Genomic DNA, 56148 nt, shown 5'->3' with positions numbered 1-56148 from the left:
GTACTTTACGGACCCGACGCCGGCTTGGCAAGCATTGATTCACAAAAAAGTGACACCACGATGTCACGCCTTCTCTATACGTGCTTTCTCGCCCCCTGCGCGTCCTCTTACCGGTCTGCTGGCTGCCTTCCTGACCCGCCCCTCGCGACGCCCCCAGACGCGACGACGCCCGCACAGAGGCGGGCGTCGATCAGTGAGCAGGCGATCCGTTCACGCCTTCAGCCAAGCGTGACGCGCGCGTAGCGCTTCTTTCCGGCCTGGATGACGTAGCTCTTACCGGTCTCCAGCATTTTATCCTTGGCAACAACGTCGCCGTCGACCCTGACACGGCCGTTGGCGAGCATGTCCTTCGCCTGGGCGCTGTTGTTCGCCAGGTCGGCACGGTTGATCACTGCCGCGATTGGCGCCTGGCTCATGCCTTCGAAGTCGAGGGTTACCTCGGGCAGATCTTCCGGCAACTCACCCTCGGCCAGCTGGTTGCCGCTCGCCCGGTGGGCGTTGGCCGCGGCATCTTCTCCGTGGTAGCGCGTGATCAGCTCGCGGGCGAGCGCCATCTTGATGTCGCGCGGATTGGCGCCCTGCTCGATCTCCTGGCGGATCGTTTCGATCTCCTGATTGCTCTTCAGCGACAGCAGCTCGAAATAGCGCCACATGAGACTGTCCGGCATGGAGACGATCTTCTGGAACATTACGCCCGGGGTATCGTCGACCCCAATGTAGTTGTTCAGCGACTTCGACATCTTCTGTACGCCGTCGAGCCCTTCCAGCAGCGGCATGGTAATGACGACCTGCGGCTCCTGCCCGAAGTGCTTCTGGATTTCCCGGCCCATCAGTAGATTGAACTTCTGATCGGTGCCCCCGAGTTCGACGTCCGCCTTGAGCGCGACCGAGTCGTAGCCCTGAACCAGGGGATAGAGAAATTCATGCGTGGAGATCGACTGGCCGGCTTTGTAGCGCTTTTCGAAATCATCGCGCTCGAGCATACGCGCCACGGTGCTCTGTGCCGCCAGCTCGATCATGTCCGCCGCCGACATCTCGCCGAACCACTCGGCGTTGAAGCGCACTTCAGTCTTTTCCGGGTCGAGAATCTTGAAGACCTGGTCACGATAGGTCTGGGCGTTGACCTTGACCTCTTCCTCGGTGAGCGGCTTGCGAGTGACGTTCTTGCCGGTGGGGTCGCCAATACGGCCGGTGAAATCGCCGATCAGGAAGATCACCTCGTGACCCAGCTCCTGAAACTGGCGCATCTTGGTCAGCAATACGCTGTGCCCCAGGTGCAGATCCGGCGCTGTCGGGTCGAACCCGGCCTTGATGCGCAATTTACGACCGGACTCGAGCTTTTTTACCAGCTCGTCTTCGATCAGAATCTCGTGCGTACCGCGCTTGATCAGCGCCAGCGCATCGGCGACCTCGGTCATCGTATCGCTCTTCACTACGATCTCCACTACGAACGCTATCGGGCTTGAAAGCCGGCAATAGTAGCACGACTCCCATACCGCCGCGGAATTCGCCGCCTCAGCTCAGGAGCTGTCATGCCTCTCTATGTTGGACTGATGTCCGGTACCAGTCTCGACGGCATCGATGCCGCCCTGGTCGATATCGCCGAGGATCCGTCGATTCCGGCTCGCCTCGTCGATGCGCTCTGCCTGCCGCTCTCGGACACGCTGCGTGACGGGCTGCTGACACTGACACAGGCGAGTCGCATCGACTTCACCACGCTGGCGGCAGCCGAGACCGCCCTCTGTGAGCATCAGGCCGACGCCGTGAGCCAGCTCCTGACACGCCACGCGCTCTCGCCAAAAGCGATCACCGCGATTGGCAGTCACGGTCAGACCATCGAGCACGCCCCCGACGGCACGCCGCCCTATACCTGCCAGATGGATAATCCCAGCCTGCTTGCCGAATTGACCGGCTGCTGCGTGGTCGCCGACTTCCGCCGCCGGGACATGGCCGCCGGCGGTCAGGCGGCACCGCTCGCGCCGATCTTCCACCAGGCGGTTTTCGGCCACGCCAACCGCACACGGCTGGTGCTCAATCTCGGCGGCATCGCTAACCTGACCCGACTGGCCCCTGACGCGACACTGCCGGTGATCGGCTTCGATACGGGGCCGGCGAATCTGCTCATCGACGCCTGGCACGCGCGTCATCGTCAGGGCCCCATCGACATCGACGGCGAATGGGCAGCGAGCGGGGCGCTCGACGACGCGTTGCTGTCGCGCCTGCTGGAGGACCCTTACTTCCAGCAGCCACCGCCCAAGAGCACCGGTCGCGAGCGCTTTCATCTCGAGTGGTTGGACCAGCGACTGGACGGAAAGGAGCGCAGTGCGGACGTGCAGGCGACGCTTGCCGAGCTGACCGCGGTGAGCGTTGCCCGCGCCGCCCGACCTTTCGTCGATGCAGCAGGCACCGACCTCATCGTCTGCGGCGGCGGGGCCAGAAACCGTCATTTGATGCAGCGGCTCGCCGCCCATTTACCGGAAGTGGCGTTTCTCGCTTGCGACGATTTCGGCTGGTCGGCGGACTGGCTGGAGGCGGGGGCCTTCGCCTGGCTGGCCTGGCGGCGGCTCAGTGCGATGCCCGGCAATCTACCGGAGGTGACGGGCGCCAGCGGACCGCGGGTACTCGGCGGCGTCTATGCGCCCTGACAGTCATGCGCCCGGGCGGAGCTTTGGAGGGAGCTGGTGGGGCGTTTGAGGGAGAGAGACAGGCTCAGTCGTCGTCATCCGCCAGCGTGAACTGCGTTCCGTCCGCCGAGGTATCGCTCTGCTCGCCGTACTTGATCAACATCCGCAGATCGTTGGTGGAGTCGGCGTGCGAGATCGCCACCTGCTGATTGATGTGGCCCTGACGGTAGAGCGCATACAGGGCCTGGTCGAAGGTCTGCATCCCCAGCTCCTCCGAGCGGCGCATCACATCCTTGATCTCGCTGATCTCGCCGCGCCGGATGAGCTCGCTGATCAGCGGCGACTGCAACATCACCTCCGCCGCCGCACAGCGGCCGTTGCCATTCTCGCGAGGCAGCAGACGCTGAGCGACTACCGCGCGCAGATTGAGCGAAAGATCCATCCACACCTGCTCTTTGCGTGACGCCGGAAACAGGTTGAGGACCCGCTCGATCGCCTGGTCGGCGCTATTGGCGTGGAGCGTCGCCAGACACAGATGCCCCGTTTCGGCAAAGCTCAGCGCCAGCTCCATGGTGTCCTGACTGCGGATCTCGCCGATCATGATGACGTCCGGCGCCTGGCGCAGGGCATTCTTGAGCGCCACCTCGTAGGACTCGGTATCGATGCCGACCTCGCGCTGATTGATGATCGCGCGCTGGTGGGGATGCATATACTCGATCGGATCCTCGACACAAATGATGTGCCCGCCGATGGTGCGGTTGCGCTCCTGGATCATCGACGCCAGCGTGGTCGACTTGCCGCTGCCGGTCCCGCCGACCACCAGCACCAACCCGCGCTTGACCGAGGCGAGGGTAGCCACCGTATCCGGCAGCCCGAGGGTTTCGAGGTCGGGGATTTCGAAGGCGATGCGCCGCACCACCATTGCCGGCTGGCTGCGCTGGTGGAAGGCACTCACGCGAAACCGCCCCTTGCCGCTGAGACTCAGCGCGAAGTTGGCCTCGAGCGCCGTATCGAACTCCTCGCGCCGCCCGGCAGGTAGCGTGGCAATGACCAATTCGCGCACCTGCTCGGGCTGCAGTGCAGTCTCACCCAGCGCGACGAGCTTGCCGTCGAGCTTCAGACACGGCGGCGCCCCAGTCGAGATCAGGAGATCTGAGGCCTGCTGCGACAGCATGATGTCGAGCAGCTGTTCGAACCATTGGGAGGGGGTCATGACAATATCCTGAGCGGGCCTAGCCGCCGGCTCGCGCGCGAGCGTTGTTGATTCAGCCGTCGATACCGGCACGGGATTTGGCGTTCGCCTCCTGGCGCGAGACGACACCTTCGGCGACCAGGCGCGTGAGCGCTGCATCCAACGTCTGCATCCCCAGATTGCCACCAGTCTGGATCGCGGAGTACATCTGAGCCACCTTGCCTTCACGGATCAGGTTGCGGATCGCCGAGTTCGCCACCAGGATCTCGTGAGCCGCGACCCGGCCACCGCTCTCGCGCTTGAGCAGCGTCTGCGAGATCACACCCTGCAACGACTCCGAGAGCATCGAGCGCACCATGCTTTTTTCGTCGCCCGGAAAGACGTCGATGATCCGATCGATGGTCTTGGCAGCCGAGGTGGTATGCAGAGTACCGAAGACCAGATGCCCCGTCTCGGCTGCGGTCAATGCCAGCCGAATCGTTTCCAGGTCACGAAGCTCGCCCACGAGGATCACGTCCGGGTCCTCCCGCAGCGCTGAGCGCAATGCCGGGGCGAAGCCCTTGGTATCCCGATGCACCTCGCGCTGATTGATCAGACAGCGCTTACTCTGATGCACGAACTCGATGGGATCCTCGATGGTGAGGATATGATCCTGGCGGTTGTCGTTGATGTAGTCGATCATGGCCGCCAGCGTCGTGCTCTTGCCCGAGCCGGTCGGCCCGGTCACCAGCACCAGCCCTCGGGCGAGCATCGACAGCCGTCGAAAGACATCACCGAGACCGAGCTCGTCGACAGAGATCACGCTGCTGGGAATGGTCCGAAAGACGGCACCCGCACCGCGGCCCTGGGTGAACACATTGACGCGAAAGCGCGAAACGCCGGCCACTTCGAAGGAGAAGTCGGTTTCCAGCGCGGCTTCGAAGTCACGGCGCTGGCGGTCGTTCATGACATCGTAGATCAGGCGGCGAACCTGGCTGTCGTCGAGCGCGCCCACGTCGAGCCGGCGCATATCACCGTCGACGCGGATCAGGGGCGGTAGCCCCGCCGACAGATGCAGATCAGACGCCCCCTGTTTTGCCGAGAACGCCAGCAGTTCGGTAATATCCATGGGTTTTTATTCGTTCCCCTGCCAAAGGTCGCTGCCCAGTATGCCAGAAGCGTCGGTGTTCGAGTCTCTCACTACTGCCCGGCGGCGCCTGCAGGACGCGCTGAAAGCAGCCGGCCGCTCCCAGGATGCGGCGATGCTGCTGGCCGTCAGCAAGACAAAACCGGCAGCCATCCTGAGGCAGGCCTATCTGGCCGGTCAACGCGCCTTCGGGGAAAACTATCTGCAGGAGGCCCTCGACAAACGTCGGGAGCTCGCCGACCTCGAGGCGATCGAGTGGCATTTCATCGGCGCCCTGCAATCCAACAAGACGCGCGACGTCGCCGAGCATTTCGACTGGGTCCATGCCGTCGATCGCGACAAGATCCTGCGGCGTCTCTCCGAGCAGCGCCCCGAGGAGAAGGGCCCGCTCGACCTCTGCCTGCAGCTCAACGTCAGTGGCGAGGCGAGCAAGGCCGGCGTCACCGTCGACGCGCTTCCCGCGCTGGTGGAGACCGCGCTGACACTGCCGCGCATTCGTCTACGCGGCTTGATGGCGCTGCCGGCGCCCAGCGACGATGCCGACACCCAGCGCCGTGCCTTTCGCCAGGTCCGCGAGACGCTGGAGAGGCTCCAGCGGCAGTACCCGGAGGCCGCGCTAGACACCCTCTCGATGGGCATGAGCGGGGATCTCGAAGCCGCGATCGCCGAAGGCGCCACCGTCGTGCGGCTGGGTACCGCCATCTTCGGTAGCCGTCCGTCGCCGCAGGCCTGAGCGATCGGCGGGACGCCAGCACTCGACACACTCAACAGGATTATGTGATGACCGATACCTTACAAGCCAGCCGAGTCGCTTTCCTCGGCGCCGGCAACATGGCCGGCGCCATCTTCGGCGGCATGCTCGAGAGCGGCTATCCCGCGTCCGCGATCGTCGCCACCGCCCGCAGCGAGTCACGCCGCCGCGAGATCGCCGAGCAGTACGGGATCCGCACCGAAGCGGACAACAGTGTGGCCGTCGCCGACGCCGACGTGGTCGTGCTGGCGGTCAAGCCGCAGATGATGCGGGATCTCTGCCTCTCCCTTCGCGATTCGGTGCAGCAACGCCGGCCGTTGATCGTCTCCGTCGCCGCGGGGCTCGAGATCGAGACCCTCGAAGGCTGGCTTGGCGGTGAGCTGGCGGTGATCCGCTGCATGCCCAACACCCCTTCGCTGGTGGGGGCAGGTGCCAGCGGCCTCTTCGCCAATGCACGGGTCGACGACGCCCAGCGCGAGGTCACCACCCAGCTCTTCGAGAGCGTGGGACTGGTCGAGTGGGTCGACACCGAGGCACAGATCGACGCCGTCGCCGCCATCTCGGGCAGCGGGCCGGCCTATTTCTTCCTGTTCATGGAGTCGCTCGAAGCCGCGGGTGTCGAGCTCGGACTGCCGCGGGAGAGCGCGCGCCGGCTCGCCCTGCAGACAGCGTTCGGTGCCGCGACCCTCGCCCGCCAGAGCGAGTTCGATCCGGCCGAGCTGCGTCGGCGTGTCACCTCTCCCAATGGCACGACGGAACGCGCCATCGCGACCTTCCAGGAGGCCGACTTCGCCGGGCTGGTAGAGAAGGCCACCCAAGCCGCCGCCGAACGTGCACGCGCCCTTTCCCAAGAGCTGAGCCAGGCGTGAATCGCCATGCTCGAGGCGCGATCGCCCGCGTCTGCGCCGCGAGTCAGCGATTCGCCTGCTCGACTCTTGTTCGATATCCGCCCTCGCCATCACTAGGAGAACGTCATGGGCAGTAACCTCGGAAGCGCCGGCCTGATGCTGGTCAACACGCTGGCCAGCGTCTATCTGTTCGTCCTCATGCTGCGCTTTCTACTGCAGTTCTCGCAGGCCGACTACTACAACCCCATGAGCCAGGGGGTGGTCAAAGCCACCCAGCCGGTGGTGGCGCCGCTGCAGAAATTGCTTCGCCCGGTGGGACGTTTCGACGTCGCCACCCTGTTCGCCGGCTTTCTGCTCAAGGCGCTGGTGATCATTCTCGTCTTCCAGCTCGCCGGTTTCGGCATGCCACCGCTGCAGGGACTGCTGCTCGCCGCGGTCGCCGGCGTACTCAATGCCATCCTCAAGATCTACTTCTTCGCGCTGATCATCATGATCATCCTGAGCTGGGTCGCGCCGCAGGCGAGCCACCCCGGGGCACTGCTGGTGATGCAGATCGTCGAGCCGATCATGGCGCCCGTGCGCCGGGTGATCCCGTCGCTCGGGATGATCGATCTGTCGCCGATCGTCGTGTTCATCGCCATCAACCTGCTCGACGGCCTCGTCGTCGGCTCGCTGGCACGGGCCGCCGGCCTGCCCGGTGCGCTCGTCGGCTTCTGACGCGTTCACTCTGCCGCCGGCGGTCGCTGCAGGCGTCGCCGGCCCCCGCTGAATCTGGAGAATCGCGAGTTTCATGTCAGCCTCGTTCCCGTCCGACTCGGTCGGCCTAGTCACCCCCCAGACAGCGACCTTCGAGTCGCCGCTGGCGCTGGCCTGCGGCAAGACACTCGAGCGTTTCGAGCTGGTCTTCGAGACCTACGGCACGCTTAACGCCGAGCGCAGCAACGCCGTGCTCATTTGCCATGCGCTGTCGGGCCACCACCACGCCGCCGGCTATCACAGCGCCACGGATCGCAAGCCCGGCTGGTGGGACGCCTACATCGGCCCGGGCAAGGCGATCGATACCAACCGCTTCTTCGTGATCTCGCTCAACAATCTCGGCGGCTGCCACGGCAGCACGGGACCCGCGAGCGTGAATCCGGCGACCGGCCACCCGTGGGGTCCCACCTTTCCGGTGATGACGGTGGCGGACTGGGTCCACAGCCAGGCACGGCTCGCCGATCGTCTGGGCATCGAACGCTTCGCCGCCGTGGTCGGCGGCAGTCTCGGCGGCATGCAGGCGATGCAGTGGTCGATCGCCTATCCCGAACGGGTCGCCAACGTGGCGACCATTGCGGCCACCCCCCGACTGTCGGCGCAGAACATCGCCTTCAACGAAGTCGCCCGGCAAGCGATCCGTTCCGACCCGGACTTCTTCGTCGGCTGGTACGCCGAGCGCGAGGCGATCCCCAAGCTCGGGCTCAAGCTCGCACGCATGATCGGGCACATCACCTACCTCTCGGAGCACTCGATGGGGTCACGCTTCGGTCGCGATCTTCGCAGTGATCAGCTCAATTTCGGCTACGACGTCGAGTTTCAGGTCGAGTCCTACCTGCGTCACCAGGGCGACACCTTCTCGACGAGCTTCGACGCCAATACCTACCTGCTGATGACCAAGGCGCTGGACTATTTCGATCCCGCCGGCGAGCACGGCGGCGATCTGGCCGCGGCGCTGGCGCCGGTCGAGTGCCCCTATCTGGTGATCAGCTTCACCACCGACTGGCGCTTCGCCCCGGCCCGCTCACAGGAACTGGTCACGGCACTGGTGCGTGCCGGCAAGCGGGTGAGTTACGTCAACGTCGACTCGTCTCACGGCCATGACGCCTTCCTGCTGCCCAACGAGCAGTACGAGTCGGTCTTCTCGAGCTTCATGCAGCGTATCGACGGCGACCTCGAGCGTGGCCACCGCCAGAAGGGAGCAACACGCTGATGCGCGCCGACCTCGAACTGATCTACGACTGGATTGCCCCGGACACCCACGTGCTCGACCTCGGCTGCGGTGACGGCACCCTGCTGGCAGCACTGGCCCGCGACAAGCAGGTGACCGGCTACGGGCTGGAGATCGATCCTGACGGTATCGCCAGCTGCCTGCGCCAAGGCGTGAGCGTGCTGGAGCAGAACCTCGACGACGGCCTCGGCAACTTCGACGACGACGCCTGCGATCTGGTGATCATGACCCAGGCACTGCAGGCACTACGCCGCCCCGACATCATGCTCGACGAGATGCTGCGGGTCGCCCCCGAGTGCATCATCGCCTTCCCCAACTTCGCCTACTGGAAGCACCGGCTGCACCTGTCGCTGCGCGGGCGGATGCCGGTCTCGCGTTCGCTGCCACACGCCTGGTACGACACGCCCAACATCCACCTCTCGACGTTCAAGGATTTCGCCGGCCTCTGCCGACAGAAGGGCGTGACCATCGTCGACGAGGCCGTCGGCAGCGCCAATCACGAGGGGCACTGGAGCTCCAGGCGCTGGCCCAACCTCTTCGGTGAGACCGCGATCTTTCGCGTTCGCCGCGGCATCTGAATCGCGCCACGGCGTTGCCATCGGGGTCACTCGCCCACCCAGCGCCGGGCAAGATCGACCGGCAGCCGGCGATCGATCACCAGCCCCGTCGGCGCCGCCGTAGAGCCGAGCCGACGGCAGCCGTAGGCGAGAATCTCCACGCCGCGTTCGGCGACCGCCGTCAGCGTGCGCGCATAGGCGGGGTCGCGATGCGCCGCCGGGGCGACGTCTGCAATCCCGGTATGCGCCGCGCAGAACAGCAGCACCCCCCGATGCCCCTGCGCCACCAGCGCCGCGAGCGCCTCCAGATGGCGACGCCCGCGCTCGCTCACCGCGTCGGGGAAATAGCCGTGGCCGTCGCTCTCCTTGAGTGTGACCTGCTTCACCTCGACGTAGGTGGCCGGCGCACCGCCAGCCTCGAGGCGAAAGTCCAGCCGCGACCCGGCGACGCTCGCCTCCCGCTTGAGCGCGGTGAACCCGGCAAGCTCAGGGATCGCGCCCGCGTGCAGCGCGTCCTCGACCAGCGCATTCGTACGCCCGGTGTGCACTGACACCCAGTCGATACCGCCGCGCCCGTCCGGGAGCTCGATCAGCTCCCAGGTCCAGGCGAGTTTGCGTGCCGGGTTGGTACTCGGTGATAGCCAGACACGGCAACCGGGGACATTGACGGCACGCATGGAGCCGGTATTGGGGCAGTGCGCCACGACCTCCCGTCCATCATCGAGCACGACATCGGCCAGGAATCGCTTGTAACGTCGCCGCAGCGTACCGGCCACGAGGTGATCGCTCATGTCATACCTGCTGGGCCGGGCAAGCGCCGGGCGGATGCGGGGACAGATTGCACGCCATGAAGCGCCTTCCTGGGGATCGTCGATCGCCCAGGCGTCGACGCGGAAGGCCGCTCAGCACAGAAAACGATGGACACTCACGCAATCGAGTTATGGGAAAAATAAAGCCACCGTTCGGTTGCAATGGAGACACTTTTTCGCTAAATAAGCAGGGCTTCGGGCAGCGGCTCACGCTGTCCACGGTCGATCCTCGGCCCAAGTCACTTGCGTAACGAGGCAGCCCCATGCCAGTAGCAGAAAAGAAAACGGAAGCGCCCAAAGTCTTCACCCCCTATGAGCCGGCGGCGGGTGAAGAGTATATGAATGACAGGCAGCTTGCGCACTTCCGGGAGATCCTGCTGGGCTGGAAACAGGATCTAATGGAAGAGGTCGATCGCACGGTTCGCCATCTGCAGGAAGAGGCCAATAACTACGCCGACCCCGCCGACCGCGCAACGCAGGAAGAGGGATTCAGCCTGGAACTGCGCACGCGTGACCGCGAACGCAAGCTGCTCAAGAAGATCAACGAAACCATCGAGAAGATCGACGAAGACGACTACGGGTTCTGCGAGGCCTGCGGCGTCGAGATCGGCATCCGCCGGCTGGAAGCCCGCCCCACGGCCACGCTCTGCGTCGACTGCAAGACGCTGGCAGAGCTCAAAGAGAAGCAGCTCGGGGGCTGATCCCGCCACCCCGTTCGGCGACAGATCGGGCGAGGCGGCCGGCCGAGCCGCGCTGCTGCACCAACCGAACGGCCTTCAGACGGACACGAACACGCCAGCGGGCACCCCAGGGTGCCCGCTTTGCGTTTGATGGCGCGCCCACTTTTACCGGGAGCCGACATGACCTACATCGGCCGTTTTGCCCCCACCCCCTCGGGGCCGCTGCACCTCGGCTCACTGGTGGCAGCGCTGGGTAGCTGGCTGGATGCCCGCGCGGCCGGTGGGCAGTGGCTGCTACGCATCGAGGATATCGACCCGCCGCGCTGCCCGGCCGGCGCCGCCGACACCATCCGTCGACAACTGGAAGCCTTTGGCCTCACCTGGGACGGCGAGGTCCGCCATCAGCGCGACCGAGACACCGCTTACCAGACCGCGCTGGATCACCTCGCCGCTCGCGGCATGGCCTATCCCTGCGGCTGTTCCCGACGCGAGTGGCAGGGGCACGCGCACTACCCCGGCTGGTGCCGAGAAGCACCACGTCATCCCGAGCGTTCACCGGCGTGGCGGCTTCGCACCGACCGCGGCAGCCGGCCGATCATTTGGCACGACCGTCTCTTCGGCGAACAGCGCCTCGATCCCACCGCGCAGGGCGATGTCGTGCTCAAGCGCAAGGAAGGACTGTGGGCGTACCAGCTCGCGGTGGTCGTCGACGATGCCGACCAGGGCATCACGGACGTCGTCCGCGGCGCCGACCTCCTCGACAACACCCCCTGGCAGCGACAGCTACAGGATGCCCTCGGCTACCCCGAGCCGCGCTATCTGCACTTGCCGCTCGTCATGGGTGACGACGGCCAGAAACTCTCCAAGCAAAATCTGGCCGCCCCCATTCCGGACGACGCCGAAACGGCACGCGAGTGGTTGCCGCGGGCACTGGCCCTGCTCGAGCCGGGGGTCGACCGACCTCACGGCGGACCCACTGCCGATATCGACACGCAGCTATGCGAGGCCGTGGCACGCTGGACCCCGACGACACTGGCGACGGCCCCGATACGCGCCGCGGACCACTGACCGGCCTGGCGGCTGACGCCCCTGCGCGCCCCCCCATTTCGCGTCCCCACGGAAATACCAGCGCTACGCCCCGTCACGCCGCGCTCCCAAGGCGACCCCGCCGGGTGTGCGGAGCACCGCCCGAGTGCTGAAGACTATGGTCTAAGCGAAAACGCGGCGGTTTTCCGGCAACCTGTCGCCACTGTCACTGTCGGCGCACCACTATCAGGCATCGGGGTTCAAAAATGCCCCGTAATGGTTCACCAAGCCATCGCCGGCAGGGCCTCACACACGGCCGCGCGTTGGATGAATCCATAAGACGCTGTATTCCAATGCTTTCTCTGAAAATGGCACGGTCAGTGCACCCTAATTGACAAGAAAAACAACAGGCTGGCGACCGCCTTCCCAATAACAACAAAGGCTGCGGTCGGTTTTGCCAAGGTGCGACCAACAATAACAACGGCACCTTGTAATGACTCCGGGGGGCGCGAGGCAACAACAATGCCAAAGCCATCGACGCCTCCACGAGCGAACAACAATGACAACGCTCGAGAGTCGGTTACCAATCAGGACGCGACGTTCTTCCCTGTCGAGGTATAACAACAACAATCTTCGAGGAAGGAAGACTACCCGCAACAACAATAAAACGCGGGAGAAGGCACTGCCTGTCGTGGTTGGAAGATTGTTTTGAATACGAGGTGGTCGTCTTTGCGCGTGACGACTGTGATGCGTATTCAAGGCGATGCGCCATCACGAACAAAAAACTGCAGCACAACGTTGCAACGCATCTCTTATCAAGGGGCCTTCGGGCCCCTTTTTCCTGTCGACGTCTTGCTGTCGACGTCGATCGCCGGTGCGGATACCTCACGCCGGTCGTTGTGACCTCCTCACATGGCACCGCCCTCACACGCCCACAGATAGGGAGTCGCTTTGCAAGGTATCGGGGCTCCGCTACACTGGGGTTTTGCTATTCTGCGAGTCGAATTCGCCGCATGTTCAAAGGATTTTCCCGCTTTCTCCAACGTCCCGGTGAACGTTTGAAGACTCTCTTCGGCCAATCGCCCACGTCCGACGTACCCGCGCGTCAGCAAATCGTTCTCTCCCGCGACGAGCACAACGTATCCCGCCGCAACCTCAGCGAAAACGCGGTCAAGGTTCTCTATCGCCTCAACGGCGCCGGATTTGAAGCCTACCTGGTCGGCGGTTGCATTCGAGACTCCCTGCTCGACCGTCACCCCAAGGACTTCGACGTCGCCACCAACGCCACGCCCGACGAAGTACGTCAGCTATTTCGCAACTCGCGGATCATCGGCCGTCGCTTTCGCATCGTGCATGTTCGCTTCGGCCGCGAAGTGGTCGAGGTCACGACCTTTCGGGGCGGACATGGTGAAGAGCAGGACGTCAGCCAAAGTCAGCAATCCGACGAAGGGCTGCTACTTCGCGACAACGTCTGGGGCAGCGTAGAAGAGGACGCCATTCGCCGAGACTTCACCGTCAACGCGCTTTACTACAGCGTGGCCGACTTCTCGATTTACGACTGGACCGGCGGTCTCGAGGACATCGAAGCCCGCGTTCTGCGTCTGATCGGCGACCCCGAGACCCGCTATCGCGAAGACCCGGTGCGTATGCTGCGCGCCGCCCGCTTCGCTGCGAAACTCGATTTCGAGATGGCCGAGGCGACCGAAGCGCCGATTCGCGAGCTCGCCCCGCTGCTGCTCCAGATCCCGCCGGCTCGCCTCTTCGAGGAGGTGCTCAAGCTCTTCCTGTCGGGCCACGCGGTCCAGAGCTTCCGCGTGCTTCGCGAACACGGCCTCTACGCCATGCTCTTCCCGGAAAGCGATGAAGCGCTGGCGGAGCTCCCCTGGGCAGAAGCCCTGATCGAACAGGCGCTCGCCAACACCGACGACCGCCTCGCCCGCGATCGTCCCGTGACGCCCGCGTTCCTCTTTGCTGCACTGCTTTGGCCGTGCGTCCATCAGAGAAGGACGCAGATCGCCCAGGAGCAGGATCTGCCGGGCGTCCCGGCACAGCAGGCCGCCGCACAGCAGGTCATTGCGCGCCAGCTTCAGCACACGTCGATCCCCAAGCGCTTCAGCATGCCGATGCGCGAGATCTGGGACATGCAGCAGCAGCTGCCCCGGCGTCGCGGCCGGCGTGCCTTTCAGACGCGAGAGAATCCGCGCTTTCGGGCGGCGTACGACTTCCTGCTGCTGCGCGAAGCCGCAGGCGAGATCGAAAGCGGATTGGGCGCCTGGTGGACGGAGTTTCAGGATGCCGACGAGCCTCGCCAGCAGGCGCTCATCAACGAAGCCGATGGGGGTGGGCACCCCGCGGGCAGCAGCGGCAAACCGCGGCGCAAGCGCCCGCGAAAGCGCCGGCGTCCAGCCAACCGCCCGGCACCGCCGACCCTCGACGAGTGACACTCGATGCGTGACGTTCGATGAGTAGCAGGCGATGAGGGCAGCCCATGAGGCCGTCGCCTACGTCGGCCTCGGCAGCAATCTGGACGGACCGGTCGATCAGGTACGCCGGGCGCTCGAGGCGCTGGCGCGGCTGCCGCTCACCAGCGTCACCGCACGCTCGTCGCTATACGGCAGTGCGCCCATCGGGCCGCAGGATCAGCCCGACTTCGTCAATGCGGTAGCCGCGGTGACGACCCGCCTCTCGCCGCTGGCACTTCTCGATCAGCTTCAGGCACTGGAGCAGCGCCATCGCCGCGTTCGCCAACGTCATTGGGGGCCAAGAACCCTCGATCTCGACCTGCTCTGCTACGCCGACCTTCACCTGTCGACGTCGCGTCTCACCCTTCCCCATCCGGAAATGCCCCATCGCCGCTTCGTGATCGAACCGCTCGCCGAGATCGCCCCCTCGCTCACCTTGGCGGGCGCGTCTCTTACCGCCTGGCGGAAGCATCTATGCGACCAGACGCTACATCGGCTCGCCCCGTGAGCCGTTGGGCTGCCGCCACGCACTACCGCGAATGTCGTGTTGCGCGAGGGTGGCAACCCACTACACTCCGCTCTGACCCGACATCCGGTCCGTTTCGCGCCCCTGCCCGCGAGCGCACCGGAGACGCCAACCGAGAGAGAGCCCATGAAGCGTGTGACGCTCACGACACTGCGCGATGCCAAAGGCCGCGGTGAACCCTTTAGCTGCCTGACCGCCTACGACGCGACGCTGGCGCGTGCCGCCGACGAGGCAGGTATCGACGTGCTGCTGGTCGGCGACTCTCTCGGCATGGTGCTTCAGGGCCATACGAGCACCCTGCCGGTCACCCTCGAAGACATTGCCTATCACACCCGTTGCGTATCGCGTGGCCGCAGCCGCAGTCTGCTGATGGTCGATCTTCCCTTCATGAGCAACGCCGATACCGGTCAGCTGCTTCGTGACGCCGCCGTGCTGATGCGTGCCGGCGCCGAGCTGATCAAGATCGAAGGCGATGCCTGGATGGCGGACGGCATTCGCGAGCTCGACCGTCGTGGCGTACCGGTTTGCGCCCATCTTGGCCTCGCACCGCAAAGCGTGAACCGTCTGGGCGGCTTCAAGGTCCAGGGCAAGGACGACGCCGACGCAAGACGGATCGTCGAAGACGCCCAGCTTCTGGTCGAGGCGGGCGCCGCGGCGATCCTGCTCGAGTGCGTGCCCCGCGGCCTCGGCCAGGCCGTTAGCGAGGCGGTCGACGTACCCGTGATCGGTATCGGCGCGGGTCCCGACGTCGACGGGCAGATTCTGGTGATGCATGACGTGCTCGGGCTCAACAGCGGCTACTCGCCGCGCTTCGTGAAAAACTTCCTGCTAGGGCACGACAGCATCAAGGCGGCTTTCGACCGTTACGACCAGGCGGTGAAGGCACGCCACTTCCCCGCTGACGAGCACTGCTTCTAACCCTTGCGCCCCGAGGAGATCGCTCGATGCAGACCGTGCACGACATCGCCACACTCCGCGATGCGCTGTCCCCCCACCGGCGTGCCGGCGCGCGTATCGCCCTGGTACCCACCATGGGCAACCTCCACGAAGGCCATCTTCGCCTGGTGGACGAGGCTCGCGCCCAGGCCGACGTCGTCGTCGCCACGCTGTTCGTCAACCCGCTACAGTTCGCCCCCGGCGAAGACCTGGACAGCTATCCGCGCACCCTCAAGGACGATCAGGGCGCACTGTCGGCACGCCACTGCGATCTGCTGTTCGTGCCGAGTGTGGAGACGCTCTATCCCGGCGGGCTCGAGAACCTGAGCCAGGTTCACGTACCGATAGTGTCCGAAGGGCTCTGTGGCGGCGCCCGACGCGGCCACTTCGACGGTGTCGCCACCGTCGTATCGCTGCTGTTTCATCTTGTCCAGCCGGACATCGCCTGCTTCGGCGAGAAGGACTACCAGCAGCTCGCGGTGATTCGCAAACTGGTGGCCGACCTCCACTTTCCGATCCAGATCGTCGGCGTGCCAACCGTCCGCGCGACGGACGGCCTGGCGCTCTCCTCCCGCAACGGCTATCTGACCCCGGCCGAACGAGCGCGAGCGGTCGCGTTTCCTCGCGCGCTCGCGCGGGCAGCCACGGCCATTACTGCCGGCCAGCCCACGCGCGACGCGCTGGATGCAGCCCGCGCCGATCTGGTTCAGGCGGGGCTCACGCTCGACTATCTCGAGCTTCGCGCGCCGGATCTCAGCGCTCTCGAACCGGCAACGTCGTCACACGCCCGTCTACTGGCTGCCGTTTACCTGGGAGCGACTCGCCTGATCGACAATGTCGACGTCGCGCTACCCGGCGCCGACCATGGCTGAGCTCGAGTGGCGGGCGGCGCTGCCGCCGGATCTTGCGACGGTCTCGGGATGGGTGGAATCAGCGACGGCACTGGAACGCTGGGCCGGTCCCGGTGTCGACTGGCCACTCGAGGCCGATCGACTATGGCAAGCGATCGGTGCTGGCACGCTGCTCTCCTACTGTCTCAAACGGGAGGGAGCCCCTCTCGCCTTCGGTCAGCTCTCGCCGCGAGCGCCACACCACTATCACCTGGCCCGACTGATCGTTGCGCCTACCGAGCGGGGCCAAGGTCTCGGTCGACGTCTCTGCGAAGGGCTCATCAATGAGGGGCGACAGCGTGGCGCCATGCGGTTCACGCTCAACGTCTTCACCGATAACGCACCGGCCGTCGCGCTCTACCGACAGCTCGGCTTTCGTCGTGCCGGGGAATGCGACGCCCGCGGCGTAGTGCCCATGCGGCTCACGCTATTTGCCGAGCCGTCCGACAATCCGGACAATGATGCCCGGGCCGACTCCCTGCCCGATTCCCACGGCTAGAGACACGTCATGAATCAATTGCGGCCGGACCCCTTCTCGCCCTACCAGTTCTACACCGTCGAGCAGTGGTCACGTTTTCGCGCCGACACGCCGCTGACACTCGCGTCAGAAGAGGTTCAGCGGCTGCGATCGCTCAACGACCCTATCGATCTCGACGAGGTCACGCGGATCTACCTGTCGCTGTCACGCCTGCTCTCCTCCTACGTCGAGGCGAGCCAGCAGCTCTACGCGCAGCGCAAACGCTTTCTCGACATCGATGATACGCAGAAGACGCCGTTCATCATCGGGATTGCCGGCTCAGTAGCCGTGGGAAAATCGACCACCTCGCGCATCCTGCAGGAGCTGCTTGCCCGCTGGCCCTCGAGCCCGAAGGTCGATCTCGTCACCACCGATGGCTTTCTCTATGCCAACGCCGTGCTCAAGGAAAAAGGCCTGATGACGCGCAAGGGCTTTCCCGAGAGCTACGACATCGGGGCCCTGCTGCGCTTTCTTTCCTGGATCAAGGCGGGCGTTCGCAACGTCCAGGCACCGCTCTACTCGCATTTGACCTACGATGTTCGCGACAACGAATTTCAGACGGTCGACCGTCCCGACATCCTGATCGTCGAGGGCATCAATGTCCTTCAGGTTCGCGACCTGCCGGAAGACGGCAAGATGGTGCCCTTCGTCTCCGATTTCTTCGACTTCTCGCTCTACATCGACGCCGATGAGGACCACATTCACCACTGGTATCTCGAGCGCTTTCGTCTGCTGCGCGAAACGGCCTTCCAGGACCCCGCGTCGTTCTTCCACCGCTACGCCCAGATCGAAGAGCGCGAAGCGGTAGGCATTGCAGAAGGTCTCTGGCGGGATATCAACCGTCGCAACCTGCGCGAGAACATTCTGCCGACCCGCCCCAGGGCCGATCTGATTCTGCGCAAAGGGGCTGATCACTTGGTCGAGCAGGTCGCGCTGCGCAAGGTCTAGCCAGACGCACCCTGGCGGCACCGCGCTTGTGAAGCCCCTGCGGTTTTCGCGTAACGTTCTGTCATAGCGGCGAACTTTCTCTTCGATAACCCTTCTGAGTCACTGTCTTTGGTTGGCTCGGCAAGGGTTCTTCGCAATGCTCATCTCCGTGCAGGCGCTCCGCGCTCTGGCTGCCTGGGTGGTCGTTTTCCACCACTTCATGCAGGTTTTTTTCAGCTTCGAGGCCAGTAACTGGGTCGAGGCGCTCTTCTCCACCCGCGGCCAAGTGGGTGTGGATATCTTTTTCGTGATCAGCGGCTTCGTGATCACGGTCTCGACCCAGGGCAAGCGACTCTCCTCGCCGCGCTTTCTGATCCACCGGTTCATCCGCGTCGCCCCCGCCTACTGGCTCTACACGGCGATCACCGCGCTGGTCATCGTTTTTGCCAGTGATGTCATGCCGGAGTACGCCTTCAGCGTCACGGGACTGCTGAAGTCACTGCTGTTCATCCCGGCGGAGAACCCGGCCGGCTACGGCTACTACCCCATTCTGCCGGTAGGCTGGACACTCAATTTCGAGATGCTCTTCTATCTAGTATTCGCGCTGTCGCTGACGCTCGGTCGACGCTACCGTCTATGGGCGGTGGTACTCTCGATCATCGCGATCAATACGCTGTTCGCGCACCAGCCGTTTCTCAGCAGTTTCTACACCGACCCGATCATTTTCGAGTTTCTGCTCGGCGTCGGCCTCGGCGTGATCCACGCGCGCCGGGGTCTGCCCGAGGGTCGATTCTGGCCACCGCTGGCGATCGCCGCGAGTCTGGGAACCATCCTGCTCTTCAACGACCCCCCCGGCGCCCTGCGGTTTGTGGGCTGGGGCCTGCCGAGTGCGCTACTGGTGATCGCGGTCATCGGGCTCGAGTCGCGCATCGGCGGCCACCGGTTCTTCAAGGCGGTGGGCGACTGGTCCTACTCGACCTATCTGATCCATATCCTGGTGCTGTGGCCGGGCCACTATCTGCTGACCCAGCGCTTCGGACTCAACCCCTACCCGGCGCTGGCGCTCTGCGTACCGCTGATCGCCCTGCTCTCCTGGCTGAGCTACGAGCTGGTGGAGAAACGCCTCTCGCGTGGACTCAAGCGCTGGCTACCGGAACGACAGCCACGCCCGGCACTGGCTCACTAGCGCTGGCAACGGCGTGGCGTATCGATCCAGGCCAGCCGCTGGCCGAGCCACGGTGAGACCGCCGCCGACGGCGCATAAAAAAACGCCCGACCGGCGGCTGCCGATCGGGCGTTCATTCAGCGATATCAGGTCGGGGTATCGACCGGACACGGCCAGTCAGCGGTGAGGGCGATCGGCGGGCGCTGCCCGCCAACCGCACTCACCAGCCGGCTCACTCGCTCGTTTCGAGAGAGGCTTCGAAAGCCGCTTTCTCTTCCGGCGTGATCTCCTTGATAGAGAGCTTCACACGGTTGCGGTTGTCGATATCGAGCACTTTGACCGTCACTTCCTGGCCTTCGCTCAGGTAGTCCTTCACGTCGTTGACACGCTCGGGAACGATCTGGGAGATATGGACCAGCCCGTCGGTACCCGGCATGAAGTTGACGAAGGCGCCGAAGTCGGCGAGTCGAACGACCTTGCCGCGGTAGAGCTTGCCGATCTCCGCTTCAGCGGTGATCGCCAGCACGGTGTCGATGGCACGCTTGGCGGCGGCGCGGTCTTCGGCGTAGATGCGCACGGTACCGTCGTCGTCGATATCGATGGAGGCACCGGTATCTTCACAGATCTGGCGAATGGTGGCGCCACCCTTGCCGATCACGTCGCGGATCTTGTCCGAGTTGATCTTGATCGTCTGCATGGCCGGCGCGTGCTCGGAGACTTCCGTACGGCTCTGGTTGATGACGGCGTTCATCTTGTCGAGGATCTGGAGGCGAGCGTCGTGAGCCTGCTGCAGCGCAGTCTCCATGATCTCCTCGTTGATGCCCTCGATCTTGATGTCCATCTGCAGCGCGGTCACGCCGGCAGCGGAACCGGCCACCTTGAAGTCCATGTCGCCGAGGTGATCCTCGTCACCCAGGATATCGGTCAGCACGGCGAAACCGTCGTCGTCCTTCACCAGACCCATGGCGATCCCGGCCACCGGCGCCTTGATCGGCACGCCGGCGTCCATCAATGCCAGCGACGTGCCGCAGACGGAGGCCATGGAGCTCGAGCCATTGGACTCGGTGATCTCGGACACCACGCGGATGGTGTACGGGAAGTCGTCCTCGTTCGGCAGCATCGCCTGCACGCCGCGACGCGCCAGTCGGCCGTGGCCGATTTCACGACGCTTGGGCCCGCCCATGAAGCCGGCTTCGCCAACGCTGTACGGGGGGAAGTTGTAGTGCAGCAGGAAGCGATCCTTGGTCTCGCCTTCGAGCGACTCGATCAGCTGCGCATCGCGGAGCGTGCCCAGCGTCGCCGCGACCACGGCCTGCGTCTCGCCACGGGTGAAGAGCGCGGAGCCGTGGGTGCGCGGCAGCACGCCGACGCTGACGTCGAGCGGACGCACGGTCTTGTGATCGCGGCCATCGATACGCGGCTCGCCGGCGACGACGCGGCTGCGCACGGTCTTCTTCTCGAGGCTGGCGAGCGCCCCGGAGACTTCATCCTTGCTGAAGCGCGGGCTCTCGCCGCTGGCAAGTTCCTCGAGCGCCTGCGCGCGGATCTGGGACAGCGCATCCTGACGCGCCATCTTGTCGGTGATCCGGTAGGCCTCACCCACGGCGGTTCCGTAGCTGGACGCCATCGCGGCTTTGAGCTCGGCATTTTCTGCTGCCGGCTGCCAGTCCCAGCGCGGCTTGCCCGCTTCGCTGGTAAACGCCTTGATCGCCTCGACGACGACCTGCATCTCCTGGTGGGCGTAAAGCACGGCGCCGAGCATTTCGTCTTCGCTCAGTTCCTTGGCTTCGGACTCGACCATCAGCACGGCCTTGTCGGTACCGGCAACGACCATGTTGAGCTCGGAAGTCGGTAGCTCGTCCACCTTGGGATTGAGGAAGTAGCCCTGCGACTCGTTGAAGCCGACACGCGCAGCGCCGATCGGCCCGTTGAACGGCAGCCCGGAGATCGACAGCGCGGCCGAAGTCCCGATCATCGCCGCGATGTCCGGATCCTGGTTACGGTCGGTGGAGAGCACGGTACAGATGACCTGGACTTCGTTCATGAAGCCCTTGGGAAAGAGCGGACGAATCGGGCGGTCAATCAGCCGCGAGGTGAGGGTCTCTTTCTCGGTGGGGCGGCCTTCGCGCTTGAAGAAGCCACCGGGGATCTTGCCGACCGCGTAGGTCTTCTCTTGATAGTGCACGGAGAGCGGGAAGAAGTCCTGGCCGGGCTTGAGGTCCTTGCGGCCGACCACGGTGCAGAGCACCACGGTGTCTTCCATGGTGACCAGCACGGCACCGCTGGCCTGACGGGCGATGCGCCCCGTCTCGATAGTGACGGTACTGGAACCGTACTGGAACGTTTTCTGAACCGGATTCACAGGCTTTCCTTTACTTGTCGAATTCGTTGGGATCTTTAGTCGTGGCGACCATTCTAGGCGTTAGCGTCAGCAACGGCTAGCGATGCGCCGGTGGCGTCGCTGCACCCAATGACAGGCGCCAAATGACAGGCATAAAAAAAACAAGCAGCCCGCAAGGGGCTGCTTGTTTCTCGGCACACGGCGTCGATCGAATCGACGCGTGGCTCAGCGGCGAAGACCGAGACGCTGGATCAGCGACTGGTAACGCTCGAAGTTCTTGGCCTTCAGGTAGTCCAGCAGTTTACGACGCTGGTTAACCATGCGGATCAGGCCACGACGGGAGTGGTGATCCTGCTTGTGGCCCTTGAAGTGGCTCTGCAGGCCGTCGATGTTGGCGGACAGCAGTGCAACCTGGACTTCCGGGGAACCGGTGTCGTTTTCGCCCTGGCCGTACTCTTTGACGATTTCGGCTTTCTTTTCGGCAGTCAGTGCCATGAAACACTCTCCTAAGCAATATGCTTGAGTGATGAATGTCGGAGACCACGCATATTTGCAGTCTCTCGCGTCATGGATCGGGCAAGCCCGACCCTGGGGGTCGACGTCGCGCTCAGCGCGTCGCCGTGTCGATCAGCCGTTTGGGAGCGATCTCCCCTGGCTGGGTCGACTCGACGAGTCCCAGAAAGGACTCGTCGCAGTAAAGTCTTGCCGCGGCGCCCGGCGCGAGCGAGGTTTCGTCGACCTCGGCTCGTTGGCCCAACAGCAGCCGTCTGGCGATATCGTCATCGACCTCAATCGCCGGCAGATGCTTCAGCAGGACGTCGACCGGCATCAGCTGCGCCAGTCGTTCCTCCTCGCTCATCGACTCGAGTGACTCGAAAGAGAGTCGCTGCTGGCTATCGAACGGGCCGGTTTCCAGCCGCTCGAGCGCCGTGATGTGCGCACCGACGCCCAGCGATCGGCCGATGTCCTCGGCCAGCGTGCGGATGTAGGTGCCCTTGCTGCAGCGCACCTCGAGCCAGAAGCCCTCCGCCGCCCAGTCGAACGGGCGCATATCATATATCGTCACGCGCCGCGACGCACGCTCGATCGTCTTGCCTTCGCGGGCGAGCTCGTAGAGCTTGCGCCCCTCGTGCTTCAGCGCCGAATACATCGGCGGCACCTGATCGATCTCACCGCAAAAGGAGGCGATCGCGGCTTCGATGCTGGCCCGGTCGAGGCTCGCGGGTAGCGCATGACGCTCGATGATCTCGCCGTCGGCGTCGCCGGTATCGGTCGTCTCGCCCAGCTTGACCCGTGTGCGATAGACCTTGTCGGCCTCCAGCAGGTGCGCCGAGAACTTGGTCGCCTCTCCCAGGCAGATCGGCAGCAGACCGGTCGCCATGGGATCGAGCGTACCGGTGTGGCCCGCCTTGCGCGCCTGCAATAGGCGCCGGACTCGCTGCAGGGCGTGATTGCTGGAGACCCCTTGGGCCTTGTCCAGCAGCAGCACACCATCGATGGCGAGCCCTTTGCGACGACGCGCCATCAGCGGCTCTCCTCGTCTCCTTTCGGCGAGGCGCCGGTGGTCTCGTCGCCGGACTCGCCGGCGTCGGACGCGTCATCACGATGGTCACTGGCGACGGCTTCGTCGATCAGCGCCGAGAGGTGATGCCCCCGCACGACGCTTTCGTCGTAGTGAAAACGCAGTTCCGGCACGTGACGCAGCTTGATGCGACGCGCGATCTGGCTACGCAGAAAACCCGAGGCGCGCTTGAGTACGCTCAGGTTTTCCTTGATGCGGGCCGGATCGTTCTCGCCCAGCAGGGTCACATAGATATCGGCATAGCCGAGGTCGCGGCTCACCTTCGCCGAGCTGACCGTGATCATCCCCAGGCGCGGATCCTTGATCTCGCGCTGGATCAGGACGGCCAGCTCCTGCTGAAGCTGGTCGGCAACTCGATCGGTCCGTTTGAATTCGCGCATGTCGTATGTCCTGCGGCTTCAGATGCCGCGCTTCGCGGTGCGGCAGTGCCGCGGTGTCGTCCAAACCGACGTCGCCGCCTCCCTGTCACGGGAGACGGCGACGTGGAGCCTCTCGTACGCGAACGTACGAGAGATCAGGGCGTTACAGCGTACGCTCGACCTTGACCTGATCGAAGACCTCGATCTTGTCACCGACCTGAACGTCGTTGTAGTTCTTCACGCCGATACCGCACTCCATGCCGTTACGCACTTCGTTGACGTCGTCCTTGAAGCGGCGCAGCGACTCGAGATCGCCTTCGTAGATGACCACGTTCTCGCGCAACACACGGATCTTCTTGTTGCGGTGAACGGTGCCCTCGACGACCATGCAGCCCGCGATCGCGCCGATCTTCGGTGCCTTGAAGACATCGCGAACTTCCGCGATACCCACGATCTGCTCGCGCCATTCGGGCGCCAGCATACCGCTCATGGCCTGCTTGACCTCGTCGATGAGCTGGTAGATGACGCTGTAGTAGCGCAGATCCAGCCCTTCACGCTCGACGATCTCTCGTGCGGAAGCATCGGCACGCACGTTGAAGCCGACCAGGATCGCCTCACTGGCGAGCGCCAGGTTGGCGTCGGTGCCGGTAATGCCGCCAACGCCCGAGGAGACCACGGCCACCTGGACTTCATCGGTGGAGAGCTCTTCGAGCGCGCCACGAATCGCTTCCAGCGAGCCCTGTACGTCGGACTTGAGGACGATGTTGACCTTGGCGACCTCGTCCTGGCCCATCTGGCTGAACATGTTCTCCAGCTTGGCCTTCTGCTGACGCGCCAGGCGAACTTCACGATATTTGCCCTGACGGAAGTTGGCGATCTCGCGCGCCTTCTTGTCGTCAGTCAGCACCATGAAGTCTTCACCGGCTTCCGGCGTGCCGTCGAGACCCTGGATCTCCACGGGCATGGACGGACCGGCGCCTTCGACCTGCTTGCCGAGCTCGTTGGTCAACGCACGGACGCGGCCGTAGTGAAGACCGGCCAGCACGATGTCACCGCGCTTGAGCGTACCGTTCTGGACCAGCACCGTGGCGACGGGGCCACGACCCTTGTCGAGACGCGATTCGACGACCACGCCCTTGCCCGGGGCTTCCGGCACGGCCTTGAGCTCAAGGACTTCGGACACCAGCAGCACGGACTCGAGCAGCTGATCGATACCGTCACCGGTTTTCGCCGATACGGGTACGAACTGCGTGTCGCCGCCCCACTCTTCGGAAATCACACCGTGCTGGGAGAGCTCATTGCGGATGCGGTCGAGATCGGCGCCGTCCTTGTCGATCTTGTTGATCGCGACGACCAGCTGGACCCCAGCCGCCTTGGCGTGCTCGACGGCCTCGATGGTCTGCGGCATGACGCCGTCATCGGCGGCCACGACCAGGATGACCACGTCGGTCGCCTGGGCACCGCGGGCACGCATGGCGGTGAACGCCGCGTGACCCGGCGTGTCGAGGAACGTGACGCCGCCATGCTCGCCTTCGACGTGATAGGCGCCGATGTGCTGCGTGATGCCGCCGGCTTCGCCCGTCGCCACTTTGGTGCGGCGGATGAAGTCGAGCAGCGAGGTCTTGCCGTGGTCAACGTGACCCATGACAGTGACGACCGGCGACCGCAGAATCTCGTTGCCTTCGTAGGAGATGTTCTGGAGCACTTCAGTCTCGAGCGCATCTTCCTTGACCAGCTTGGGCTTGTGCCCCATCTCCTCGACAACGATCGCGGCAGTATCCTGATCGATGGTCTGGTTGATGGTGACCGCTGCGCCCATGTTGAACATGGCCTTGATCACTTCGTTGGCCTTCACCGACATCTTGTCGGCAAGCTCGGCCACGCTGATCGACTCCGGCAGTGCGACTTCGCGAACGATCGGCTGCGTCGGCTTCTGGAAACCGTGCTGGTTGTCGCTGCGACCGCCGCGACGGGTGCCACGACGCTCCGCGCGCTTGACCTTCTTGCCACCGCGACGACGCTCGTTGCGGTCGTCCTCGTCACGCCGTCCGCGACGATCCTGATCGCGCTCCTTGTCCTTCTTGGGATGGGCGCGGCGATTCTCGGTGCGGGGCTCTTTCGGCGGCGCTTCGACGAAGGGCTGGCTGTTGGAGTTCGGCTCGCTGTCCTCGACCTGCGGCTCCTGGGGCACGTTCTCCCCGGGGGCGCTGGGCTGAGGCGCGGGTGCAGCAGCCTTGTCGGAGACCGCCTGACCGGCACTCTCTTTGGCCTGGGCACTTTCGATCGCTGCGGCAGCCGCCTGCTCTTCCGCCTGCTGCTGCGCCTGGTCGGCCATATCGCCGACCAGCTGACGCGGACCGCTCTCTTCCGCCGCCGGCTCTTCGCTGGGCTCGGCGTCACGCTTGACGTAGGTACGCTTCTTGCGCACCTGCACCTCAATCGTCTTGCCGCGCTCGCCGGAGCGAATCTTGCTGCGGGTGTTGCGGGTGAGGGTAACGCGGTTCCGCGGCCCCTTGTCCCCACCATGACTCTTGGTCAGGTGGTCGAGCAGGCGCTGCTTATCCTCTTCGGAGACAGCGTCGCCCTCTTTCTGATGCGGCAGACCCGCATCCTTCATCTGTTCGAGCAGGCGGGACACATCGCGCCCCACCTTCCCTGCAAACTCTTTTACGGTCATGTCTGACATTACGACCCTCCTGAACCCGTGACCACGTTACTCTTCGCTCTGAAACCAAGGCGCACGGGCAGTCATGATCAGTGCCGCTGCGCGCTCCTCGTCCACGTCGTCGATATCCTTCAAATCCTCGATGGACTGTTCTGCGAGGTCCTCCATGGTGACGATGCCACGACTGGCGAGAACAAAAGCCAGGTGGCGTTCCATGCCGTCCATCGCGAGAAGGTCTTCGGCGGGCTGAGCGCCATCAAGCGCCTCTTCCGAGGCAATGGCCAGGTTGAGTAACTCATCCTTGGCCCTCGCTCGCAGTTCCTCGACCAGATCTTCATCGAAATCTTCGATCTCCAGCATCTCTTCGACCGGCACGTAGGCCAGCTCTTCGATCGTCGTAAACCCTTCCTCGACCAGGATGCGGGCGACTTCGTCTTCGATCTCGAGATGATTGATGAAATATTCGATCAGGCTGTCGACTTCCTGCTCGCGTTTACCCTCGGCCTCGTCTTCGGTCATGACGTTAAGCGTCCAACCGGTCAACTCGCTAGCGAGTCGCACGTTCTGGCCGCTACGACCGATGGCTTGGGCAAGGTTATCCTCACCGACAGCGACGTCCATCGAATGGGCGTCTTCGTCAACGAGGATGGAGGCGACTTCCGCCGGCGCCATGGCGTTGATCACCAACTGGGCGGGGTTGTCGTCCCACAAAATGATGTCCACGCGCTCGTTACGCAGCTCGTTGGACACCGCCTGCACGCGCGAACCGCGCATGCCGACACAGGCACCGACCGGGTCGATGCGCTTGTCGTTGGTCTTGACTGCGATCTTGGCGCGTGCGCCAGGATCGCGGGCTGCGCCCTTGATCTCGATCAGTTCTTCGGCGATCTCAGGCACTTCAATCTTGAAAAGCTCGACCAGCATGCCCGGCTTCGTGCGGGACAGAATCAGCTGGGAGCCTTTCGCTTCGGCGTCGACCTTCCACAGCAGTGCGCGCACCCGCTCGTTCATGCGGTAGCGCTCACCGGGGATCATCTCGCCTCGCGGCAGGAAGCCCTCGGCATTCTCGCCGAGGTCGATGATCAACCCGTCGCGAGTCGTCTTCTTGACGATACCGGCGACCAGCTCGCCCTCGCGCTCGGTGTACTGTTTGACGATCTGGGCCCGCTCGGCTTCGCGCACTTTCTGCACAATGACCTGTTTGGCGGTCTGGGCGGCGATGCGGCCAAAAGCGACCGATTCGATCTGCTCTTCGACCGCCTCTCCCAATCCCAGCGGGGGATCACGCTGCTCGGCTTCGGAAAGCGGAATCTCGCGATCTTCGCTGACGTACTCTTCGTCCTGGACCACGACCCAGCGGCGGAACGTATCGTACTCGCCGCTGCGACGATCGATCTCGACGCGAACGCTGACGTCTTCGCCTTCGAAGCGCTTGCGCGAGGCACTGGCGAGTGCAGCCTCGACGGCCTCGAAGATGACGTCACGCGGTACGCTCTTCTCGTGAGAGATGGCGTCAACGACCAGCAGTATCTCTTTGCTCATGCCTATGCCTCGCCCAAAAACCGGTTCTTTGAAACGCCCTATCCGTCGATTCGGCGTTTTTCATTATGATCGAATGGCGGATGTTCGAAGTCAGTCTTCGAACTGCGGTATGACGCGCGCCTGGTCGATGCTTTCGATAGGAAAGCAGTACTCCTCGGACTCGATGCGAATCAGCACCTCGTCGCCGTCGACGCCCGCCAGTTGTCCTTGAAACTTGCGTCGCCCATCGAAGGCACTACGCAGTTTGAGCTGGACCATATGGCCACGAAACCGGGAGAAGTGATCGAGGGTATAGAGTGGGCGATCGAGCCCCGGAGAGGAGACCTCCAGGTAATAATTGCTCGAGATCGGATCTTCGACGTCCAGCACGCTGCTTACCTGCCGGCTGACACCGGCACAGTCGTCGACCGTAATGCCGTTGGGGCTGTCGATGTAGATCATCAACTTGGAGTGCTTGCCCTGAGCCAGATAGTCGAGCCCCCATAGCTCGAAACCCATGGCGGTAACCACGGGTTCGATGATCGCATACAGCGCGGCGTCCTTGGTGACCACAAACGACTCCTACAGCAGTTGCATCAGGCACCTGACCGGGAGTTGAAAGACATGCAAGGTGCTAGGTGGCTGACTGGCGTTGGCGTCAGCAGGCGATGCAGAAAATAACAAAGCCGCCAACAAAAAGCCCCTTCTAAAGAAGGGGCCTTTCAAAAAACTTGGTAGCGGGGGCCGGATTTGAACCGACGACCTTCGGGTTATGAGCCCGACGAGCTACCAGACTGCTCCACCCCGCAACATCAGGTTGGCGATTATAGAAACGGCCCCGGAGCGGGTCAAGAAATGCCGAATCTTCGCCACGCTTTCCGAATCATTTTTCACATCGGTCAGCGTCTTTCAATTCGTTGGCGTTGGAGGTCAGACCTCGAAAGCTCAACGTTGGTGCCGAAGGCGGGACTTGAACCCGCACGACCGTAAGGTCACTACCCCCTCAAGATAGCGTGTCTACCAATTCCACCACTTCGGCACAGGGGGTGATGCAACGCTTGGCGTATACATCGACTCGTCGTTTACCTAGCGTCTTGTCCGAATTGGAAAGCCATTCGGGTCGACGACGAGTTTTCCTTTCGACTCAAGGATTTGAAGTTGACTGCCCTTCCTCTTCCTCGAGTGCTGGCGCAGCATTATTCATGCTTTGTTCGCCGTCGTCAAGCGTTGGCGCACCATTATGTTGCTGCTCGATGACCTGAGCGTCCGGAATCCCGCTCTGCGGCGCGCTGCCGGCGTGCGAGGCGAAATACGCCAGCGCCAGCGAGGTCACGAAAAACAGCGCGGCGAGACCGCCCGTCACCTTGGCGAGGAAGTTGCCACCGCCGCTGGAACCGAACACGCTCTGCGAGGAACCGCCACCGAATGCCGCACCGGCTTCGGCGCCCTTGCCCTGCTGAAGCAGTATCAGTACCACCACGGCAATGGCGAGTACGACATGGACCATCAAGACTGCTATCTGCATGACATTAACCTGCTGACTGACAAATCGCTTTGAAATCGTCGACCTTGAGTGAAGCTCCTCCGATCAGGCCGCCGTCGATATCTTCCTGCGCGAGCAGCTCACTGGCATTGCTCGCGTTCATGCTGCCGCCATAGAGCAGGCGTAGCTCATCGGCCAGTTCACGGTCGAACTGCGCCTGATAGCGACGGATCGATGCCATCACCGCCTGCGCCTGGTCCGGCGTCGCCGTCCGTCCGGTCCCGATCGCCCAGACCGGCTCGTAGGCGATGGCCACCCTCCGCCGCTGCTCCGGCTCCAGGCGGGCCATGACATGGCCAACCTGACGCAGCACCACGGCCTCGGTCTGGCCACCGTCGCGCTCCTCGAGCGTTTCACCCACGCAGAGAATCGGCTTGATACCGACACTCAATGCCGCGAGCGCACGATCGTAGACCTGCTCGTCGCCTTCCTGATAGAGCTGTCGCCGCTCCGAGTGACCGACCAGAACATATTCGACGCCAAACTCCCGCAGCATCTGACCGCTCACCTCACCGGTTCTGGCACCCGAGTGCAGCGGATTGAGCGTCTGCGCCCCGATCTCGATGCAGGTCCCCGAGAAGGCCCGCCTGGCTGCCTCGAGATAGGGGAAGGGGGGATGAATCAGAATCTCGGCGCTAGACGAGAAGCCGTCCTCAGCGAACGCCTGACCGAAAGCCTCGATCAGTTCTGCCGAGCCGTTCATCTTCCAGTTACCTGCGATCAGCGGCTTGCGCATGCGACCTCCCTCGGTGGAGCGACATGGTATAAGAGCCTTGACAGCAAGACAACACGCACTGTCGGCTCACGAAATCAACCGTTCGACGCTGTCGGCGATCCGCCCTGCCAGCGCCTGGACGTCGAATTGCGGTCTGCCCTCGACCATGACCCGAATCAGGGGCTCAGTGCCCGAGGCGCGCAGCAGCACCCGTCCGCTCGTGCCGAGCTCACGCTCGACGGCGGCGACGGTCTGCTGAATTCTCCCGTCATCGAGCAGCGCGGCGGCATGGGTGCCAGCGGGCAGACGCACGTTCACCAGCGACTGCGGCGCCTTGTCGAAGCCCTCGAGCAACTGCCTGAGCGGCATCCCTTCGCGGACCATGACGGCCAGCACCTGTAGCGCCGACACCACGCCGTCACCGGTCGTCTGAACGTGGCGACAGACGATGTGCCCCGAGGCTTCACCGCCCAGCAGCCAATCATTGGCCAGTAGTTTCTCGGTCACGTAGCGATCGCCCACCTTCGCCCGCGTGAACGGGATACCGGCTTTTTCGAACGCGGCGGCGAGTCCAAAGTTGCTCATCAGCGTACCGACGACGCCCCCTTGCAACTTGCCGCGCGCGTGAAGGTCGCAGGCGAGAATATAGAGAATTTCGTCCCCGTCGACCGTCGTACCGTCGCGATCCACCAGCAGCACGCGGTCGCCGTCACCGTCGAAGGCAATCCCCAGATCCGCGCCACTTTCGGTGACGGCCGCCTGCAGGCGCTCCGGATGAGTAGAGCCCACATCGCTATTGATGTTGAGTCCGTCCGGCTCGGCGCCGATCACGCTGACATCGGCGCCGAGCTCACGAAAGACGTTGGGGGCAATGTGGTAGGTCGCGCCGTTGGCACAGTCCAGCACGATCTTGAGGCCATGCAGCTCGAGCCGATTGGGCACGGTGGACTTGCAGAACTCGATGTAGCGACCGGCGGCATCGTTGATGCGCACGGCGCGGCCGAGCTGGTTCGGCGGCATCGTCTCCAGCGGCTTGTCGAGCTCGGCCTCAATCTCGCTCTCCACCTCGTCGGCGAGCTTGAGCCCCTCGGCGGAGAAGAACTTGATGCCGTTGTCATGATAGGGATTGTGCGATGCCGAGATCACGATGCCGGCATCGGCACGGAAGGTGCGCGTCAGATAGGCGATCCCCGGGGTCGGCATCGGCCCCAACAGCGAGACGTCGGCCCCGGCTGCCGAGAGACCTGCCTCGAGGGCCGACTCGAACATGTAGCCGGAGATGCGCGTGTCCTTGCCGATCACGACCTTGGGTCGCGGTGCCTGCGACGACTTCTGCCGGGTTTGGTGGCCGGCCAGCTGGCGCGACAACACGCGCCCCATCGCCCAGCCCAGCTTGAGCATGAAATCTGCCGTGATGGGGGCCTGCCCGACCGTACCGCGAATGCCGTCGGTGCCGAAATAACGCCTACTCATGTTCGATCCGCTCCTGAAGCACGGCCCAAGCCATATTGACCGCGTCTACCGTAGGTGCAACGTCATGCACCCGAATGATGTGTCCGCCCCGCTCTACCGCCATCACCGCAAGCGCGAGGCTGCCGGGAAGCCGCTCATCGACGGGGCGGCCGAGGGCCTTGCCGACCATGCTCTTGCGCGACATGCCGACCAGCAGCGGCAGGCCGAGCGCGCCCAGCGCTTCCATGCGATTGAGCAGGCGGAGATTATGCTCGAGCGTCTTGGCGAAACCGAAGCCAGGATCCAGCACCAGGCGCTCGCGCCGGATGCCGACCTGTTCGCAGCGCGCGATCTGCGCCTCGAGGAAATCGGCGACCGCCGTTTCGATCGGCTGATCGTAGTGTGGCGATTGCTGCATGGTCTGCGGCTCGCCAAGCATGTGCATCAAACAGATCGGCAGGTCCGTTGCGGCCGCCGCCTCGAGCGCTCCCGGGCGCGCCAGCGAGCGAACGTCATTGATCATGCCCGCCCCGGCAGCAGCCACCTCGGTCATGATCTCCGGGGCGCTCGTATCCACCGAGACTAGCGCATCGAATTCACGTACCAGCATCTCGACCACCGGCAACACCCGCTCTCGCTCCTGCGCGAGCGTCACGCTCTCGGCCCCCGGCCGAGTGGATTCGCCGCCAACATCGATAATCGTCGCGCCCTCGGCAAGTAGCCGCTCGGCGTGGCGACGGGCACCATCGAGCTCATCGTGACGACCGCCATCGGAGAACGAGTCCGGTGTCACGTTGAGAATTCCCATGACGCAGGGGCGGTCGAATGAGAGCCGGTGCTTGCCGCACTGCAGCGTCCGACCACCGGATAGCGGTTGCATCATTGATCTCGCTCAAAAGGCTTCACTCTAAGTAGCCCCCCGCCTGGGCGCAACCGCAAGGGCCCCCGCGTAGCGTCCTCGCCACGCCCGCACCGACCGCCTAAAACAAAACGGGGCGCCAGTTGGCGCCCCGTTTCACGGTCTCGGTGGGTTACGGCCCGGTCGGACCGCCCAGCGGGTCGGAGGGTCGGCGACCGCCGGTGTCGTCTGGCGCGCCCTCGTCACCAGGCTGCGGCTCCGCGTCTCCGAGCGGGCGACCGGTACCGGAACTCGGCCCCTGATCGTCCCAGTCCTCGGGGGGACGCGGCTTACGCCCTTCCATGATGTCCTTCAGCTGATTGGCATCGATCGTCTCGTATTGCATCAGCGCTTCGGCCATCACATCGAGCTTGCCGCGATTCTCCTCGAGAATCTTGTGCGCCGTGGCGTAGCACTCATCGATGATGCGACGGACTTCCTTATCGAGACGCGAGGAGGTCTCGCCGGAGGTCAGCTTGCCGCCGCCCTGGCCCGGGCCGCCCAGGAACTGGTGCGACTCGTCCTCGTCATACATCAGCGGCCCCATCTCATCGGAGAGGCCCCACTTGGCGACCATGCTGTGGGCCAGCTCGGTGGCGCGCTTGATATCGTTGGACGCACCGGTGGTCACACCGTTCGGCCCCAGCGTCATTTCTTCGGCGATACGGCCACCGAACAGCGAGCAGATCTGACTGATGATGTGCTGCCGAGAGTAGCTGTAGCGATCCTCTTCCGGCAGGAACATCGTCACACCCAGGGCCCGGCCGCGGGGAATGATCGTCACCTTGTAGACCGGATCGTGCTCGGGCACCAGCAGGCCGATGATGGCGTGGCCGGACTCGTGATAGGCCGTGTTGAGCTTCTCCTTCTCGGACATGACCATCGAGCGGCGCTCGGAGCCCATCATGATCTTGTCCTTGGCCAGCTCGAGCTCGTCCATTCCGACGGTCCGGCGATTGCGCCTTGCGGCAAACAGCGCCGCCTCGTTGACCAGATTTGCCAGATCGGCGCCGGAGAAACCGGGCGTTCCGCGAGCGATGACGCTGGACTGAACGCCATCCCCCATCGGCACCTTGCGAAGGTGCACGTTAAGAATGTGCTCTCGACCACGGATATCGGGCAGCGGCACGGTCACCTGCCGATCGAAGCGGCCCGGACGCAGCAGCGCCGGGTCGAGCACGTCGGGACGGTTGGTCGCGGCGATCACGATGATGCCGTCGTTGGCCTCGAAACCATCCATCTCGACCAGCAGCTGGTTGAGCGTCTGCTCGCGCTCGTCGTGACCGCCGCCCATGCCGGAGCCGCGATGGCGACCGACGGCATCGATCTCGTCGATGAAGATGATGCACGGCGCCTGCTTCTTGGCCTGCTCGAACATGTCGCGCACACGAGACGCACCGACACCCACGAACATCTCGACGAAGTCGGAGCCGGAGATCGAGAAGAACGGCACCTTGGCTTCGCCGGCGATCGCCTTGGCAAGGAGAGTCTTACCGGTGCCGGGCGGGCCCACCATCAGGACGCCACGGGGAATCTGACCGCCAAGACGCTGGAACTTGGAGGGATCCTTGAGGAAATCGACAAGCTCGACCACCTCTTCCTTGGCCTCGTCGCAACCAGCGACATCGGCAAAAGTGGACTTGATCTGATCCTGGCTCAGCAGTTTCGCCTTGGACTTGCCGAAGCTCATCGGTCCGCCCTTGCCGCCGCCACCGCCCTGCATCTGGCGCATGAAGAACACGAAAATGGCGAGGATCAGCAGAATCGGGAAGCTGGCGATCAACAGCCGGGTCCAGAGGCTCTGCTGCTCGGGCTTCTGCCCCACGACGGTCACGTCATGCGCCAGCAGATCGTCCATCAGCTTCGGATCTTCCGCTGCCGGACGTATCGTCTGGAACTGAGAGCCATCGTCGCGCACGCCATTGATGGTATAGCCATCAATGGTCACGCTGCGCACCTGGTCGCCCTGAACCTGTTGCACGAACTGCGAATAGTTCATCGCCTGCGGCGAACTATCCACGCTGAAATTGTTGAACACCGTCAGCAGGACTGCCGCGATGACCAACCAGAGAATTAGATTCTTTGCCATGTCGTTCAAGACACCACCCTCGTAGTACGAACCTTGCTGCCAGCGCTTGTCGTGACCTCGACCCTAACCCAGATGAGGGCGGGTAGCCACGCTTGCAAGCTCGAACGTCGCCTGACGCACATTTAAGAGGAAACCCCCTCGCGCGCCTAGCCGTGAAATCCCTGCGCCAGCAGGTAGACTTCCCGCGATCGCGCGCGGGAAGCCTCCGGCTTGCGCGTGACCACCTTGCGAAAGCTCGAGCGCAGATCGCGAAGGTAGTCGTCGAATCCTTCCCCCTGGAACACCTTGGCCAGGAAGTTGCCGCCGGGGGAGAGCGTCTGGCGCGCCAGATCGAGCGCCAGCTCGACCAGATACATCGCCTGGGGCTGGTCGATCGCCGCCATGCCACTCATGTTGGGCGCCATGTCAGACATCACCAGATCCACCGGTCGACCGTCGAGCTCGCTCAGAATGGCGTCGAGCACAGACTCCTCGGTGAAATCCCCCTGAATGAAACTGACGCCTGCCAGCGCATCCATCTCCAGGATATCAGAGGCGATCACTCGCCCCTCGGGGCCGACCTTTTCGGCAGCGATCTGACTCCAGCTACCGGGCGCGGCGCCCAGGTCGATGACCGACAGCCCCGGCTTGAGCAGTTTGTCCCGCTCATCGAGCGCCAACAGTTTGTAGCTCGCCCGTGAGCGGTAGCCATCCTTCCACGACTGCTGCACGTAGCGGTCGTCGAAGTGCTCCTTTAGCCAGCCGGGACTGCTTTTGCTCTGCCGCGAAGCGGCACCAGCTTTATCGGAAGTCGAAGAGCGTGCCACAGCGGTCACCTGATCGCGTTTACGGATAGAAAGGGGATTGGGATGCGGAATGTCGCAGCGAAAGGAAAGTCGGTCGAGCGTGGTCGGTTGCGGCGCGACTGACTCGATCGGGGCATTGCGCCACCTTCCCCGCTGCCGCCGAAACCCGTACCATGTCGCGTTTGAACAGTGCGGTGGTGAGACCGAAAACAGCACCGCTGTAGACACTCACGTATCGACACTGACTCGAGCTATCGATACTTCGCGAACTCCAACGGTCAGACTATCATGAGCTTGTCACCCGCACAAAAGAAAGCCTACCGCAGCATTGGCCACCACCTGCAGCCGATCGTCACCGTCAGCGAGAACGGTCTCAGCGAGGGCGCGCTCCAGGAACTCCAGCGTGCACTGCGCGACCACGAGCTGGTCAAGATCAAGCTGGCCCTCGCCGAACGAGACGACCGCCAGGCGATGATCGAGGAGCTGACGACCGCCACCGGCGCCGAGCTGGTGCAGTCGCTGGGCAAGGTGGCGCTACTCTATCGCCACAACCCGAAGGCCAACCCCAAGCTCTCCAACATCGCGCGCGCCGAGAATCATCACGGCCGACACTGAGACCGAGCCGCCGGCATCGCCCAAGTGATGCAGCCAAAAAAACGCCAGCGACGAATGTCGCTGGCGTTTTTCGTGGCTCGTCGCCTAGAGGTGATCGACGCTCGAGATCTCGTACTCCACGTCCCCACCGGGCGTGCGCACGTTGACCACGTCGCCTTCTGACTTGCCGATCAACGCGCGGGCGATCGGCGAGGTCACGGAGATCTTGCCTTCGCGGATGCTCGCCTCGTCTTCACCCACGATGCGGTAGCTGACCTCCTCGTCGGTCTCCAGGTTGAGCAGCTCGACGGTGACACCGAAGATCACCTTGCCGTTCTTGGGCATCTTGGCGACATCGATCACCTGCGCGTTCGACAGCTTGCCCTCGATCTCCTGAATACGCCCCTCGATGAAGCCCTGCTGCTCTCGCGCGGCGTGATACTCGGCGTTCTCCTTGAGATCGCCATGCTCGCGCGCCTCGGCGATCGCTGCGATGACGCGCGGACGATCCTCGCCCTTGAGCTGATTGAGCTCCTCGCGTAACGCCTGTTCACCATGGACCGTCATCGGGACCTTATTCATTCACTACTCCTGCATGCTGTTCCTGCAGCCGTCGCACCGTGATCTCGCTGCCGTACTCCAACGCCATGCAGACCGCACGGGCCCCCGCCAGAGTTGTGGCATAGGGGACCTTGCGCGCCAACGCGGTGCGTCGGATCACAGAGGAGTCGTTGATCGCCTGACGACCTTCGGTCGTATTGACGATGTAGGCGATCTCGTCGTTCTTGAGCAGATCGACGATATGCGGACGGCCTTCGTAAACCTTGTTGACGACGGCAACGCGCACACCGGCCTCTTCCAGAGCCCTGGCCGTGCCGCGCGTTGCCACTAGTGTAAAGCCCAAGGCTAGCAGAGATTGGGCGACCTCGATAACACCCTGCTTGTCCGGCTCGCGCACGGAGAGAAACGCCTTGCGCTCCCCCGTGAGCCGCGGGATGGCCTCGCCGGCACCGAGCTGCGCCTTGTAGAACGCCTCGGCGAAGGTGGCCCCGCTACCCATCACCTCACCGGTGGACTTCATCTCCGGCGACAGGATCGGGTCGACGCCGGGGAACTTGTTGAACGGGAAGACCGCTTCCTTGACGCTGTAGTAGCCGGGGATGATCTCGCGAGTGAACGCCTGCTGGGCGAGCGACTGGCCCGCCATGCATCGCGCCGCGATCTGCGCCAGCGAGGTGCCGATGCACTTGGAGACGAACGGCACCGTGCGCGAGGCACGCGGGTTGACCTCGATGACGTAGACCTCGCCATCCTGCCAGGCGAGCTGCACGTTCATCAGGCCAACCACGCCGAGCTCGAGCGCCATGCGCTTGACCTGCTCGCGCATCTCTTCCTGCACGTCCGCCGGCAGCGAGTACGGCGGCAGCGAACAGGCGGAGTCACCGGAATGCACCCCGGCCTGCTCGATGTGCTGCATGATGCCGCCGATGACCACCTGCTCGCCGTCGGAGACGGCATCGATGTCGATCTCGATCGCCGCACTCAGGAAGTGGTCGAGCAGCACCGGCGAGTCATTGGAGACCTTGACCGCGTGGGTCATGTAGTTCTCGAGTTCGGAGGCGTCGTAGACGATCTCCATCGCGCGACCGCCCAGCACGTAGCTGGGTCGCACCACCAGCGGGTAGCCGATCTTCTCCGCCTTGGCGAAGGCATCCTCGAAGCTGCGCGCGGTGGCATTGGGCGGCTGCTTGAGACCGAGCTTGTCGATCATCTGCTGAAAACGCTCGCGATCTTCCGCGCGGTCGATGGCATCCGGCGTGGTCCCGATGATCGGAACACCGGCGGCTTCCAGCGCCCGCGCCAGTTTCAGCGGTGTCTGGCCACCGAACTGCACGATCACCCCGACCGGCTTCTCCTTGTCGGCGATCTCGAGCACGTCCTCGAGCGTCACCGGCTCGAAGTAGAGCCGATCCGAGGTGTCGTAGTCGGTGGAAACGGTTTCCGGGTTGCAGTTGACCATGATGGTTTCATAGCCATCCTCGCGCATGGCGAGTGCCGCGTGCACGCAGCAGTAGTCGAACTCGATGCCCTGACCGATGCGGTTGGGGCCGCCCCCCAGGACCATGATCTTCTGCCGATCGGACACCTCGGCTTCGCACTCCTCTTCATAGGTGGAGTACATGTAGGCGGTATCGGAGGCGAACTCGGCCGCGCAGGTGTCGACCCGCTTATAGACGGGGCGGATATCGAACTGCTGACGACGACTGCGCACCTCACTCTCGGCGACGCCCAGCAGGCTCGACAGACGGGCGTCGGAAAAGCCCTTGCGCTTGAGACGGAACATCTCGTCGGCCCCGAAGTCACCCAGCGAGCGTTCGGCGACGGCCTGCTCCAGGCGCACCAGCTCCTCGAGCTGGACCAGGAACCAGCGGTCGATGTTGGTCAGCGCGAACACCTCGTCGACGCTCATGCCACTGCGCATGCCGTCGGCGATGTAGAAGATACGGTCAGCGCCGGCAGCCTGCAGCTCGCCCTTGATCAGCGCCATGTTCTCGGCGTTGAAGTCAGTCACCTTGGGATCGAGGCCATCGGCGCCGATCTCGAGACCGCGCAGCGCCTTCTGCAGCGACTCCTGGAACGTCCGGCCGATCGCCATCACCTCACCCACCGACTTCATCTGCGTGGTGAGGCGGTCATTGGCCTGCGGGAACTTTTCGAAGGTAAAGCGCGGGATCTTGGTAACGACGTAATCGATCGACGGCTCGAAGGAGGCAGGCGTCGCACCGCCGGTAATGTCGTTCTGCAGCTCGTCGAGGGTATAGCCCACCGCCAGCTTGGCGGCGATCTTGGCGATCGGGAAGCCGGTCGCCTTGGAGGCCAGCGCCGAAGAGCGCGACACTCGCGGATTCATCTCGATCACCACCACGCGCCCGGTGATCGGATCGACGCCGAACTGGACGTTGGAACCGCCGGTCTCGACCCCGATCTCGCGCAGCACCGCGAGCGATGCGTTTCGCATGCTCTGGTACTCCTTGTCGGTCAGCGTCTGCGCCGGGGCGACGGTGATGGAGTCGCCGGTGTGTACGCCCATCGGGTCGAAGTTCTCGATGGCGCAGACGATGATGCAGTTGTCGTTCTTGTCACGAACGACCTCCATCTCGTACTCCTTCCACCCCAGCAAGGATTCGTCAATCAGCAGTTCGTGGTTGTTGGAGAGTTCGAAACCGCGGGTGCAGATCTCCTCGAACTCCTCCTTGTTGTAGGCCACGCCACCCCCGGAACCGCCCATGGTGTAGGACGGGCGAATGATCACCGGGAAGCCGAGCTCGGCCTGGATCTCCCAGGCCTCTTCCATCGCGTGGGCGACCTTGGCCTTGGGGCACTCAAGACCGATGTTCTTCATCGCCTTGTCGAAGAGATCGCGATCCTCGGCCTTGTTGATGGCGTCGGCGTTGGCGCCGATCATCTCCACACCGTACTTGTCGAGCACGCCGTGCTTGTCGAGCTCCAGCGCGCAGTTGAGCGCGGTCTGCCCGCCCATCGTCGGCAGGATCGCCGAGGGGCGCTCCTTCTCGATGATCTGCTCGACCGCCTGCCAGGTGATCGGCTCGATGTACGTGGCATCCGCCATCACCGGGTCGGTCATGATGGTCGCCGGGTTGGAGTTCACCAGGATGACGCGGTAGCCCTCTTCGCGCAGCGCCTTGCAGGCCTGGGCCCCGGAGTAGTCGAATTCGCACGCCTGCCCGATGACGATGGGGCCGGCGCCGATGATCAGAATGCTGTCGAGATCCGTACGTTTTGGCATGCGCTAACACTCGTCGAAAAAGGAGAGGGCGGCGCGGCGCGCCGCCCCGAAAAGACTCGATTCAATGGCGTCGGACGGCCACAGGCGGCTCAAGCGACCTGGCGCTTGCGCGCCTGCATCATCGACACGAAGCGGTCGAACAGCGGCGACACGTCCTGCGGACCGGGGCTCGCCTCGGGGTGACCCTGGAAGCTGAAGGCCGGCCGGTCGGTCAGTTCGATCCCCTGCAGGGTGCCATCGAACAGCGAGCGATGAATCGCGCGCACGTTGGCCGGCAGGCTCGCCTCATCGACCGCAAAGCCGTGGTTCTGGCTGGTGATCATGACGTGGCCGGTGTCGAGATCCTGAACCGGATGGTTGGCACCGTGGTGGCCGTGGCTCATCTTCACGGTCGTGGCACCGGCCGCCAGCGCCAGCAGCTGATGCCCGAGGCAGATGCCGAAGACCGGCACGTCGGCGTCGAGAATCTCGCGAATGGCGGTAATGGCGTAGTCGCAGGGCGCCGGGTCGCCGGGGCCGTTGGCGAGAAATACACCGTCCGGGTTCATCGCCAGAACTTCCGTCGCCGGCGTTTCGGCGGGCACCACCGTCAGGCGGCAGCCGCGCGAGGCCAGCAGACGCAGGATGTTGTGCTTCACCCCGTAGTCGAAGGCGACGACGTGGTAGGGCCGCTCGCTGGCGGCGGCATCGGCGTAGCCATGGCCCAGGGTCCAGTCACCCTCGCTCCACTCGTAGCGGGACTCGCAGGAGACCACCTTGGCGAGATCCATCCCCTTGAGCCCCGGGAACGCCTGCGCGGCTTCGAGCGCGCGAGCGACCGCATCGTCGCCACTCGCCGAGTCACCGGCGAGGATCGCGCCGTCCATTGATCCCTTGCTGCGCAGCAGCCGGGTCAGACGGCGGGTGTCGATATCGGCGATGCCGACCACGTTCTGCGAACTGAGATAGTCCGACAGCGTGCGCTGACTGCGAAAGCTGCTGGCAATCAGCGGCAGATCGCGGATGACGAGGCCAGCGGCGGCAATGTGCGAAGACTCGACGTCCTCGGCATTGATGCCGGTGTTGCCGATGTGCGGGTAGGTCAGGGTGACGATCTGGCGGGTATAGGAGGGGTCGGTGAGGATTTCCTGATAGCCGGTCATGGCGGTATTGAAAACCACCTCGCCGCTGGTCTGCCCGTCGGCTCCGATCGCAGTACCTCTGAATACGCTGCCGTCTGCGAGAGCCAGTATCGCGGGTCTGTTCAAGACGTTGTCCTCCTCAACGGATCACCAACAAACGCTCCGGGGAACCCGAAACTCGATTTTTCGTCCGGCCTCGCAACGGCGCGACGTCAAAACGCAGGTCGTAAAAAAGCGGGACGAAATCCGGAGAACCGGTTTCATCCCGCTTGTTGTCCTGGTTGCTGCATCGCCCGCGGCTTCGTTCGGCCAAATTGGCTAAATATTACCGGAAAGCATGACGCGGCTCCAGTGCCACGACCCATTACTCACGTCATGCGTCGCGCGTCACGCCCCCTTGAGGCCCAGCACGTCCTGCATGTCGTAACGGCCCGGGTCGCGTGCGGCGACCCACAGGGCCGCGCGCACGGCGCCGTTGCCGAAGGTGAGCCGGCTGGTCGCCTTGTGAGTGATCTCGATGCGCTCGCCCTCCGCGGCAAAGAGCACCGTATGCTCGCCGACGATGTCGCCGCCGCGAACGGTAGCAAAACCGATCTCGTCGGCCCGGCGCGGCCCGACCTGACCCACACGTTCGAAGACGCCGCAGGCGGAAAGGTCTCGCCCCAGCGGCTCGGCAACGGCGCGCCCGAGCATCAGCGCGGTACCGGAGGGCGCGTCGACCTTGTGGCGATGATGCGCTTCGATCACCTCGATATCGAAGCCGGCGTCTCCCAGCGCTCGCGCCGCCGTCTCAAGCAGGTTGACCGTGAGATTAACGCCGGTGCTCATGTTGGCGGAGAAAACCGTCGGCACGCGGGCGGCAAGCGCGTCGAGCTCGGCGAGAGCCTCGCTATCGAACCCGGTAGTGCCGATGACGATCGCCTTGGCGTTGTCCGCACACCAGGCGAGATTCTCGAGCGTCAGCGCCGGCGTCGAGAAGTCGATCAACACGTCGAAGTCGTCGCGGACCGCGTCGAGCGAGCCGGCGAGCGTCACGCCCAGCTTGCCCAGCCCTGCCATCTCGCCGGCGTCGACACCCACCAGTGAACTCTCGGCCCGGACGATCGCCGCGCTCAATTCGCCGACATCACTCTTGTGTGCAGCCTCGAGCAGTATCCGTCCCATGCGTCCCGCTGCACCGATGATGGCTATCCGCGTCATGCATCCCCCTCTGGTGACCGGCCTGCGCCGCCGGCGTCGTCTGAACAGGTCTGAATAAAGAGAGCCGCAGTGTATCAGGCGCCACGTACCGGTGACGCCCGCGTCGGCACTTGTCACGACGGACTGGCCTCGAACTGGCCTGTCGTTAGCCGATCACGCGCCTTGAGCGCTCTCCACTACACTATTGCCTAGCTGCCATCCGCCGGAGCCTCACTCGCCATGCCTGATCGCTCGACCCCTTCGATGGTCCTCGCCGGCGCCATGCTGGCGGGCACCCTGATCATCGGCTGCAGCGCCGTACCGCAGCCGACATCCCTTGCCTCCCCCGAGCTCGAGGCGAGCACGCCGGGCGTGAGCTGGTGCGGCACGCTGACACTGCCGAGCCAATGGCAGGACGGCACGCCGGTGGGCGGACTGTCGGATCTCGGGTGGGATGAAGACGAATCGATGCTCTTTCTGATCTCGGATCGCGGCTGGCTGCACCGCGCCCGGCTCGACTTCACCGGCAGCGGGGAGCTGCGCGACTATCAGCCGCTCGACACCTATCCGCTGCGCGACGTCGACGGCAACATCCTGGAGAGCGCTCGCAGCGAAGCCGAATCGCTGGTTCTCGATCACGCCGACGATGGCATTCGCGGCAACACGCAGCTGGTCATCGGCTTCGAGCGCGACGCCCGCTGGCAGCGATTCTTCCCCTCCGGGCTCGCCAGCGAGCTGGCCCATCGCTCACCCAAACTGGCCGACACCCAGCCCAACGCCGGCCTCGAAGGCCTGGCCAGACTGCCGGGATATGGGCTGATCGGCGGCATCGAGTCCGCCCCCGAAGGTTGGCCGGAAACGCTCACCCGGCTTTTCACGCTCGACGGCAAGCGGGAGTGGCGCTACCCACTGGCGAGTGACAGCCATTCGGCGCTGACCGCGCTGGAGCGCCTCGACGACGACCTGCTGGTGCTAGAGCGGGCCTACACACCGCCGGCCTCGCTGGTGATCAATCTGCGTCGGGCGACACTGGCGAAGAACGGCAGCGTCACTGTCACCGATCTTGCGAGGCTCTCCAACGGCGATGGGTGGTCGGTGGACAACTTCGAAGGCCTTACCCTGATCGGCGACGGCCGCTATCTCATGGTCAGCGATGACAACTTCAGCGTGCTGCAGCGCACCCTGATCAGCTGCTTTGCGGTCACTGACAAGCCGCACTGACCTTCTCTCTCACGACGTGTCGCCCGCTCGCCGCGTCGGCTCGACCCGCTGGTTAAAACAGCGCATACTCCGCCGCTCTGCAAATGAGAATTGTTATTCTCTGACACCCAGCGGGCCGTCGCCCAGCGAGCGTTGCCTCGTCGGCCCGGCCTAGACAATCGACCCTAGACGATCGGTTCCTCTATGCGCGACCTCATTCAGATGACCTCCTCTTTGCTCGAGATGGCCCGCGGTGACGCCCGCCACTGCCCTGCCAGACCGAGTTCGCGCCGGTTTCTCGGCCTGATACTGCTGCCGATGCTCGCGCTGACCGCCGCCACACGCCCCGCCATCGCGGACGACGTTGTCGTGACCGATATCACCGGTCGCCAGGTCAGCGTCGAGACGCCGGTCAAGCGCATGATTCTCGGCGAAGGCCGCCAGATCTATCTGCTGGGTGTGCTGCAGCCACAGACGCCGTTCAAGGGTGTCGTCGGCTGGCGCGAGGATCTCTCCCAGGCCGACCCGGAGAGCTACGCCGCCTACGCCGAGAAGTTTCCCGAGCTCAAGCAGATTCCCACTTTCGGCGGCTTCAAGGATGGCACCTTCGATGTCGAGCAGGCGGCGGCACTGGATCCTGACGTGATCTTCATGAACGTCGAGTCACAGTCCGCGACCGAGGATGCGGGCTACGAGCAGAAACTGGCCGCACTCGGCATTCCCATCGTCTACGTCGACTTTCGTGTCGACCCCATCGCCGACACGCCCCGGTCGATCCGCCTGATGGGCGAGCTGCTCGACGAGCAGGATCGCGCCGAGGCGTTCATCGACTTCTCGAACGCGCAGATGGCGCGCGTCTCTAGCGTGCTCGAACGCGCCAAGCCCGAGCGCCCGCGGGTGTTCGTCGACCGCGCCGGCGGCTACACCGATGACTGCTGCATGAGTTTCGGCCCGCACAATTTCGGCGAGTACGTCACGCTTGCCGGCGGTGACAACATCGCCGACGGCATCATCCCCGGCACCTTCGGCAACCTCAATCCGGAGCAGATCATCGCCGCCAACCCCCAGCAGGTCGTGGTCACCGGCGGTGACTGGGAAGCCTACGTGCCCGGCGGCGCCTGGGTCGGCGTCGGGCCCGGCGAAGACATGAACGAGGCGCAACGCAAGCTCGAGGCGCTCACACAGCGTGTTGCCATGACCGGTATCGACGCCGTCGCCAACGATCAGGTCCACGCCATCTGGCACCAGTTCTACAACAGCCCCTACTACTTCGTCGCCGTGCAGCGCCTCGCCAAGTGGTTCCACCCCGAACTCTTCGGCGATCTCGACCCGGAAGCGACGCTTCGCGAGCTCCACGAGCGCTTCCTGCCGGTCGACTACCAGCCGGGCTACTGGGTCTCGCTGGATGGCAACGATGAGTAAGACGGCGCTAGAGATGCCTGCCCAGGGACGTGTCTTCTATCGCTCGCTGGTGGCGCGTCGCCAGCTGATCCTTGCCGCGCTCTTCGTCACGCTCTGCCTGAGCGTCTGTGTCGATCTGGCCCTCGGGCCGGCCCGCTTCGGGCTCGACGAAGTGGTCGCGGCCCTCGTCTCGCCAGGCTCGGTGAGCGATCAGCTACGCGTGATCGTGTGGGACATCCGCATGCCGGTGGCGCTGATGGCGGTCGTGGTCGGCGCCAGCCTCTCCATCGCCGGGGCCCAGATGCAGACCATTCTCAGCAATCCGCTGGCCAGCCCCTTTACCCTTGGCATCTCCGCCGGCGCAGGCTTTGGCGCGGCGTTGGCGCTCGCCTTCGGTGTGGCGATCGTCCCGGGCAGCGTCGCCTACATGGTGCCGATCAACGCCTTTCTGGTGGCGATGCTGACCGCCTTCGCGATCCATCTGCTCAGCCTCAAGCGTGGCGTAACGATCGAGACGATCGTGCTGCTCGGCATCGCCATGGTGTTCATCTTCAATTCGCTGATGGCGCTGATCCAGTTCTTCGCCAGCCAGCAGGCGCTCTCGGCGGTCGTGTTCTGGACCATGGGCAGTCTCACTAAGGCGACCTGGCCGAAGCTCTGGATCACGCTGACGGTACTGGCGGTGTCGATCCCGCTGCTGGCGCGTCACGGCTGGGCGCTCACCGCGATGCGCCTGGGCGATGCCAAGGCGGAGAGCATGGGCGTGAATCCGCGCCGGCTGCGCCTGGAAGTGTTGATCATCGTGTCGCTGCTGGCGTCGATCTCGGTCGCGTTCGTCGGCACCATCGGCTTCATCGGTCTGGTCGGCCCGCACATCGCGCGCATGCTGCTTGGCGAGGACCAGCGCTTCTTCCTGCCGGGCTCGGCACTCTGCGGGGCGTTGATCCTCTCGGTAGGCTCGATCCTGTCGAAGATGTTGATCCCCGGCACGGTGATTCCCATCGGCATCATCACCTCTCTGGTCGGTATTCCGTTTTTTCTGTTCCTAGTGCTCAACCAGAGGAAATCGGCATGGTGAGTCTCGCTTTCGACGGCGTCGGCGCCCGCTACGCCAAACGGGCGGTGCTCGACGACATCCACACGCCCACCTTCTTCGGCGGCCAGATCGTCGCGCTGCTCGGCCCCAACGCCGCCGGCAAGTCGACGCTCTTTCGCCGCGTGCTGGGACTCGTCAACGGTGAGGGCGAGGTCCGGCTCGAAGGCGCCACGGCCGAGCGCCCCATCGCCTACATGCCGCAGGAAACGCGAGTCGATGCCGTGCTCACCGTCTACGAAAGCGTGCTGCTGGCGCGAATGCAGGGGCGACGGCTCAAGGTGAGCGCGGCGGATCTGGAGGCGGTGGACCGGGCTATCGACGAGCTGGGTATCCAGGCGCTGACCGCGCGCGACATCGGTGATCTCAGCGGCGGCCAGCGCCAGCTGGTGAGCGCCGCCCAGGCACTGGTGCAGTCGCCGGACGTGCTGCTGCTCGACGAACCCACCTCCGCCCTCGACCTGCACCGCCAGATCGCACTGCTCAGCGTACTCCGCCGGCTCGCCACCGAGCGCGGCATGCTGATCGTGGTGGCCCTGCATGATCTCGGCCATGCGCTGCGCTTCACCGATCAGGCGATGGTGCTGGCCGACGGCACACTCAAGGCCTGTGGGCCGACCCAGGCGGTCGTGACCCCCGAACTGCTGCGCGATATCTACCGGGTCGAGGGGCGCATAGAGCGCTGCTCACGCGGTCAGCCACTGCTCGTCGTCGACGGCGCACTGTAACTGCCAAAGACGGTAGTGCGAACGTATGCATAAACAATCATAATGATTTCCGCTAGTTGCTATTTATCACCCGTGCTTCGATCCTGTAACTGCCTCCAGGTACCCGGCTATTAAAGCAAGGCCATGGGTACCGCCCCCCTCCCGGCGCCACGCCGATGGGAAGGGCAGTGACAGGCAATATGGCAAGACGACAATCAAAACAAAGGGTTCACAATGAATGGGATGACGCAAACCGCAACGCGTGAAGACACGCGGGCGGCGGGATTTTTCTCGCGCGAAAGAACGATAGCGGGCCCCAACTTCAATCGCTGGCTGGTACCCACCGCGGCGCTGGCGATCCATCTGTGTATCGGCATGGCCTACGGCTTCTCGGTGTTCTGGCTACCCATGAGCCAGGAAATCGCCAACGCCCCCGCCAGCTGCACGAACCTGGGGCTGCTCCAGGCGCTGACCACGACGAGTTGCAACTGGAGCGTCAGCCAGGTCACCTACGTCTTCGGTATTTTCATCGGCATGCTCGGGGTCTCGGCGGCAATCTGGGGCGCCTGGCTTGAGCATGCAGGTCCCCGCAAGGCCGGCTGCATCGCTGCACTCTGCTGGGGCGGCGGTCTGATCGTCGGCGGCTTGGGGGTCATGAACCATCAGCTCTGGCTGATCTATCTGGGCTGCGGCGTGCTTGGCGGTATCGGCCAGGGACTGGGTTACATCACGCCGGTCTCGACGCTGATCAAGTGGTTCCCCGACCGCCGCGGCATGGCGACCGGCTTCGCCATCATGGGTTACGGCGGCGGCGCCATGGTCGGCGCCCCCCTCGCGGTCGTGCTGATGAACCACTACGGCGCCGACGGCGGCACCGGGGTGGCGATGACGCTGATTACCCTGGGGGTGATCTACGCCATCGTCATGGCCTGCGGTGCCCTTGGCTTTCGCGTGCCGCCCAACGGCTGGAAACCGGCAGGCTGGACACCGTCGGAGAAGGCCAAGACCAACACCATGATCACCCAGGGCCACGTGCACCTGAATACCGCGTGGAAGACGCGGCAGTTCTGGCTGATCTGGGGTGTGCTGTTTCTCAACGTAACGGCGGGGATCGCGGTGATCTCGATGGCGAGCCCGATGCTGCAGGACGTCTTCGGCGGCGCGCTGGTGGGACTCGAGGACCGCGCGGCGGCGCTGAACGAGGCGCAGCAGGCGGCGGTGGTCGCGGCGGCGGCCGGGCTGGTCGGGCTGATCAGCCTGTTCAACAGCCTCGGTCGCCTGTTCTGGGCGTCGCTTTCGGACAAGATCGGCCGCAAGAACACCTATTACTGCTTTTTCGCGATCGGCATCGTGATGTACTGCCTGCTGCCGATGTGGGGCCATCTCGGCATGGCCGGGCTCTTCGTGATCTCGATCTGCGTCATTCTCAGCATGTACGGTGGCGGCTTCGCCACGGTGCCGGCGTATCTCGCCGATATCTTCGGCACCCAGATGGTCGGCGCCATCCACGGCCGCCTGCTCACTGCCTGGACCGCGGCCGGCCTGGTCGGACCGCTGTTGATCGCAGCCCTGCGCGAGGCGCAGCTCGGTGCCGGGGTCGAAGCCAGCCTCGTCTACGATCGCACGCTCTACATCATGGCGGGACTGCTGTTTCTGGGTCTGATCTGCAACGCCCTGGTCAAGCCGGTCAAACCGTCACAGCAGATGAGCGATGAGCAACTGGCCCACGAACGCGCGCTGCAGAAGGATGACGGCGTCGCCGCCAACGCCGAAACGGCAGCCCGCGGGCGCTTCGGTATCGGCGGCGTGCTCGCCTGGCTCGGCGTCGGTATTCCGTTTTTGATCGGACTCTACATCGCGCTGGCCAAGGCCGCCGCGCTGTTCTGAGTCGCGCCACCATTGCACTACGGCCGGGCCATCTCCCGGCCGTAGTCTCTCCTCTCTCCGGGAACCCGCCTGCGCGCGGATTCCCGGTTCACAGCGGTTCCGGCGCCTCGGCTTCTCGCCGCCGGTCCTCCGCCAGCAACGTCTCGAACGTGCCCACCTCCCCCGGGCGATCGGCCGCGTAGCCGGCAAGCCCCTCGATCTGCCCGAGCAAGGGCTGCGACGTCAGATGCGACACCAGTTGCTGGACACGCTCCTGCTCGAGACTCGCCGCCTGGCCGATCAGAAGATAATGCTCGGTAGAGAGCGGCCGAAACGCCAATCCGAATTGCGCCGCCGCCGCTTCCACGCCAAACCCGGCGTCGGCCATCCCCGCCGCCACATAGGCCGCCACCGCGGTGTGCGTGAACTCCTCGTGAAACGCCCCGGAAATCGCCGCCTCCTCGATGCCCTCCTCCGCCAGCAGCAGATTGAACAGCACCCGCGTGCCTGAGTGTTCGTCACGGTTGATGAAGCGCACGTCCGGCGCCAGCAGATCGCCAAGCCCGCGAATCCGACCCTCGTCCTCGGGCCGCAGGATCAGCCCCTGACGACGGGTGACGAAGCGGATCACGGCCAGATCCTGCCTCGCCAGCTGTGTGCGGTACGCCGCCATCACCTGCTCGGCCAGGCGCGGGCAGACCGGCAGGTGGAAGCTCGCCAGATCGCACTCGCCGCGGCCCAGCGCATTGAGCGCCTCCAGCGGATTGCAGTAGCGAAGGTCCAGCTCCCCCGGGCAATCCGGCAGCAGCGCCACCGCGTAGCCATGGCTGGCATGCAGTCGCAGGACGGGATGGGTGCCGGCCAGCTGCTGCTGCAACAGGTGGTTGAGTTCGGAGGCCATGCTCTCGAGCTGCGGCCCGAGGCGCGCCTTGACCCGCTGCTCGGACCACAGAAGCGTCTCGCCCAAAGGTGACAGACGCGTGCCGTGGCCGCGGCGCATCTCCACCAGTGACCTGCCGAAAAAGGCCTCGGCGCGGTTGAGCACGTTCCAGGCGTGGCGGTAGGAGATCTTCGCGCCACTGGCCGCCTGAGTGAGCTTGCCGCTGTCGTGAAGGTTCGCCAGCAGCGTGAACAGCACGGGGTCGAGACGCTCACCGTCATCGCGGCTGTAGCGCCACGTCGGGGTGATGTTCCACCTTGGGCTAAGCATTGTCGTTCATATTTTTCGGCCTGCATCGGGGTGCTAGTTTGGCGCTGGTAGCGACCCTGACTTAAAGCAGTTAAGAACGACGATTCCTATAAGACGATCGGCTGAGAGTCGCCGACGCGGCGCCTCGACAGCGACAACTCACGACTCGATGAGGCGGTCCGGCCATGTCCCACTCAGCTTCTCCCGTTGCCGACGCCTGGACGCCGGCAGCGCTCCAGGCAGTCATCGATGCCCACCGCACGAGACCGGGCGCCATGCTGCCGCTGCTGCACGCCATTCAAGCGCGTTTCGGCTTTATTCCCGAAGAGGCGGTTCCCCGGGTGGCCGAGGCGCTGCGCCACACCCGCGCCGAAGTTCACGGCATCATCAGCTTCTACCATCACTTTCGCACCCACCCGGCGGGGCGCAGCGTGATTCAGATCTGCCGCGCCGAGGCGTGTCAGTCGGTGGGCAGCCGCCAGCTCGAAGCGCATGCGAAACAGGCGCTGGGCCTGGATTACCACCAGACCACGCCGGATCAAGAATTCACCCTCGAACCGGTCTACTGCCTGGGAAACTGTGCCTGCGGCCCCTCCATTCGGGTCAACGATGAGATCCACGGGCGCATGACCCCCGAGCAGTTCGATGCCCTGACCGACGAGCTGTCGGCGACCGTCGTGGAGGTGAAGTGATGGCCGTTACTCTTTATGTCCCCCGGGATACCACCGCGCTGGCTCTCGGTGCCGACCGGGTCGTCGCCCGCCTTGAGCGCGGCGCCCGCGCGCGCAACGTGGAGGTCGACATCGTGCGCAACGGCTCGCGCGGGCTGTTCTATCTGGAGCCGCTGATCGAGGTCGCCACCCCCGAGGGTCGCGTTGCCTATGGCCCGGTCACCCCGACGCAGGTGGAATCCCTGCTGGACGCCGGACTGCTCGAGGGCCGCCAGGATCATCCGTTGGCACTGGGCCTGACCGAAGAGATCGCCTACCTCAAGCGCCAGCAGCGCCTGACCTTCTCGCGCATCGGTCTCACCGATCCCCTCTCGATCGAAGACTACACATCACTGCGCGGCTTCAAGGGCCTGGAGAGAGCGCTGGCGCTGGAGACGCAGGCGGTGGTCGACGAGGTCACTGCCTCCGGACTCCGCGGTCGTGGCGGCGCGGCCTTCCCCACCGGCATCAAGTGGCAGACCGTGCACGATCAGCCCGCGGGCCAGAAGTACGTCGTCTGCAACGCCGACGAGGGCGATTCCGGGACCTTCGCCGACCGCCTGGTGATGGAGTGCGATCCTTTTCTTTTGATCGAGGGCATGACCATTGCCGGCCTCGCCGCAGGGGCCGATCAGGGCTACCTCTACCTGCGCTCCGAGTATCCGCTGGCCCACGCCGTGCTCGACGAGGCGATCGCGCGTGCCGTGGCCGCCGGCTATCTCGGCGACAACATTCTGGGTAGCGGCCGCGCCTTCCATCTGGAAGTGCGCCTGGGCGCCGGCGCCTATATCTGCGGCGAAGAGACCTCGCTGCTGGAGAGCCTAGAGGGCAAGCGCGGGCTGGTACGCGCCAAGCCGCCGCTGCCGGCCATCGAAGGGCTGTTCGGCCGGCCTACCGTGGTCAACAACGTACTCTCGCTGGCCGCTGTGCCCTTCATTCTGGATCAGGGCGGTCAGGCCTACGCCGACTACGGCCTGGGCCGCTCGCGCGGGACGTTGGCGATTCAGCTCGCCGGCAACGTCAAGCGTGGCGGGCTGGTGGAGCTCGCCTTCGGCACCAGCCTGCGCGAGCTGATGGAGGGGTTCGGCGGTGGCACCCGCAGCGGGCGTCCGCTCAAGGCCGTGCAGGTTGGGGGTCCGCTGGGCGCCTATCTGCCCGAGAGCCAGTGGGACCAGCCCATCGACTACGAAGGCTTTGCCGCCTTCGGTGGCGTGGTGGGCCATGGCGGCGTGGTGATGTTCGATGACAGCGTCGATATGGGCGAGCAGGCACGCTTCGCCATGGAGTTCTGCAGCGTCGAGTCCTGCGGCAAGTGTACGCCGTGTCGGATTGGTGCCGTGCGTGGGGTGGAGGTGATCGACCGCCTGCGGGCCGGCGAGTCGCGGGATAAGAACCTCGCCCTGCTCACCGACCTCTGCGACACCATGGTCGACGGCTCGCTGTGCGCCATGGGTGGCATGACGCCGTTTCCCGTTCAGAGCGTCATGCAGCACTTCCCCGATGATTTGACACCTCGACAAGCCGTCACGGCGGGAGGGACGACATGCTGAACCACTTTGACCCCAGGACCGAGAGCGCCGGGGCCGGCGCGCCTGCATTCAACGCCGGGCTGGGCGGCGTCGGCGAGACCCAGAGTACTTTCAATCCGGCCTTTTTCGACCGCGATCTGGGCACGCCGGCCCGCGTCTCCGAGACGCCGATCGAGTTGACCATCGACGGCACTGCGATTCGCGTGCCGGAGGGCACCTCGGTCATGCGCGCCGCCGCATTGGCCGGCATCACCATTCCCAGGCTTTGCGCCTCGGACAACCTCGAAGCGTTCGGCTCGTGCCGACTCTGCGCGGTGGAGATCGAGGGGCGGCGCGGCATGCCGGCTTCCTGCACCACGCCGGTCACGGCGGGCATGTCGGTCACGACACAAAACGCCAGGATCGCCAGGCTGCGGCGTAACATCATGGAGCTCTACATCTCCGATCACCCGCTGGACTGTTTGACCTGTCCGGCCAATGGCGACTGTGAGCTGCAGGACATGGCGGGCGTCGTGGGGCTTCGCGAGGTGCGCTACGGCTTCGATGGCGCCAATCATCTCGATGCCGACATCGATGACTCCAACCCCTATTTCAGCTTCGACCCCAGCAAGTGCATCGTCTGCTCGCGCTGCGTGCGCGCCTGCAACGAGGTACAGGGCACCTTCGCCCTGACCATCGAGGGTCGCGGCTTTGATTCGAAGGTCGCCGCCGGCCAGAACGAGCCGTTCATGGACTCCGAGTGCGTCTCCTGCGGCGCCTGCGTTCAGGCCTGCCCCACCTCGACACTGATGGAAAAGAGCGTTATCGAGGAGGGCGTGCCCGAGCACAGTGTGGTGACCACCTGCGCCTATTGCGGCGTGGGCTGCTCGTTCGAGGCACAGATGAAGGGCGACAAGCTGGTGCGCATGGTGCCCTACAAGGGAGGCGATGCGAACCACGGACACTCCTGCGTCAAAGGGCGTTTCGCCTTTGGCTACGCGACCCACAAGGACCGCATTCGCGAGCCGATGATCCGCGATTCGATCGATCAGCCCTGGCGGGCCGTCTCCTGGGAAGACGCCATCGGCTTCGCGGCGCGTCGCCTCAGAGAGACCCAGGCGCAGTACGGTCGTGACAGCGTCGGCGGCATCACGTCGTCGCGCTGCACCAATGAAGAGACCTACCTGGTTCAGAAGCTGATTCGTGCCGCCCTGGGCAACAACAACACCGACACCTGCGCCCGCGTGTGTCACTCCCCCACCGGCTACGGTCTCAAGACCACGCTGGGCGAGTCCGCCGGCACCCAGACCTTCGATTCGGTCATGAAGGCGGACACGATTCTGGTGATCGGGGCCAACCCGACCGACGCGCATCCGGTATTTGCCTCGCAGATGAAGCGCCGGCTGCGTCAGGGGGCGCGGCTGATCGTCGCCGACCCGCGACGCATCGACCTGCTCGCCACGCCCCACGGTGGCGGGGGCCTGCACCTGGCGCTCAAGCCCGGCACCAACGTGGCGCTGGTCAATGCCCTTGCCCACGTGGTGATCACCGAAGGACTGGAGGATACCGACTTCGTCGCCCGACGCTGCGACACCGAGGGCTACCAGCGCTGGCGCGAGTTCATTGCTGACGTGCGTCACGCCCCGGAAGCGGTGGAAAGCGAGACCGGCGTCTCGGCCGAGGCGGTTCGCGACGCGGCCCGCACCTACGCCAATGCAGGCAACGGCGCGATCTACTACGGCCTGGGCGTCACCGAACACAGCCAGGGGTCGACCACGGTGATGGCGATCGCCAACCTGGCGATGGCGACCGGCAACATCGGGCGTGAAGGCGTCGGGGTCAACCCGCTGCGCGGACAGAACAACGTTCAGGGGTCGTGTGACATGGGCTCGTTCCCGCATGAGCTGCCGGGCTATCAGCACGTCGCCGACCCGGCGATTCGCGAGCGCTTCGAAAGCGTGTGGCACGCCAAGCTGGATGACGAGCCGGGGCTACGTATTCCCAACATGTTCGATGCCGCCATCAACGGCACCTTCAAGGCGCTCTACGTCCAGGGCGAGGACATCGCTCAGTCCGATCCCAACACTCAGCACGTCGAAGCGGCCCTGTCGGCGCTGGACTGCCTGATCGTGCAGGATATCTTTCTCAACGAGACGGCCAAGTACGCCCACGTGCTGCTGCCGGGCGCGACCTTCCTCGAGAAGAACGGCACCTTCACCAATGCCGAGCGACGCATCAACCGTGTGCGCCGGGTCATGCCGCCGGTCGCCGGCAAGGAGGATTGGGAGGTCACCCAGGATCTCGCCAACGCCCTGGGCTACGACATGCACTACCGCCATCCGTCGGAGATCATGGACGAGATCGCCAGCCTCACGCCGACCTTCACCGGGGTGAGCTACGACAAGCTCGAACGGCTCGGCAGCATCCAGTGGCCCTGCAACGATGACCATCCGCTGGGCACGCCCACCATGCACGGGGTGGACTTCCCGATCGGCAAGGGCCATTTCGCGATCACCGAGTACGTGGCGACCGAAGAGCGGGTCAACGGGCGTTATCCGCTGTTGCTGACCACCGGGCGCATTCTCAGCCAGTACAACGTGGGGGCGCAGACGCGACGTACCGCCAACAGCGCCTGGCACGCCGAGGACGTGCTGGAGATTCATCCGGTGGACGCCGAGGATCGCGGCCTGCGCGATGGCGACTGGCTCGGGATTCGCAGCCGAGTGGGGCATACCGTACTGCGCTGCCGGGTCAGCGATCGCATGGCGCCGGGGGTGGTGTACACCACCTTCCACCACCCGGGCAGCGGCGCCAACGTGATCACCACCGACAACTCCGACTGGGCGACCAACTGCCCCGAGTACAAAGTGACGGCGGTGCAGGTCGAGAAGGTCTCGCAGCCGTCGTCGTGGCAGCAGCAGTTCCAGCGCTTCGACGAGCGCCAGCAGCGCCATCTGGCCAACGCCGACACCCCGGAGGCGGCGCTCAAGTGAGTGCCGTTCCTCCCGAACCCACGCGGAGTGCGAGATCGCCATGAACGATTCCCTGGCCCCGCTGATCAAGATGGTCAATCAAATCAGCCTCAACCATCGCCATCATGACAGCGACGCGGCGGCGGCCGAGCCGATCGCCGCCCATCTCAAGAAGTTCTGGGCCCGCGACATGAAGCGCCAGATCATCGATTACGCCGAAGCCGACGGCGGCGAGCTGCTGCCGGTCTCGCGTCTGGCGGTGATGCGACTGAAGAGCCTGTCGAGCGAGGTCAGAAACTGGGAGGACACCTCCGACGCGGGGTGAGCCTGACGACGCGGCTCGCTGGCGACGACAAAAAAGGCCCCGCCCGGTACTACCCGGACGGGGCCTTCTCTTTGACGGTCGGTCTGGCGCCTACGGCTTCATGTCTTCGAAGAAGCGTTTGACGCCGTCGAACCAGCCCTCTTTCTTCGGCGAGTGGCGGCTGGCGCTGCCCAGGCTCTCCTGGAACGCGCGCAGCAGGTCCCGCTGCTCTTCGGAGAGGTTGACCGGTGTCTCGATCACGACCTTGCAGAGCAGATCCCCGGCGGGTCCACCGCGGACCGGTTTGACGCCCTTGCCCTTGAGACGGAAGAGCTTACCGGTCTGGGTCTCCGGCGGAATCTTGAGCTTCACCCGCCCTTCGAGCGTCGGCACTTCGAGTTCGCCACCGAGGGCGGCATCGACGAAGTTGATCGGCACTTCGCAGTGCAGATGCCGGCCGTCGCGCTCGAAGATCGGGTGCGGCTTGATCTGGGCCTCGACGTAGAGATCGCCGGCGGGCCCCCCGTTGAGACCGGACTCGCCTTCGCTGTTGAGGCGAATGCGATCCCCGGTATCCACGCCTGCCGGGATCTTCACGGAAAGGGTACGGGTCTCGCGGACGCGCCCTTCGCCGTGGCACTTGCGGCACGGCACCTTGATCGACTGACCGCTGCCGTGGCAGGTCGGGCAGGCCTGCTGCACGGCAAAGAAGCCCTGCTGCATGCGCACCTGACCCATGCCCTGACAGGTCGGGCAGGTCTCTTTGCTCGAGCCCGGCTCAGCACCGCCGCCATCGCAGTGCTCGCACTCGATGTGGCGCGGCACACGGATATCGACCGTGGTACCGAAGACCGCGTCTTCAAGATCGATCTCGAGGTTGTAGCGCAGATCGCTACCGCGCTGCGGGGCGTTCGGGTTACGCCGGCCACCGCCGCCGCCACCGAAGATATCCCCGAACACGTCACCGAAGATATCGCTGAAGCCACCGGCACCCCCACCGCCGAAGCCACCGCCACCAAAGCCGCCGCCCTGGCCGTCGACACCGGCGTGACCGAACTGGTCGTAGGCCGCGCGCTTCTCACCGTCGGAAAGCACTTCGTAGGCGTCGGAGACCTCACGAAACTTCTCCGCCGCCTGCTGATCTTCCGGATTACGGTCGGGATGGTACTTCTGTGCCAGCCGCCGGTAGGCCTTCTTGATTTCCTTCGCATCGGCGCCCTTGTCGACGCCCAATACTTCGTAATAGTCACGTTGGGACATGAAAGGTCCGCCTCCGTGTCAGCACCCTGCAAACAGCAACGCGGGAGACATTGCCCCCGCGCTACTGCCGTTCACACGGCGTTAGACGTCGTGGTTATTGCTTTTTCTGGTCGTCGTTGACTTCTTCGAACTCGGCGTCGACCACGTCGTCTTCCTTCTTGGCGCTTTCCTGACCGGCGGCGGCTTCGCCTTCGCCCTGCTCGCCTTCACCCTGCTCGGCGTACATCTTCTGCGCGAGGTTGCCGGAGGCTTCGGTCAGCGCGTCG

Annotated in this window: 49 protein-coding genes and 2 tRNA genes (1 of these 51 running past the window's edge); 25 read left to right on the top strand and 26 right to left on the bottom strand. The window is 64.4% G+C overall.

Annotated elements, in window-relative coordinates; all coding sequences use genetic code 11:
* Positions 1-218: 218 nt before the first annotated feature.
* The gene (gene tyrS, locus DOM41_RS05495; protein WP_110685852.1) at positions 219-1418 is read right to left on the bottom strand and encodes a tyrosine--tRNA ligase; all 1200 of its coding nucleotides are present in this window, start codon (positions 1416-1418) and stop codon (positions 219-221) included.
* A gap of 114 nt (positions 1419-1532) precedes the next feature.
* Here tyrS and DOM41_RS05490 point away from each other — a divergent pair, with 114 nt between their 5' ends.
* Positions 1533-2645, top strand: a complete 1113-nt coding sequence (locus DOM41_RS05490) for an anhydro-N-acetylmuramic acid kinase (protein WP_110685828.1) — start codon at positions 1533-1535, stop codon at positions 2643-2645.
* Positions 2646-2709: 64 nt separating this feature from the next.
* On the opposite strand, the gene DOM41_RS05485 is transcribed toward DOM41_RS05490, so the two are convergent.
* On the bottom strand, positions 2710-3837 hold the full coding sequence (locus tag DOM41_RS05485; protein ID WP_110685827.1) for a PilT/PilU family type 4a pilus ATPase: 1128 nt from the start codon (positions 3835-3837) through the stop codon (positions 2710-2712).
* 52 nt (positions 3838-3889) lie between these two features.
* Positions 3890-4924: a type IV pilus twitching motility protein PilT gene (locus DOM41_RS05480; protein ID WP_110685826.1), complete on the bottom strand. Its 1035-nt coding sequence runs from the start codon at positions 4922-4924 to the stop codon at positions 3890-3892.
* A gap of 40 nt (positions 4925-4964) precedes the next feature.
* Between DOM41_RS05480 and DOM41_RS05475 the strand changes: the two genes are divergently transcribed.
* From DOM41_RS05475 to metW, 5 genes are all read left to right on the top strand, one after another.
* Complete coding sequence (locus DOM41_RS05475) at positions 4965-5675, top strand: YggS family pyridoxal phosphate-dependent enzyme (RefSeq protein ID WP_110685825.1); 711 nt, start codon at positions 4965-4967, stop codon at positions 5673-5675.
* A 47-nt stretch (positions 5676-5722) separates the two neighbouring features.
* Positions 5723-6562 (top strand): pyrroline-5-carboxylate reductase, encoded by an 840-nt coding sequence (gene proC / locus DOM41_RS05470; RefSeq protein WP_110685824.1) that lies wholly within the window; start codon positions 5723-5725, stop codon positions 6560-6562.
* Between the two features lie 105 nt (positions 6563-6667).
* Positions 6668-7258: a YggT family protein gene (locus tag DOM41_RS05465; protein ID WP_110685823.1), complete on the top strand. Its 591-nt coding sequence runs from the start codon at positions 6668-6670 to the stop codon at positions 7256-7258.
* A 73-nt stretch (positions 7259-7331) separates the two neighbouring features.
* Positions 7332-8507, top strand: a complete 1176-nt coding sequence (gene metX, locus DOM41_RS05460; RefSeq protein WP_110685822.1) for a homoserine O-succinyltransferase MetX — start codon at positions 7332-7334, stop codon at positions 8505-8507.
* Positions 8507-9103 carry a methionine biosynthesis protein MetW gene (metW, locus tag DOM41_RS05455; RefSeq protein WP_110685821.1) on the top strand — a complete coding sequence of 199 codons (597 nt, stop codon included), beginning with the start codon at positions 8507-8509 and terminating at the stop codon, positions 9101-9103. Before metX ends, metW begins: the two co-directional genes overlap by 1 nt.
* A gap of 26 nt (positions 9104-9129) precedes the next feature.
* Here metW and sfsA read toward each other — a convergent pair whose 3' ends face one another.
* Positions 9130-9873 (bottom strand): DNA/RNA nuclease SfsA, encoded by a 744-nt coding sequence (gene sfsA / locus DOM41_RS05450; protein WP_110685820.1) that lies wholly within the window; start codon positions 9871-9873, stop codon positions 9130-9132.
* Positions 9874-10154: 281 nt separating this feature from the next.
* Here sfsA and dksA point away from each other — a divergent pair, with 281 nt between their 5' ends.
* From dksA to DOM41_RS05405, 9 genes are all read left to right on the top strand, one after another.
* Positions 10155-10592: an RNA polymerase-binding protein DksA gene (dksA, locus tag DOM41_RS05445; protein WP_110685819.1), complete on the top strand. Its 438-nt coding sequence runs from the start codon at positions 10155-10157 to the stop codon at positions 10590-10592.
* A 159-nt stretch (positions 10593-10751) separates the two neighbouring features.
* A complete protein-coding gene (gluQRS, locus tag DOM41_RS05440; RefSeq protein WP_110685818.1) occupies positions 10752-11639 on the top strand; it encodes a tRNA glutamyl-Q(34) synthetase GluQRS in 888 nt (295 codons plus the stop codon).
* Between the two features lie 971 nt (positions 11640-12610).
* A complete protein-coding gene (gene pcnB, locus DOM41_RS05435; protein WP_110685817.1) occupies positions 12611-14038 on the top strand; it encodes a polynucleotide adenylyltransferase PcnB in 1428 nt (475 codons plus the stop codon).
* Between the two features lie 34 nt (positions 14039-14072).
* On the top strand, positions 14073-14567 hold the full coding sequence (gene folK, locus DOM41_RS05430; RefSeq protein ID WP_110685816.1) for a 2-amino-4-hydroxy-6-hydroxymethyldihydropteridine diphosphokinase: 495 nt from the start codon (positions 14073-14075) through the stop codon (positions 14565-14567).
* Positions 14568-14711: 144 nt separating this feature from the next.
* Positions 14712-15503, top strand: a complete 792-nt coding sequence (panB, locus tag DOM41_RS05425) for a 3-methyl-2-oxobutanoate hydroxymethyltransferase (RefSeq protein ID WP_110685815.1) — start codon at positions 14712-14714, stop codon at positions 15501-15503.
* Positions 15504-15529: 26 nt separating this feature from the next.
* Positions 15530-16393 carry a pantoate--beta-alanine ligase gene (panC, locus tag DOM41_RS05420; protein WP_110685814.1) on the top strand — a complete coding sequence of 288 codons (864 nt, stop codon included), beginning with the start codon at positions 15530-15532 and terminating at the stop codon, positions 16391-16393.
* Positions 16386-16910 carry a GNAT family N-acetyltransferase gene (locus DOM41_RS05415; protein WP_157956842.1) on the top strand — a complete coding sequence of 175 codons (525 nt, stop codon included), beginning with the start codon at positions 16386-16388 and terminating at the stop codon, positions 16908-16910. The genes panC and DOM41_RS05415 overlap by 8 nt, the downstream gene beginning before the upstream one ends.
* Positions 16911-16919: 9 nt before the next feature.
* On the top strand, positions 16920-17876 hold the full coding sequence (gene coaA, locus DOM41_RS05410; RefSeq protein ID WP_110685812.1) for a type I pantothenate kinase: 957 nt from the start codon (positions 16920-16922) through the stop codon (positions 17874-17876).
* Positions 17877-18012: 136 nt separating this feature from the next.
* Positions 18013-19041, top strand: coding sequence for an acyltransferase family protein (locus tag DOM41_RS05405; RefSeq protein ID WP_110685811.1), 1029 nt, complete (start codon positions 18013-18015; stop codon positions 19039-19041).
* Positions 19042-19252: 211 nt separating this feature from the next.
* On the opposite strand, the gene pnp is transcribed toward DOM41_RS05405, so the two are convergent.
* The 15 genes from pnp to rlmE all read right to left on the bottom strand — a co-directional run bounded on the left by pnp (position 19253) and on the right by rlmE (position 34991).
* Complete coding sequence (pnp, locus tag DOM41_RS05400) at positions 19253-21382, bottom strand: polyribonucleotide nucleotidyltransferase (RefSeq protein ID WP_110685810.1); 2130 nt, start codon at positions 21380-21382, stop codon at positions 19253-19255.
* Positions 21383-21586: 204 nt separating this feature from the next.
* Positions 21587-21856, bottom strand: a complete 270-nt coding sequence (rpsO, locus tag DOM41_RS05395; RefSeq protein ID WP_110685809.1) for a 30S ribosomal protein S15 — start codon at positions 21854-21856, stop codon at positions 21587-21589.
* 112 nt (positions 21857-21968) lie between these two features.
* Positions 21969-22886 (bottom strand): tRNA pseudouridine(55) synthase TruB, encoded by a 918-nt coding sequence (truB, locus tag DOM41_RS05390; protein WP_110685808.1) that lies wholly within the window; start codon positions 22884-22886, stop codon positions 21969-21971.
* Entirely contained in the window at positions 22886-23323 is a 438-nt protein-coding gene (rbfA, locus tag DOM41_RS05385) for a 30S ribosome-binding factor RbfA (protein ID WP_110685807.1), read from the bottom strand. The genes truB and rbfA overlap by 1 nt, the downstream gene beginning before the upstream one ends.
* A 142-nt stretch (positions 23324-23465) precedes the next feature.
* Positions 23466-25988 carry a translation initiation factor IF-2 gene (infB, locus tag DOM41_RS05380; RefSeq protein WP_110685806.1) on the bottom strand — a complete coding sequence of 841 codons (2523 nt, stop codon included), beginning with the start codon at positions 25986-25988 and terminating at the stop codon, positions 23466-23468.
* Positions 25989-26015: 27 nt separating this feature from the next.
* Complete coding sequence (gene nusA / locus DOM41_RS05375; RefSeq protein ID WP_110685805.1) at positions 26016-27509, bottom strand: transcription termination factor NusA; 1494 nt, start codon at positions 27507-27509, stop codon at positions 26016-26018.
* Positions 27510-27599: 90 nt separating this feature from the next.
* A complete protein-coding gene (gene rimP, locus DOM41_RS05370) occupies positions 27600-28061 on the bottom strand; it encodes a ribosome maturation factor RimP (protein WP_110685804.1) in 462 nt (153 codons plus the stop codon).
* Positions 28062-28220: 159 nt separating this feature from the next.
* Positions 28221-28297: transfer RNA gene (locus DOM41_RS05365), tRNA-Met, on the bottom strand.
* Positions 28298-28440: 143 nt separating this feature from the next.
* Positions 28441-28527: transfer RNA gene (locus DOM41_RS05360), tRNA-Leu, on the bottom strand.
* A gap of 105 nt (positions 28528-28632) precedes the next feature.
* Positions 28633-29013: a preprotein translocase subunit SecG gene (secG, locus tag DOM41_RS05355; protein WP_110685803.1), complete on the bottom strand. Its 381-nt coding sequence runs from the start codon at positions 29011-29013 to the stop codon at positions 28633-28635.
* A 4-nt stretch (positions 29014-29017) separates the two neighbouring features.
* Positions 29018-29767 carry a triose-phosphate isomerase gene (gene tpiA, locus DOM41_RS05350; RefSeq protein ID WP_110685802.1) on the bottom strand — a complete coding sequence of 250 codons (750 nt, stop codon included), beginning with the start codon at positions 29765-29767 and terminating at the stop codon, positions 29018-29020.
* Between the two features lie 66 nt (positions 29768-29833).
* Positions 29834-31219 carry a phosphoglucosamine mutase gene (gene glmM / locus DOM41_RS05345; RefSeq protein WP_110685801.1) on the bottom strand — a complete coding sequence of 462 codons (1386 nt, stop codon included), beginning with the start codon at positions 31217-31219 and terminating at the stop codon, positions 29834-29836.
* Positions 31212-32078 (bottom strand): dihydropteroate synthase, encoded by an 867-nt coding sequence (folP, locus tag DOM41_RS05340; RefSeq protein WP_425353269.1) that lies wholly within the window; start codon positions 32076-32078, stop codon positions 31212-31214. The genes glmM and folP overlap by 8 nt, the downstream gene beginning before the upstream one ends.
* Positions 32079-32229: 151 nt before the next feature.
* Positions 32230-34194: an ATP-dependent zinc metalloprotease FtsH gene (gene ftsH, locus DOM41_RS05335; protein ID WP_110685800.1), complete on the bottom strand. Its 1965-nt coding sequence runs from the start codon at positions 34192-34194 to the stop codon at positions 32230-32232.
* A 137-nt stretch (positions 34195-34331) separates the two neighbouring features.
* Complete coding sequence (rlmE, locus tag DOM41_RS05330) at positions 34332-34991, bottom strand: 23S rRNA (uridine(2552)-2'-O)-methyltransferase RlmE (protein ID WP_110685799.1); 660 nt, start codon at positions 34989-34991, stop codon at positions 34332-34334.
* Between the two features lie 267 nt (positions 34992-35258).
* On the opposite strand from rlmE, the gene DOM41_RS05325 reads away from it, so the two are divergent.
* Positions 35259-35585, top strand: a complete 327-nt coding sequence (locus tag DOM41_RS05325) for a YhbY family RNA-binding protein (protein ID WP_110685798.1) — start codon at positions 35259-35261, stop codon at positions 35583-35585.
* An 84-nt stretch (positions 35586-35669) separates the two neighbouring features.
* On the opposite strand, the gene greA is transcribed toward DOM41_RS05325, so the two are convergent.
* The 4 genes from greA to dapB form a co-directional block, all read right to left on the bottom strand.
* Positions 35670-36146 (bottom strand): transcription elongation factor GreA, encoded by a 477-nt coding sequence (gene greA, locus DOM41_RS05320; protein WP_110685797.1) that lies wholly within the window; start codon positions 36144-36146, stop codon positions 35670-35672.
* Positions 36139-39372, bottom strand: a complete 3234-nt coding sequence (gene carB, locus DOM41_RS05315; RefSeq protein ID WP_110685796.1) for a carbamoyl-phosphate synthase large subunit — start codon at positions 39370-39372, stop codon at positions 36139-36141. Before carB ends, greA begins: the two co-directional genes overlap by 8 nt.
* A gap of 89 nt (positions 39373-39461) precedes the next feature.
* Positions 39462-40619 carry a glutamine-hydrolyzing carbamoyl-phosphate synthase small subunit gene (gene carA / locus DOM41_RS05310; RefSeq protein ID WP_110685795.1) on the bottom strand — a complete coding sequence of 386 codons (1158 nt, stop codon included), beginning with the start codon at positions 40617-40619 and terminating at the stop codon, positions 39462-39464.
* 261 nt (positions 40620-40880) lie between these two features.
* Positions 40881-41693, bottom strand: a complete 813-nt coding sequence (dapB, locus tag DOM41_RS05305; protein WP_110685794.1) for a 4-hydroxy-tetrahydrodipicolinate reductase — start codon at positions 41691-41693, stop codon at positions 40881-40883.
* A 219-nt stretch (positions 41694-41912) separates the two neighbouring features.
* On the opposite strand from dapB, the gene DOM41_RS05300 reads away from it, so the two are divergent.
* The 5 genes from DOM41_RS05300 (at position 41913) to DOM41_RS05280 (ending at position 47960) form a co-directional block, all read left to right on the top strand.
* Positions 41913-42893, top strand: coding sequence for an esterase-like activity of phytase family protein (locus DOM41_RS05300; RefSeq protein ID WP_110685793.1), 981 nt, complete (start codon positions 41913-41915; stop codon positions 42891-42893).
* 183 nt (positions 42894-43076) lie between these two features.
* On the top strand, positions 43077-44294 hold the full coding sequence (locus DOM41_RS05295; protein ID WP_245391748.1) for an ABC transporter substrate-binding protein: 1218 nt from the start codon (positions 43077-43079) through the stop codon (positions 44292-44294).
* The gene (locus tag DOM41_RS05290) at positions 44287-45351 is read left to right on the top strand and encodes a FecCD family ABC transporter permease (protein WP_110685792.1); all 1065 of its coding nucleotides are present in this window, start codon (positions 44287-44289) and stop codon (positions 45349-45351) included. Before DOM41_RS05295 ends, DOM41_RS05290 begins: the two co-directional genes overlap by 8 nt.
* A complete protein-coding gene (locus DOM41_RS05285) occupies positions 45345-46094 on the top strand; it encodes an ABC transporter ATP-binding protein (protein WP_110685791.1) in 750 nt (249 codons plus the stop codon). The genes DOM41_RS05290 and DOM41_RS05285 overlap by 7 nt, the downstream gene beginning before the upstream one ends.
* 222 nt (positions 46095-46316) lie before the next feature.
* Positions 46317-47960, top strand: coding sequence for an OFA family MFS transporter (locus DOM41_RS05280; protein ID WP_188112361.1), 1644 nt, complete (start codon positions 46317-46319; stop codon positions 47958-47960).
* A gap of 88 nt (positions 47961-48048) precedes the next feature.
* Here DOM41_RS05280 and DOM41_RS05275 read toward each other — a convergent pair whose 3' ends face one another.
* A complete protein-coding gene (locus DOM41_RS05275) occupies positions 48049-49149 on the bottom strand; it encodes a substrate-binding domain-containing protein (RefSeq protein ID WP_110685789.1) in 1101 nt (366 codons plus the stop codon).
* Between the two features lie 164 nt (positions 49150-49313).
* Between DOM41_RS05275 and DOM41_RS05270 the strand changes: the two genes are divergently transcribed.
* From DOM41_RS05270 to DOM41_RS05255, 4 genes are read left to right on the top strand one after another with little or no spacing between them, the layout of a single operon-like run.
* Positions 49314-49820 (top strand): formate dehydrogenase subunit gamma, encoded by a 507-nt coding sequence (locus tag DOM41_RS05270; protein WP_110685788.1) that lies wholly within the window; start codon positions 49314-49316, stop codon positions 49818-49820.
* On the top strand, positions 49820-51388 hold the full coding sequence (locus DOM41_RS05265) for a formate dehydrogenase beta subunit (RefSeq protein ID WP_110685787.1): 1569 nt from the start codon (positions 49820-49822) through the stop codon (positions 51386-51388). The genes DOM41_RS05270 and DOM41_RS05265 overlap by 1 nt, the downstream gene beginning before the upstream one ends.
* On the top strand, positions 51382-54339 hold the full coding sequence (gene fdhF, locus DOM41_RS05260; RefSeq protein ID WP_110685786.1) for a formate dehydrogenase subunit alpha: 2958 nt from the start codon (positions 51382-51384) through the stop codon (positions 54337-54339). Before DOM41_RS05265 ends, fdhF begins: the two co-directional genes overlap by 7 nt.
* Before the next feature lie 40 nt (positions 54340-54379).
* The gene (locus DOM41_RS05255; protein WP_110685785.1) at positions 54380-54643 is read left to right on the top strand and encodes a formate dehydrogenase subunit delta; all 264 of its coding nucleotides are present in this window, start codon (positions 54380-54382) and stop codon (positions 54641-54643) included.
* A gap of 90 nt (positions 54644-54733) precedes the next feature.
* Here DOM41_RS05255 and dnaJ read toward each other — a convergent pair whose 3' ends face one another.
* Entirely contained in the window at positions 54734-55882 is a 1149-nt protein-coding gene (dnaJ, locus tag DOM41_RS05250; RefSeq protein WP_110685784.1) for a molecular chaperone DnaJ, read from the bottom strand.
* Between the two features lie 94 nt (positions 55883-55976).
* Positions 55977-56148, bottom strand: the 3' portion of a protein-coding gene (gene dnaK, locus DOM41_RS05245) for a molecular chaperone DnaK (RefSeq protein WP_110685783.1). 1763 nt of this gene lie beyond the right edge of the window; the window shows 172 of its 1935 coding nt (coding positions 1764-1935); the start codon falls outside the window, past its right edge; its stop codon occupies positions 55977-55979.

Origin of the sequence: Salinicola aestuarinus (genome assembly GCF_003206645.1) — a bacterium.
GTDB classification, from domain to species: Bacteria; Pseudomonadota; Gammaproteobacteria; order Pseudomonadales; family Halomonadaceae; genus Salinicola; species Salinicola aestuarinus.
The sequence above is the reverse complement of the archived record's forward strand: the minus strand, read 5'-3'. Positions and strand labels throughout refer to the sequence as shown.

What these genes read in the sequence shown, in the direction of transcription:
- tyrS (WP_110685852.1), bottom strand. Translation starts at nt 1,418, where the DNA reads ATGACCGAGGTCGCCGATGCGCTGGCGCTGATCAAGCGCGGTACGCAC.
- DOM41_RS05490 (WP_110685828.1), top strand. Translation starts at nt 1,533, where the DNA reads ATGCCTCTCTATGTTGGACTGATGTCCGGTACCAGTCTCGACGGCATC.
- DOM41_RS05485 (WP_110685827.1), bottom strand. Translation starts at nt 3,837, where the DNA reads ATGACCCCCTCCCAATGGTTCGAACAGCTGCTCGACATCATGCTGTCG.
- DOM41_RS05480 (WP_110685826.1), bottom strand. Translation starts at nt 4,924, where the DNA reads ATGGATATTACCGAACTGCTGGCGTTCTCGGCAAAACAGGGGGCGTCT.
- DOM41_RS05475 (WP_110685825.1), top strand. Translation starts at nt 4,965, where the DNA reads ATGCCAGAAGCGTCGGTGTTCGAGTCTCTCACTACTGCCCGGCGGCGC.
- proC (WP_110685824.1), top strand. Translation starts at nt 5,723, where the DNA reads ATGACCGATACCTTACAAGCCAGCCGAGTCGCTTTCCTCGGCGCCGGC.
- DOM41_RS05465 (WP_110685823.1), top strand. Translation starts at nt 6,668, where the DNA reads ATGGGCAGTAACCTCGGAAGCGCCGGCCTGATGCTGGTCAACACGCTG.
- metX (WP_110685822.1), top strand. Translation starts at nt 7,332, where the DNA reads ATGTCAGCCTCGTTCCCGTCCGACTCGGTCGGCCTAGTCACCCCCCAG.
- metW (WP_110685821.1), top strand. Translation starts at nt 8,507, where the DNA reads ATGCGCGCCGACCTCGAACTGATCTACGACTGGATTGCCCCGGACACC.
- sfsA (WP_110685820.1), bottom strand. Translation starts at nt 9,873, where the DNA reads ATGAGCGATCACCTCGTGGCCGGTACGCTGCGGCGACGTTACAAGCGA.
- dksA (WP_110685819.1), top strand. Translation starts at nt 10,155, where the DNA reads ATGCCAGTAGCAGAAAAGAAAACGGAAGCGCCCAAAGTCTTCACCCCC.
- gluQRS (WP_110685818.1), top strand. Translation starts at nt 10,752, where the DNA reads ATGACCTACATCGGCCGTTTTGCCCCCACCCCCTCGGGGCCGCTGCAC.
- pcnB (WP_110685817.1), top strand. Translation starts at nt 12,611, where the DNA reads ATGTTCAAAGGATTTTCCCGCTTTCTCCAACGTCCCGGTGAACGTTTG.
- folK (WP_110685816.1), top strand. Translation starts at nt 14,073, where the DNA reads ATGAGGGCAGCCCATGAGGCCGTCGCCTACGTCGGCCTCGGCAGCAAT.
- panB (WP_110685815.1), top strand. Translation starts at nt 14,712, where the DNA reads ATGAAGCGTGTGACGCTCACGACACTGCGCGATGCCAAAGGCCGCGGT.
- panC (WP_110685814.1), top strand. Translation starts at nt 15,530, where the DNA reads ATGCAGACCGTGCACGACATCGCCACACTCCGCGATGCGCTGTCCCCC.
- DOM41_RS05415 (WP_157956842.1), top strand. Translation starts at nt 16,386, where the DNA reads ATGGCTGAGCTCGAGTGGCGGGCGGCGCTGCCGCCGGATCTTGCGACG.
- coaA (WP_110685812.1), top strand. Translation starts at nt 16,920, where the DNA reads ATGAATCAATTGCGGCCGGACCCCTTCTCGCCCTACCAGTTCTACACC.
- DOM41_RS05405 (WP_110685811.1), top strand. Translation starts at nt 18,013, where the DNA reads ATGCTCATCTCCGTGCAGGCGCTCCGCGCTCTGGCTGCCTGGGTGGTC.
- rpsO (WP_110685809.1), bottom strand. Translation starts at nt 21,856, where the DNA reads ATGGCACTGACTGCCGAAAAGAAAGCCGAAATCGTCAAAGAGTACGGC.
- truB (WP_110685808.1), bottom strand. Translation starts at nt 22,886, where the DNA reads ATGGCGCGTCGTCGCAAAGGGCTCGCCATCGATGGTGTGCTGCTGCTG.
- rbfA (WP_110685807.1), bottom strand. Translation starts at nt 23,323, where the DNA reads ATGCGCGAATTCAAACGGACCGATCGAGTTGCCGACCAGCTTCAGCAG.
- infB (WP_110685806.1), bottom strand. Translation starts at nt 25,988, where the DNA reads ATGTCAGACATGACCGTAAAAGAGTTTGCAGGGAAGGTGGGGCGCGAT.
- nusA (WP_110685805.1), bottom strand. Translation starts at nt 27,509, where the DNA reads ATGAGCAAAGAGATACTGCTGGTCGTTGACGCCATCTCTCACGAGAAG.
- secG (WP_110685803.1), bottom strand. Translation starts at nt 29,013, where the DNA reads ATGCAGATAGCAGTCTTGATGGTCCATGTCGTACTCGCCATTGCCGTG.
- tpiA (WP_110685802.1), bottom strand. Translation starts at nt 29,767, where the DNA reads ATGCGCAAGCCGCTGATCGCAGGTAACTGGAAGATGAACGGCTCGGCA.
- glmM (WP_110685801.1), bottom strand. Translation starts at nt 31,219, where the DNA reads ATGAGTAGGCGTTATTTCGGCACCGACGGCATTCGCGGTACGGTCGGG.
- folP (WP_425353269.1), bottom strand. Translation starts at nt 32,078, where the DNA reads ATGCAACCGCTATCCGGTGGTCGGACGCTGCAGTGCGGCAAGCACCGG.
- DOM41_RS05325 (WP_110685798.1), top strand. Translation starts at nt 35,259, where the DNA reads ATGAGCTTGTCACCCGCACAAAAGAAAGCCTACCGCAGCATTGGCCAC.
- greA (WP_110685797.1), bottom strand. Translation starts at nt 36,146, where the DNA reads ATGAATAAGGTCCCGATGACGGTCCATGGTGAACAGGCGTTACGCGAG.
- carB (WP_110685796.1), bottom strand. Translation starts at nt 39,372, where the DNA reads ATGCCAAAACGTACGGATCTCGACAGCATTCTGATCATCGGCGCCGGC.
- dapB (WP_110685794.1), bottom strand. Translation starts at nt 41,693, where the DNA reads ATGACGCGGATAGCCATCATCGGTGCAGCGGGACGCATGGGACGGATA.
- DOM41_RS05300 (WP_110685793.1), top strand. Translation starts at nt 41,913, where the DNA reads ATGCCTGATCGCTCGACCCCTTCGATGGTCCTCGCCGGCGCCATGCTG.
- DOM41_RS05295 (WP_245391748.1), top strand. Translation starts at nt 43,077, where the DNA reads ATGCGCGACCTCATTCAGATGACCTCCTCTTTGCTCGAGATGGCCCGC.
- DOM41_RS05290 (WP_110685792.1), top strand. Translation starts at nt 44,287, where the DNA reads ATGAGTAAGACGGCGCTAGAGATGCCTGCCCAGGGACGTGTCTTCTAT.
- DOM41_RS05285 (WP_110685791.1), top strand. Translation starts at nt 45,345, where the DNA reads ATGGTGAGTCTCGCTTTCGACGGCGTCGGCGCCCGCTACGCCAAACGG.
- DOM41_RS05280 (WP_188112361.1), top strand. Translation starts at nt 46,317, where the DNA reads ATGACGCAAACCGCAACGCGTGAAGACACGCGGGCGGCGGGATTTTTC.
- DOM41_RS05275 (WP_110685789.1), bottom strand. Translation starts at nt 49,149, where the DNA reads ATGCTTAGCCCAAGGTGGAACATCACCCCGACGTGGCGCTACAGCCGC.
- DOM41_RS05270 (WP_110685788.1), top strand. Translation starts at nt 49,314, where the DNA reads ATGTCCCACTCAGCTTCTCCCGTTGCCGACGCCTGGACGCCGGCAGCG.
- DOM41_RS05265 (WP_110685787.1), top strand. Translation starts at nt 49,820, where the DNA reads ATGGCCGTTACTCTTTATGTCCCCCGGGATACCACCGCGCTGGCTCTC.
- fdhF (WP_110685786.1), top strand. Translation starts at nt 51,382, where the DNA reads ATGCTGAACCACTTTGACCCCAGGACCGAGAGCGCCGGGGCCGGCGCG.
- DOM41_RS05255 (WP_110685785.1), top strand. Translation starts at nt 54,380, where the DNA reads ATGAACGATTCCCTGGCCCCGCTGATCAAGATGGTCAATCAAATCAGC.
- dnaJ (WP_110685784.1), bottom strand. Translation starts at nt 55,882, where the DNA reads ATGTCCCAACGTGACTATTACGAAGTATTGGGCGTCGACAAGGGCGCC.